Origin of the sequence: Saccharopolyspora griseoalba, from assembly GCF_042665275.1 — a bacterium.
GTDB lineage: Bacteria > Actinomycetota > Actinomycetes > Mycobacteriales > Pseudonocardiaceae > Saccharopolyspora > Saccharopolyspora griseoalba.
In genome coordinates, this window is the sequence record NZ_JBHTCJ010000015.1 from 1 (window position 1) to 55,383 (window position 55,383).

A 55,383-nucleotide genomic window follows, 5' to 3' on the forward strand; every position below is an offset into this window, starting at 1 on the left:
ACCCCAGCGCACGCAGCGCTGGGGTTTCTCGCGCGAGAAGGCCGCCCCGCTCGGGCTCAGGACCGCTCGTCGAGCAGGGCCGAGCGCAGCTTCTCGGGCTTGCGGGTGCTGACCACCCAGTACGGCGTGGGGTCGTCGGGGTCGTCCAGCCAGACGCGCACCGAGGTGCGCACCCAGGAGCGGTGCACCATGAACGCCGCGGGGTCGAGGTCCGGGCCCAGCGCGCGGCGCTGCTCCCGCGCGGGGATCACCTCGACGTCCTCGACGAACCGCAGCGGCAGGTGGGCGTCGCCGACCCACAGCTCGCCGCCGGTCACCTCGATCTTGGTGCGGCCCAGCAGCAGCGGCACCGCCACCGCCAGCGGGACCAGCACGGCGTAGGGCAGCCACGCCCGCACGCCCGGGTAGCCCATGTGCACCTCGGCGGCCAGCAGCACGGCCGCGATCAGCGGCATCGGCCACGTCCACCACGAGGCGTACAGCCGCTCGCGAAACACCGAAGGCCCCTGGCCCGTCGCCTGACCGGGGGTGTCCCCGCTCATACCGGCCGCTTCCACGCTTTCCGACACGCGTTCAGGGTAGTCTCGCCGCCCGTGTCCAACGTGCAGGTCCTGCTAACCAGACTCGACCCCGACGTCCCGCTGCCCGAGTACGCCAAACCCGGCGACGCGGGCGCGGACCTCGTGACCACCACCGACGTGACCCTGCAGCCCGGGGAGCGCGCCCTGGTCGGAACCGGCATCGCCGTGGCGCTGCCGGAGGGCTACGCGGGGTTCGTGCACCCGCGCTCCGGCCTGGCCGCCAAGACGGGGTTGAGCGTGGTCAACACGCCGGGGACCGTTGATTCCGGGTACCGGGGTGAGATCAAGGTCTGCCTGATCAATCATGATCGGGTGGAACCGGTGTCGCTGCGGCGCGGTGACCGGATCGCGCAGCTCGTCGTCCAGAAGGTCGAGCACGCGGTGTTCACCGAGGTCGCCGAGCTCCCGGAGTCGCAGCGCGGCGACGGCGGGCACGGGTCCACCGGCGGTCATCAGGTGCTGGCGGCCTCGGTTTCCGAGACCGCTCACAGGACGGAGGTCTGAGGGGATGTTCAAACGGCGTCGGGGGAGGTCCAAGCACGATGAGCTCGTTACCGAGGACCAGCTGACCGAGACCGAGCAGGTCCCGGAGCGCGGCCCGTTCGACGAGAGCGAGGCGCCCGACGACGGCCTCGAACGGCTGGACCTGGGGTCGGTGCGCGTCCCGGTGCCCGACGGCGGCCAGCTGCAGGTCGAGGTCGACCCGGCCGGCCCGGTGCGCGCGGTGCACCTGGTCACGCCGGTGGGTCGGCTGACCGTGAGCGCGTTCGCCGCCCCGCGCAGCAAGGGGCTCTGGGGCGAGGTCAGCGCCGAGCTGGCCGAGCAGCTGCGCCGCGACGGCGCGAAGGTGCACACCGAGCAGGGCGAGTGGGGGCAGGAGCTCGTGGGCGACTCGCCGAAGGCGGCGCTGCGCTTCGTGGGCGTGGACGGACCGCGCTGGCTGCTGCGCGGCGTTGCCGCCGGGCCCGCCGAGTCGGCCAAGGAGTGCGCCAAGCTGCTCTACGACGTGCTCGCCGACACCGTGGTGGCCCGCGGCGAGGAGCCGATGCCGGTGCGCACCCCGCTGCCGATCGAGCTGCCGGAGGCCATCCTCCGCCACATCCAGCAGGCGCAGGAGCAGGAAGGCCAGCAGGCCCCCAACGGCCAGGTCTGACCAGCCAGGACATCCCCCGGACGGAGGACCTGTTCGGGGGATGCCGGGCAGTGGTCTGGTCCGGTCGTGGGGTGCCTCGCGAATTCCCTCCCGGGCCGGGACTTCGGGCGTCGCGGGCGGTTAGGCTGGGAAGTGCACGGGCTGCGTGGCTGCGGCCCCGAGGCGCACGGGAGCGCTAGATGAGCAAGACCGGAGGCGGTTACTGGCGTCGCCTCGTGCGAAGCCTGACCAGCGATGTGGCCGAGCTGGACGCCGACGACCTCTCCGAGCGGTCGCAGGCGAGCGGCGCGCAGCGCGCCAGCGAGTGCGAGTGCGGCAAGGAAGCCGTGGTGCTGGGCAGGGTGCGCAGCGTCGGGTTCTGCCCCAAGACTTCCGCGCCGACCCTGGAAGCCGAGCTCTACGACGGCACCGAGGGCGTGACGCTGGTGTGGTTCGGCCGTCGCCGGATCGCCGGCATCGAACCGGGCCGCGTCCTCAAGGCCCGGGGCCGAATCGCCGATAGGGATGGTCGCAAGGTCCTCTACAACCCCTACTACGAGCTGCAAAACGTCGCATGAGCGAAAACGATGCCGCGGCCCGCGGGCGGTTCTCCGCCCGCGACGACGCCGCCGACCAGCCCGCCAAGCCGGGGATGTCCGAGCAGACCTTGCTGGAGCAGATGGGCGGCATCAGCGGCCTCGCCTACTCCGCCGTGCCCATCGTCGTCTTCGTGGTGGTCAGCTCCTTCACCTCGTTGATGCCGGCGATCTGGGCGGCCATCGGGGTGGCGGTGGCCATCGCGGTGTTCCGCATGGTCCGCAAGGAACCGCTGCAGCCCGCGATCTCCGGCGTGATCGGCGTCGCGGTCTGCTCGTTCATCGCCTACCGCTCGGGGGAGACCAAGGGGTTCTTCCTGCTGGGCATCTGGACCAGCTTGATCTACGGCGGGGTCTTCCTGCTCTCGGTGGTGGCCCGCTGGCCGCTGGTGGGGGTGGCGTGGTCCGCGCTGAACGGGCTGGGCATGTCCTGGCGCAAGCAGCGCCGTGCCATGGCCGGCTACGACATCGCCACGCTGGCCTGGACCGCGGTGTTCGCCGCGAAGTACCTGGTGCAGCAGTACTTCTACATGCAGGACGAGACCGGCTGGCTGGCCGCGGCGCGCATCGTGATGGGCTATCCGCTGACCGCGCTCGCGCTGCTGGTGACGGTTTGGGCGATCCGCCGGGCGAAGAAGGTCGCCGAGGTCGAGGCCGCACCGGCGTGACGGGCAGCTCGGCCGGGAACCGCGGGCCCGGGGGCGTGCGGTTCCCGGCCCGGCTCAGGCCTCGCCGTGGATCACGGCGCTGATCTCGTCCTCGACGTTGCTGCTGGCCACGAAGAGCAGCTCGTCGCCGGCTTCCAGCGGGTCGTCGGCCTGCGGGACGATGACCCGGCCGCCGCGCAGGATCGACACCAGCGCCGCGTCCGACGGGAGCTTGAGGTCGCGGACCCGGCGTCCGGCCAGCGGCGTGTTCTGCGGGAGCGTGACCTCGACCAGGTTGGCCTGGCCCTGGCGCAGCGTCATCAGCCGCACGAGGTCGCCGACGTTGACGGCCTCCTCGACCATGGCCGCCAGCATCCGCGGCGTGGAGACCGCGACGTCCACGCCCCAGGCCTCGGTGAACAGCCACTCGTTGAGCGGGTCGTTGACCCGCGCCACCACGCGCCGGACCGCGAACTCGGTCTTGGCCAGCAGCGACACCACCAGGTTGACCTTGTCGTCGCCGGTGGCCGCGATGACCACGTCGCAGGACTGCATGCCGGCTTCCTCCAGCGAGGCCAGCTCGCAGGCGTCGGCGAGCATCCACTCCGCGCCGGGGATGGAGTTGGGCTGGTAGCTGCGCACGCTGCGCTCGATGAGCAGCACCTCGTGATCGCCCTCGAGCAGCTCCCGGGCGATGGACTGGCCGACCGCGCCGGCACCAGCGATCGCGATGCGCATTACTCGGCCTCCTCCGGTTCGCGCCCGGCCGCGGCGGTCACATCGGTGACGGTGCCGGAGAGCGCGGCCACGTAGACCGCGTCGTCGGCCTGGATGACGGTCTTGTGGTCCGGCAGCACTCCGTTGCCGAACCGCATGATGAACGCCACGCGCGCACCGGTGGCCGACTCGATCTCGAAGACCCGGCGGCCGATCCAGCCCTCGTGCAGCGGCAGCTGCAGCACCGCGACGGTGCCCGAGGGCTCGCGCCAGGCGGTGGCCACGCCCTCCGGCAGCAGCATGCGCAGGAACCGGTCGGTCGTCCACGGCACGGTGGCCACCGTGGGAATGCCCAGCCGCTGGTAGACCTCGGCCCGCTTGGGGTCGTAGATGCGGGCGACCACGTGCTCGACTCCGAAGGTCTCGCGCGCCACCCGCGCGGAGACGATGTTGGAGTTGTCCCCGTTGGACACCGCGGCGAACGCGCTCGCCCGCTCGATGCCAGCCTGGACCAGGATCTCCTGGTCGAAACCATTGCCAGTGACCTGCTGACCGCGGAAGTCCCGGTCCAGGCGGTGGAACGCCTGGGTGTCCTTGTCCACCACGGCCACGGTGTGATCGAGCCGCTGCAGTGCCGTGGCCAGGGACGCCCCGACCCGGCCGCAGCCCATGATCACCACGTGCACGACCTTGTCTCCTCGCTGCGGGTTGTGCTCTGCCTCGCGGCCTCGCCGGACGCCTGCGGACCTTACCCGCGCAGGCGGTCTTCCGGGCCGTTCGAAGCCCGTGATTGACGGGCCGGTGAACCGTACCGGGTGACGATCGCTCGGGGGAGGCCGCCGTGCCCGATGTGACTTGAGAGCAATTCACGAGCCCGCGTTGCCCGCCCCGGACGGCCTAGCACTTACGCTCTGTGCCGTGTCCAAGCTCGCAACCGCGGCCAAACGGCTGATCGTCGGCAAGCCGTTCCGCAGCGATCGTCTCTCGCACACCCTGCTGCCCAAGCGCATCGCCCTCCCGGTGTTCGCCTCCGACCCGATGTCGAGCGTCGCCTACGCACCCGAGGAGATCCTCCTGGTGCTGTCGGTGGCCGGGGTCTCGGCGTTCGCCATCAGCCCGTGGATCGGGCTGGTGGTGGCGCTGGTGATGGTGGCGGTCGTCGCCTCCTACCGGCAGAACGTGCGGGCCTACCCCTCCGGGGGCGGGGACTACGAGGTCGCCACGGTCAACCACGGGCCCCGTTGGGGGCTGATGGTGGCCAGCGCGCTGCTGGTGGACTACATCCTCACCGTGGCCGTGTCGATCTCCTCGGCCGCGGCCAACATCGGCTCGGTCATCCCGTTCGTCGCCCAGCACAAGGTGCTCTTCGCGGTCGGCGCGATCCTGCTGCTGACCGCGATGAACCTCCGGGGCATCCGCGAGTCCGGCACGGCGTTCGCCATCCCGACCTACGCGTTCGTCATCGGCGTGCTCGGCATGATCGGCTGGGGGTTCTTCCGCACCTTCGCGCTCGGCGAGGAGCTGCGCGCGGAGAGCGCCGAGTTCGAGCTCGCCCAGGAGCACCACCAGCTCGCGGGAGCGGCGTTCGCGTTCCTGATCCTGCGCGCGTTCTCCTCCGGCAGCGCGGCGCTGACCGGTGTGGAGGCCATCGCCAACGGCGTGCCCGCCTTCCGCAAGCCCAAGTCCCGCAACGCGGCCAACACGCTGGCGATGATGGGCGCCCTGGCGATCACCATGTTCCTCGGCCTGCTGATGCTGGCCCGCATCACCGGCGCGGTGGTCGCCGAGGACCCCGCGCACCAGCTGATCGGCGCGCCGGAGGGCTACGAGCAGAAGACCCTGATCGCGCAGCTGGCGGGTGCGGTGTTCGCCGGGTTCCCGCCGGGCGTGTGGTACCTGGTGTTCTTCACCGGTCTGATCCTGGTGCTGGCGGCCAACACGGCGTTCAACGGCTTCCCCGTGCTGGGTTCGATCCTGGCCCAGGACCGGTTCCTGCCCCGCCAGCTGCACACCAGGGGCGACCGGCTGGCGTTCTCCAACGGCATCCTGTTCCTGGCCTTCGGCGCGATCGTGCTGGTGTTCGCCTTCGAAGCCGAGGTGACCCGGCTGATCCAGCTCTACATCGTGGGCGTGTTCATGTCCTTCGTGCTCAGCCAGAGCGGGATGATCCGGCACTGGAACCGCCTGCTGCGCACCGAGGAGGACCCGCAGGCGCGGCGCCGGATGCGGCGCGCGCAGATGATCAACTCCTTCGGCCTGTTCATGACCGCCACCGTGCTGGTGATCGTGCTGGTCACCAAGTTCACCCACGGGGCCTGGATCGCGCTCGCGGCGATGGGCGCGATCTTCGCGCTGATGACCGCGATCCGGAAGCACTACGTGCGGGTCGCCGAGGAGCTCGCCGAGAGCGATAAGGACACCGTGCTGCCCTCCCGCAACCACGCGCTGGTGCTGGTCTCGCAGCTGCACCTGCCGACGATGCGCGCGATCGCCTATGCGCGCGCCACCCGGCCGGACGTGCTGGAGGGCGTCACGGTCAACGTCGACGACGCGGCCACCCGCGCGCTGACCGCCGAGTGGGACGCGCAGGACCTGCCCCTGCGGCTGAAGGTGCTGGAATCGCCGTACCGGGAGATCACCCGCCCGGTGCTGCAGTACGTCAAGCGCATCCGGCGGGACTCGCCGCGCGATGTGGTCACGGTGTTCATCCCGGAGTACGTCGTCGGGCACTGGTGGGAGCAGCTGCTGCACAACCAGAGCGCGCTGCGGCTCAAGAGCAGGCTGCTGTTCCAGCCGGGCGTGATGGTGACCAGCGTGCCCTGGCAGCTGGAGTCGTCGACCAGGGTGAAGGGCAAAAAGCAGCGAATCGAGTCGATGCCCGGCGCCACGCGTCGTGGCCTGGGCACCAACGGCTCCGACAGCAGTGGGGAAGGGGAACGGTGACCGATAAGCCGGACTGGACCGGTAGACGCCTGGAGGTGGAGGTCGGCCCGGTCGCGCACGGCGGCCACTGCGTGGCCCGCCACGAGGGGCGGGTGGTCTTCGTCCGGCACGCGCTGCCGGGCGAGGTGGTGCTCGCCGAGGTCACCGAGGACGCGGGCGGCGGCTTCTGCCGCGCCGACGCGGTGGAGGTCCGCACCGCGGCGCCGGGCCGGGTCGACCCGCCCTGCCCGCTGGCCGACATGGCGCTGGGCCGGGACCGCTGCGGCGGCTGCGACTTCCAGCACGCCGACGCGGGCACCCAGCGCGAGCTCAAGGCGGCGGTGCTCGCCGAGCAGCTGCAGCGCATCGCGGGCCTGGAGTGGCCGGTGACGGTGCAGGAGCTGCCGGGCGGCCCGCTGCGCTGGCGCACCCGAGCGCGGCTCGCGGTCGACCGCGGTGGCAACGCGGGCTTCCGCCCGCACCGCAGCCACCGGATCATCCCGGTGCAGGACTGCCCGATCACCGTCGAGGGCGCGGTCCCCGCGGTCGCCGACCGCCGCTGGCGGCCGGGCGCGGAGCTGACCACGGCCGTGGACGGCGCCGGCGAGCTGCACGTCACCGCGCTGGACCGCAAGCCGCAGAAGCGGCACCAGAAACCGGTGTCCCGGCAGGTCAGCGGCAGCGGTGTGGCGCACGAGGAGGTCGCCGGCCGGCGGTTCGACGTGTCCGCGCAGGGCTTCTGGCAGGTGCACCGCGCGGCTCCGGAGGTCTTCACCGAGGTCGTGGCCCGCTTCGCCGCGGCCGATCCCGGCACGACGGCCTGGGACCTCTACGGCGGGGTCGGGCTGTTCGCCGCTGGCCTGGCCGAGCAGGTCGGCCCGAGCGGATCGGTGCTGCTGGTGGAGTCGTCCAAGCGGGCGGTGGAGGACGCGCTGGGCAACCTGCGCGACCTGCCGCAGGTGGACTTCCGCGCCGGCACGGTCGAGTCGGTGCTGGCCGACGAGTCCCTGGCCGCACCCGACGTGGTCGTGCTCGACCCGCCGCGCAAGGGCGCGGGCCGCCAGGTCGTGGAGGCCATCGGCCGGCGCGGCCCGTCCCGCGTGGTGCACGTGGCCTGCGACCCGGCCGCGCTGGCCAGGGACGTCTCGCTGTTCGCCGAGCAGGGCTACGAGCTGGCCGAGCTGGAGGCCTTCGACGCCTTCCCGATGACCCACCACGTCGAAGCCATCGCCCTGCTCCGACGCGCGTGAGCCGCAGCCCCTTCGGCCGAGGTGTCCTCGTCGCGGGAAGCGCGCTGGGACTCTTCTCGAAGGGGCGTCGTCCGCTCACGGTCGGCTCGGGGTAGGCCGCGGACGAGCCGCGATGAACGCAGTCCGGACCGGCTAGGGTTGCCGCGGTTGGAGGAGGTGGCCGGTTGTTCGGTGAGGTTCCTGGGCGGGTTGATCCGCGAGTGGCCGAGGTCGTCGGACGGCGATGGGCGCGGGCGCGGACCCTGCTGTCGGTGACCTGGTTGTGGTGCGCGGCTGAGCTCGTGGTGTCGCTGCTGGCGCTGGGGTGGACCGTCCTCGCGGGTCCTGAGCTACCGCTGGTCGGGAGTCCGAAGCGAGGGGACCTGGTCGGACTGGTTTTCGTCGCCCTGCTGGTGCTGCTTCCCATGCCGCTGGCTTCTTGGGCCGGTAGGCGCGCCGCCGACGGGATCGACTGGCGACTCAAACCGGACGGCTGGTTGATGTACGGGGCCCTCGTGGGGTTCGCGCAGGCGCTGGGACTCTGCCTGGCGATCATCTACTCCCCGGTGCCGCTGTGGGCGCGCATCCTCGCGGGCGTGGTCGGATTCGCCGTCCCGCTGTTGGCGACGTTCATGGCTCGGCGAGTGATCCTTGCCGAGCCGTTGCGGGAGATCGGTGGGACCGAGTTCGCCGTGGTGAAATCGCTGCGGTCCCCGCAAGGCGGGGACGAGGACTCCGTAAAGATTCTCGGCGACTCGATGCGCCTGTCGGTGCGCACGGCTGCCGGGCGACCCGCGGCGCAGGCGTCGACCAAGGACATCGCGCTGGCCGACATCACCGGGATCGGGATGCGGCCGAGCCGTCCTGCGGACGGAGCGTGGGCTCAGCTCGCCGACGGCCGGGGCGCTTCTCTCCCGGAGGGCGACGTCGTCGTGATCCGAACCCGCAGCGAGACCCAGCTCCTTCCTGCCGATCCCGACCTCGCCGAATTCCTGCGGGCTCGCGCAGCTCTCCACGGCGGAGAACCCGCACGCATCGAGGACTGGACATGACCGAGCACATCCCGGAAGTCCTTCCGGCACCGCCCGAGACGGGCAACGAGTCCAGACAGGTGGGAGGGCAGCGGAGCGCGGCTCCGGACACCGTTCCCGGCCGCCGGTGGCAGGCCTTCGCACTCGGGGCCGCTGCGGTGGTGGTGATCCCGGTCGGCTTCGTGCTGTGGGGAATGCGCGAGCTGGAAGTTGGTACCGGGATCGCCGGCCTGGTGGGAATCGCCGTCGCGACCACCGCGTGGCTGACCGATGCGCGCACGCCCCGGCGCTGGGCCGGGTGGGCACTGCTGGCCGCGCTCTCGGCCACCTACGTGGACCTCGGGTTCGCGCCGGCAGGACTGCTCGCGCTCGTCGCGGTGGTCGCGTGTCCGCTGCTGGCAGCGGCGGCGCACCGGCGCTTCACCGCACCGGGTTTCGACCTGGCGGAGATGGACGTCGAGGTCGGCTTCCAGATCTACCGCCACCAGTCGGCGAGCTTGCGGATCGGCCGCGATCGCGCCGTTCTCGCGCTCAAGCGCATGGCAGGTGGTGGCCATGTCGATCAGGCGGTTCCGCTGTCCGAGGTTTCGCTCGCCCAACCCGGTGAAATCGTCGGCGGCGGTTCTTGGCCACTGCCCGGAACGACGGCGGTACGGCTCGTCGAAGGGCCCGCCGTGCGGCTCGTCGCCGGGAAGCAGCAGTGGATCGTCAACGTCGAGGATCCGCGGTTGGTCGCTGCGATCCTGCGCAGGCGGCAGACCGCGGCCTGGTCGCAGCGGACCGGGCCGCAGGACCTCCGCTCCTGGCACGCGTTGCGCAAGTGGGCCGTGGCTCGGACCACGACCTACCGCAACGGTAGGAAGGCCCAGTCCTACCGCGCGTTCCGACCCCTGGTCGGCTTCTTCTTCGGCGTGCTCGGCCTGATGTTGCTTACGAAGTTGATCGCCGGTGGCGGTTCGGCGCCGAGCATGTGGCTCGCGGCCTCGGCCATGCTGCTCGTCGGCGCGTCCTTCGTGATCAGCTGGTTGAGGTCGGGTGCGCGACTGGCCTTCGCCGAACTCCAGTCGTTGCCGCCGAACAGCCCGGCCTGGGGCGATCCGCGCCCCGAAGTCGCCCCGGTACCGGGATGGCGGCCCTGGAGCTGACTGCGGGCCGACCGGGGCTCAGCGCGGCCCGTCCGGCAGATCCAGCTCCTCCGGGGCTTCCTGCTGCTGGGCACCGACTTCTCCGGTGGCGTTGTTGTTGACGTTGTTCGGCCCGCCATCGACCTCGGCGTGCTGGCCGACCGACGAGGAGTTGACGTCGTTCCGGTAGGGGGAGTCCACGTTGGCGCCGACCACGGAACCTTCCTCGGTCTCGAAGCGCCATCCCTGGTTGTTGGCACCGGACACCCACTCGCCGCCGTCGCTGCTCGGGCCGCGGCCGTTTCCCTCCCAGGTCGTGTGGAGGCCTTCGTGGCGGCTCTGCATCCCGCCCACCGCTCCGCCGATTCCACCCGAGATGGCGCCGGAGGTGATGTCGTTGGTTCCCGGAGCCTCGCCGTGCATGCCCTGGTTGATGGCGTTGCCGAGCACCCCGGAGATCGAACCGCGCGCCGCGCCGTAGGCGGCGGCCTCGGTGAAGTTCTTGGTCGCGTTGCCCATCAGGTCCTTGCCGATGTGCTGACCGACGCCGGGGGCGACACCGTCCACCAGGCCACCCGCCAGACCGGCCGCGACACCCGAAACCGCCGCGTTGCCGGTGTTGGAACCGTCCCAGCTCTGCCGGTCGCCCTTGGCGAATTGCACGCCCTGGATCGCGGCGTCCACACCGACGTTGATGGCCACGTTCACCACGACCTGCTCGGCGATCTTGGTCAGCAGTTGCTGGAAGAACGTGCGCACCGTGAGCTGGGTTGCTGCTTGGGCGATGGGGACGCCTGCGGTGCTGGCGCCGAGGGTGGCCACCGCCGAGGCGATCATCGCGGCGATCTGGGCGGCGAGGATGATCAGCGCGGCGATGATGCTGAGCTTGGTGTACTCGACCTCCAGGGCGGCCTTGTCGGCGCCCTCGCCGAGGGCTTCGCAGAGCTTCTGCAGCTCCGGGAGGTGACCTTCGCCGCTGGTGAAGTCCTTCATGAACTTCTCGAAGGCGTCGTGGGTCTGGCCCTGCATGGTGGCCAGCGCGGCCTGCACGGCGCCCTCGGTCTCGGAGAGGACCTCGCCGACGTCGACGCCGCACTGCGTCCAGGCCTCGGCGACGCGGCGCATCGCGTCCTCGTCGCCCTCGGGCCAGTTCGCGCCGACCACGATCGGGAAGAGCCAGCTGACCTCGCCGGGGATCTCGATGCTCATGCCCGGCCCCCAGCGCTGTTGATCCCGTCGGCGTTGCGCGCGTCGTCCTCGTCCCAGGTGCGGGCGGTGGCGTCGAGCTCGCCGCGCACCTGGTGCAGCGCCTTGGCCAGCGCTTTCAGGCCTTCGGTGCCGTTGTCGGCGCCGGGCTGGTAGTCCTTGGCGAAGGTCTGCCCGGCCTCGTCGGCGCCCCAGCAGGCGCCCTCGGCCTGCAGGGCGCCGTTGAGCTTGTCCAGCGCGGTCTTGAGCGCGTCCGACGCGCTGTCGAACTTCGGGGAGGCGCCGCGCAGTTTCTCGGGGTGTACGTCGAAGCCGCTCACCACTGATCCTTCCGGAACCGGGACCGGGGTTCGAAGTCGTCCCAGTCGTCGTCATCCGGCGCGTTGGACGCGGCGGGGGTGGTGTTCGGTTCCGGGACGCCCGGGGCTTCCGGGATGAGGCCCTTCAGCGACGGCGCCTCGGGGAACAGGTCCGGCAGGTCGGGCACGTCCTGCTGCACCGGGGCCATCGCCGCGTCGGCCTGCGCGCGGGCGTCGCGCGCCGCGGCCTGCGCGGCCTCGGTGAAGCTCGCGGCCAGCTTGTCCGGGGCGGAGCTGCGGAAGGCCGACTGCGAGATCCGGGTGGCGGTGACGACTCCGGCGGTGTTGACCTCCACGGTCACCAGGCCGTCGGCCGAGGTCGCCGCCCCGGTGGCCGCCAGCGCCGCGGCCTGCGCCTCCTGCAGCTGCGCGGTCTGCTCCCGCAGGCCGTCGAGCAGCGAGTTCATCTGCTCGCGCATGGCCGCGTTGCGGGCGGCGAGCTCGTCGTTGCGTCCGTTCCGAGCAGTCATCTTTCCTCCCGACTCGTCGGCTGAAGGTACAACACCGCCACCCGAGTGGTACTGCGAACGCCGATGCGACTTCGGTGGCGATGAGTGGTCGGCGCGCACGATCCGGCATCGCCGCAGGTGTCCAACCGCACCCGGTCGCCGCATGGCCGCTCCGTAGACTGGGGCGCACTATGCAAACGGTGGCGGAGCCAGGTTGCCGGCCAGGCCCCGGCATTGCGAACAGCCCGACCGGCACGACAAGCGAGGTGGAACGGTGACGCTGCTGGGGTCCGTGCGCAGTCCGGGCGACGTCAAACGCCTGGCGCACCCTGAGCTGGAGCGACTTGCCGAGGAGATCAGGCAGTTCCTGATCCAGAAGGTCTCTCGCACCGGCGGGCACCTGGGCCCGAACCTCGGTGCGGTGGAGCTCACTCTGGCGCTGCACCGGGTGTTCGACTCCCCGAACGACGCGCTGCTGTTCGACACGGGTCACCAGGCCTACGTGCACAAGATGATCACCGGGCGCCAGGACGGCTTCGATCAGCTGCGCAAGCGGGAGGGCCTCTCCGGCTACCCGTCGCGCGCCGAGAGCGAGCACGACTTCATCGAGAACAGCCACGCCTCGACGGCGCTGTCCTACGCCGACGGGCTGGCCCGCTCGTTCCAGCTCACCGGTGAGCAGCGGCACGCGGTGGCGGTCGTCGGCGACGGCGCGCTCACCGGCGGGATGTGCTGGGAGGCGTTGAACAACATCGCCGCCGACCCGGAGCGGCCGGTGGTGATCGTCGTCAACGACAACGGCCGCTCCTACGCGCCGACCATCGGCGGGCTCGCCGAGCACCTGGCGGCGCTGCGGCTCAACCCGAGCTACGAGAAGGCCCTGGAGAGCGGCAAGCGCACCCTGCGCAACCTGCCGGTGGTGGGCCGCTCGCTCTACACCGGCCTGCACGCGGCCAAGAGCGGCATCAAGGACGCGATCAGCCCGCAGGTGATGTTCTCCGACCTGGGCATCAAGTACCTGGGCCCGGTGGACGGCCACGACGTGAAGGCCGTGGAGTACGCGCTGCAGATGGCCAAGTCCTTCGGCGGCCCGGTGATCGTGCACGCGGTCACCCGCAAGGGCAACGGGTTCGCGCCGGCGGAGAACGACGAGGCCGAGCAGATGCACCAGGTCAAGGTCATCGACCCGGAGAGCGGCCTGCCGAAGAAGCCGCTGCCGAAGAGCTGGACCGACGCCTACTCCGACGAGCTGGTCGCCATCGGCGCCGAGCGCCCGGACGTCGTGGCCATCACCGCCGCGATGCTGGGTCCGACGGGGCTGCAGAAGTTCGCCGACGCCTACCCGGAGCGCTGCTTCGACGTGGGCATCGCCGAGCAGCACGGCATGACCTCGGCGGCGGGCCTGGCCATGGGCGGGCTGCACCCGGTGTTCGCGGTGTACTCGACGTTCCTCAACCGGGCCTTCGACCAGCTGCTGATGGACGTGGCGCTGCACAAGCAGCCGGTCACCGTGACCCTGGACCGCTCGGGGATCACCGGCGACGACGGCGCCAGCCACAACGGCATGTGGGACCTGTCCATCCTGGGCGTGATCCCGGGCATCCAGGTGGCCGCGCCGCGCGACGAGGTGACCCTGCGCGAGGAGCTGCGCGAGGCCGTGGCCGTCGACGACGGGCCCACGGTGCTGCGCTTCTCCAAGGGCTCGGTGATCGAGCAGGTCCCGGCCGTGCAGCGCACCGGCGGGGTCGACGTGCTGCGCGCGGGCGAGCGCGGGGACGTGCTGCTGCTGGCCGTCGGCGCGTTCGGCAAGCTCGCGGTGGCCGCGGCCGACCGGCTGGCCGCCCAGGGGGTCGGCGTGACCGTCGTCGACCCGCGCTGGGTGGTGCCGGTGCCGGACAGGGTCGTCGAGCTGGCCGCGGACTACCGGCTGGTGGTCACCCTGGAGGACTGCGGCAGGCACGGCGGCTTCGGCTCCTCGCTGGCCGCGCGGCTGCGCGACGCCGAGATCGACGTCCCGCTGCGCGACCTGGCGGTGCCCAACGAGTTCCTGAACCACTCCTCGCGCGACGAGGTGCTCGCCGATCTGGGCCTGACCGAGGCCGGCATCGCCGAGCGGGTCAACGGCTGGCTGGCCGGGCGTCGCGGCGCCCAGCTCCGGGTCGCCCCGGAGGCCGAGGCCGCCAACAGCTGACGGTCGGACCTGCGGGCCGCGCGCTGGGTCGGCGCGCGGCCCGCAGGCGTTTCCGGCGGCCCGCCGGGTCGATCTCGGTCGCCGCGCGCACCGGGTGTGGCAGGGTGGGCGTGTGCGAGTGCTGGTCGTGGAGGACGAGAAGCCGCTGGCCGATGCGGTGGCCCGTGGCCTGCGGCGGGACGGGATGGCCGTGGACGTCGCCTACGACGGCGAGAGCGGCCAGGAGAAGACCGCGATCACCCGCTACGACGTCGTGGTGCTCGACCGGGACCTGCCGCTGATGTCCGGCGACGAGCTGTGCGGTCAGCTGATGTCCTCCGGCGAGCTGACCCGGGTGATCATGCTCACCGCCTCCGGCGCGGTGGAGGACCGGGTCGAGGGCCTGTCCCTGGGCGCCGACGACTACCTCGCCAAGCCCTTCGCCTTCCCCGAGCTCATCGCGCGGGTGCGCGCGCTGGGGCGCCGCGCCACGCCCGCGCAGCCGCCGCTGCTGACCGCCGAGGACCTGGAGCTGGACCCGGCCAAGCGGATCGTGCGCCGGTCGGCGGGCGAGATCGACCTGACCCGCAAGGAGCTGGGCGTGCTGGAGGTGCTGCTCACCGCTTCGGGCGCGGTGGTCAGCTCCGAGGAGCTGCTCGAACGGGTCTGGGACGAGAACGCCGACCCGTTCACCACCACGGTGCGGGTCACCATGATGTCGCTGCGCAAGAAGCTCGGCGAGCCCGGCATCATCGAGACCGTGGTCGGCGCGGGCTACCGGGTTCCCTCGGCAGCGCGCACCGGATCTTCCCGGGACTAGGTCGGCGATGGGCTCGTTCGCGCGTCGCGGCCCGGGGTTGCGGGTCCGGTTGACCCTGCTGGCGACCGCGCTGGTCGCGGTGGTCAGCGGGTTGCTGCTGTGGCTGGGCTGGGTCCTCGTGGGCAACGTGGTCGCCGCGGTGCCGCAACTGCCCGAGGGAACCAGCGTGCGGGTGGGCGGCGTGGACGTGCCCGCCGAGCTGCTCGGCGCGGCGCTGCGCGATTCGGCGCGCAGGCAGGTGCTGACCATCGGCGGGTTCGCGTTCGTGGCCGTGGTGGCCGCGGGAGCCCTGCTGGCGTGGCTGGTCACCGGCCGGGTGCTGCGACCGCTGCAGGAGGTCACCGACACCGCGCGCAGGCTCTCCGCCGAGTCGCTGGACGAGCGGATCGAGCTCGGCGGCCCGCGCGACGAGGTCGCCCGGCTGGCCGACACCTTCGACGCGATGCTCGACCGGTTGCAGGCCGCCTTCGACGCGCAGCGCCGGTTCGTGGCCAACGCCAGCCACGAGCTGCGCACCCCGCTGTCGGTGATCCGCACCGAGCTGGACGTGACCCTGTCCGATCCGAACGCCGACGAGGCCGAGCTGCGCCGGATGGCCGACGTGGTCCGGGAGGCCACCGCCCGGGCCGAGCGCCTCGTGGAGGCGTTGCTGCTGCTGGCCCGCACCGAGGGCGTCGAGCTGGCGGTGCGCGAGCCGGTGGACCTCACCGAGGTCGTGACGCGCGCGCTGAAGGTGGTCGAGCCGGAGGCGGGGCGGCGCGGGCTGCGGGTGAGCAGCTGCGCCGAACCGGCCTGGGCCGTCGGCGACCCGGCGCTGCTGGAACGGGTCGCGGGCAACCTGCTGGAGAACGCGGTCCGGCACAACGTCGACGGCGGGTGGATCGAAGTCAGCACCGGTACCGACCACGGCTGGACCTGCCTGCGGGTGAGCTCCTCGGGGGCGCAGATCCACGAGACCGAGGTCGAGACCCTCTTCGAACCCTTCCGCCGCTCCGGTTTGGAGCGCACCGCCCGGAACGGCACCGGCCTCGGCCTGTCCATCGTCCAGGCGGCCACCAACGCCCACCACGGCCACCTCAGAGCCGCCCCGATCCCCACCGGTGGCCTGACGATCACGGTCCAGCTCCCCGCGGCGCCGTAGCAGCCGCTCCGCGCGCCGGTGTTCGGCCGGGCGTGGGGTGATCCGCGCGGTGCCTGGCGGGCGCAGCAGAACGGGGGCCGGAACACCGTTCCGACCCCCGCCGCGTCGTCCTCGGATCAGGCGGGCAGCGAGGCCGCGCCCGGCTCCAGGAAGCGCTTGCCGTTGACCTTCTCGGACACGCCGGCGCGGTCCAGGTACGGCGTGATGCCGCCCAGCCAGAACGGCCAGCCGGCGCCGAGCAGCATGCACAGGTCGATGTCCTGCGCCTCGGCGACCACGCCCTCGTCGAGCATGATCCGGATCTCCTCGGCCAGCGCGTTGAGCGCCCGCTCGCGGACCTGCTCGGTGGTCGACGGGTCGTCGCCCTGCTCCCACAGCTCGGCGACCTCGGGGTCGACGACGGTGTTGCCGGACTCGTCGAAGGTCCACACCGCGGTCTTGCCCGCGTCGACGAACTTCTGCAGGTTGTCGCTCAGCCCGAAGCGGTCCGGGTAGGCCTCGTGCATGGTGCCGTTGACGTGCTGCGCCACGGCCGGGCCGACCAGCTGCAGCAGCACCATCGGGCTCATCGGCAGGCCCAGCGGCTCCAGGGCGTTGTCGGCCACCTCGAACGGGGTGCCCTCGTCGACGCTGGCGATGACCTCGCCCATGAAGCGGGTCAGCAGCCGGTTGACCACGAACGCCGGGGCGTCGGAGACCAGCACGCAGGACTTCTTGAGCTGCTTGCCCACCTGGAAGGCGGTGGCCAGCGCCGCGTCGTCGGTCTTCTCGCCGCGCACGATCTCCAGCAGCGGCAGCACCGCGACCGGGTTGAAGAAGTGGAAGCCGACGACCCGCTCCGGGTTCTTCAGCTTCGAGGCCATCTCGGTGATCGACAGCGACGAGGTGTTGGTCGCCAGGATCGCCTCGGGGGACACGTGCTCCTCGACCTCGGCGAAGACCTGCTGCTTGAGCGACATCTTCTCGAAGACCGCTTCGATGACGAAGTCGGCGTCGGCGAAGGCCTTCTTGTCCAGCTCGCCGGACACCAGGCCCTTGAGCTTGTTCACCCCGTCCGGCGAGAGCCTGCCCTTGTCGGCGAGCTTGTCGATCTCGCCGTGGATGTAGGCCACGCCCTTGTCGATGCGCTCCTGGTCGATGTCGGTGATGACCACCGGCACCTCGAGGCGGCGCACGAACAGCAGCGCCAGCTGACCGGCCATCAGACCGGCGCCGACGACGCCGACCTTGGACACCGGGCGGGCCAGCGACTTGTCCGGCGCGCCCGCCGGCTTCTTGGCCCGCTTCTGGGTCAGGTCGAACGAGTACAGGCCCGCGCGCAGCTCGTCGGACATCAGCGCGTCGGTCAGCGCCTGGGTCTCGGCCGCGTAGCCGGCGTCCAGGTCGTTGTTCCGCGCCAGGTCGATGAGCTCGACGGTCTTGGTCACCGCGGGGGAGGCGCCGTGGGTCTTGGACTCCACGATCTCCTTGGCGCGGGCCACGGCGTCGTCCCAGGCCTTGCCCCGGTCGATCTCCGGGCGCTCGACGGTCTTCTCGCCGTTGACCACGCGGACCAGCCAGCGCACCGACTCCTCGAGGAAGTCCGCGCCCTCCAGCAGCTCGTCGAAGATGCCCAGCTTCAGGCCCTTCGTCGGGTTGAGCATGCGGTTCTGGGCCAGCGCGTTCTCGATGATCACCGTCACCGCGGCGTCCGGGCCGATCAGGTTCGGCAGCAGCTGGGTGCCGCCCCAGCCCGGGAACAGGCCCAGGTAGCACTCCGGGAACGCGATCGCGCCGGCGTTCGAGGCGACCGTGCGGTAGTGGCAGGACAGCGCCAGCTCCAGGCCGCCGCCCAGCGCCGCACCGTTGACGAACGCGAAGGTCGGGACCTTCGACTCGGTCAGCCTGCGGAACACGTCGTGACCGGTCTGCGCGATGGCCTCGGCGTGCTCGCGCTGCGAGACCTGGCCGACGCCGGAGAGGTCGGCGCCGACGGCGAACACGAACGGCTTGCCGGTGACCGCGATCGCGGCGGGCTCGGCCGCGAAGGCCTCGTCCAGCGCGCTGTTGAGGCTGGTCAGACCGGCCGGGCCGAAGGTGGACGGGCGGGTGTGGTCGTGCCCGTTGTCGATGGTGATGAGCGCCAGCTCGCCGTTCAGGCCGGGAACGTCGACGAGGCGGGTGTACGCCTTGGTCACGACCTCGTCGGGGAACAGCGCCGCGAAGTCAGTCACTGCTGGCCTCCGTTGTAGTTCGGGTTCTCCCAGATGACCGTGCCGCCCATGCCGAAGCCGATGCACATGGTCGTGATGCCGTAGCGGACCTCGGGGTGCTCGGCGAAGTGCCGCGAGAGCTGGGTCATCAGCCGCACGCCGGAGGAGGCCAGCGGGTGACCGCAGGCGATCGCGCCGCCCCACGGGTTGACCCGCTCGTCGTCGTCGGCGATGCCGAAGTGGTCCAGGAAGGCCAGCACCTGCACGGCGAAGGCCTCGTTGATCTCGAACAGGCCGATGTCGTCGATGCTCAGCCCGGCGCGCTCCAGCGCCTTCTCCGTGGCGGGCACCGGGCCCACGCCCATGACCTCGGGGTCCACGCCGGCGAAGGCGTAGCCGACCAGCCGCATGCCGACCGGCAGGCCCAGCTGCTCGGCGGTCTCGGCGTCGGCCAGCAGCGCGCCGGTGGCGCCGTCGTTCAGGCCCGCGGCGTTGCCCGGGGTGACCCGGCCGTGCGGGCGGAACGGCGTCTTCAGGCCCGCCAGGTCCTCGGTGGTGGTGCCCGGGCGCGGCGGCTCGTCGGTGGTGGACAGGCCCCAGCCCTCCTCGGACCGGGTGGAGACCGGAACCAGGTCGGGGGAGATCTTGCCCGCCCGCACCGCGGCGTCGTAGCGGTCCTGGCTCAGCACCGCGTAGGAGTCGGTGCGCTCCTTGGTCAGGTGCGGGAACCGGTCGTGCAGGTTCTCCGCGGTCGAGCCCATGACCAGGGCGGACGGGTCGACGAGCTTGTCCGAGACGAACCGCGGGTTGGGGTCGACGCCCTCGCCCATCGGGTGGTTGCCCATGTGCTCGACGCCGCCGGCGATGACCACGTCGTAGGCACCGAAGGCGATGCCGCTGGAAACGGTGGTCACGGCGGTCATGGCGCCGGCGCACATCCGGTCGATGGCGAAGCCGGGGACCGACTTGGGCAGCCCGGCCAGCAGCGCCGCGCTGCGGCCGATGGTCAGGCCCTGGTCGCCGATCTGCGTGGTCGCGGCGATGGCGACCTCGTCGATGCGCTCCGCGGGAAGGTCCGGGTTGCGCCGCAGCAGCTCGCGGATGACCTTGACGACCATGTCGTCCGCGCGGGTCTGGGCGTACTGGCCCTTGGAACCGGCCTTGCCGAACGGCGTGCGTACGCCGTCGACGAAGACCACGTCCCGAACCGCTTGGCGGCTGCGGCTGTCGGCAGGTGCCGACGCAGGTGCGGCCACGGCGTGCTCCTCACTGGCTTGGTGGATGATGCTCGGCCGGGCCCCGCGACTGGCGGTTGCTTACCGGCCGGTAACCGCACTCTAGCGCTCATTACCCGCTGGTAACCACGCACCCGCCCATGTCGGCTGTCTCACATGTTGATCGGGCTCCGGCCGCCCCGGATCTTTCCGCAAGCAGCACGTCGGCGCCGGGCGGCGAGCGGCGCCGGCCTCCGTCGGGAAAAGTCCAGGCTCCACCGGCGGAGCCTGGACTTTTCCCGACGGAACGAGCACACCCCTCGGGGGCCGGTGCTCACTCGGGGGTGGCGTGCAGGGCCTCGCTGAGGGCCGGGGCGGTCAGCCCGATCTGCCACTCGCGGGCGCCCTTGGCGCGCAGCAGCTCGGCGACTCCCTCGACGCTGCGGTCCTCCGGCGGGCTCCAGCAGGTTCGGCGCACCAGGTCCGGCAGCAGCAGGTTCTCCTGCGGCAGCCCGTTCTCCTCGGCGATGGCCGACAGCGCCGCGCGCGCGGCCTGCAACCGGGCCGCCGCCGCGGGCTCCCGGTCCGCCCACCGATTGGTCGGCGGAGGTCCGTCGTTGGGCTGGGAGGAGGCGGGCAGCTCGGCGTTGTCCAGGCGGCGCGCCGAGCGCAGCGCCTGCAACCACATCGAGGCCCTCCTGCGCTGGTGCCGCCCGCCGAAGACGGGCAGCGCGACGAGCTCGGCCTCGCTGCGGGGGTTGGCCTGGGCCGCCGTGATGATCGAGGAGTCCGGCAGCACCCGGCCGGGCGCGAGGTCGCGCTCGCGGGCGAACTCGTCGCGGGTCTGCCACAGCGCGCGCACGGCCGCCAGCTGGCGGGGGCTGCGCACCTTGTGGATGCCCGAGGTGCGGCGCCACGGTTCGGCGCGCGGGGGAGCGGGTTCGGCGGTCCGGACCGCCTCGAACTCCTCGATGGCCCACTCCAGCTTGCCCTGCTCGCCGAGCACGGCGTGCATGGCGTCGCGCAGCTGGACCAGCAGCTCGACGTCCAGCGCCGCGTAGACCAGCCAGTCCTCGGGCAGCGGGCGCTTCGACCAGTCGGCCGCGCTGTGGCCCTTCTCCAGCTGGTAGCCGAGCACGCGCTCCACGAGGGCGCCCAGCGAGACGCGTTCGAACCCGGCCAGCCGACCGGCCAGCTCGGTATCGAACAACCGCGCCGGGCGCAGGTCGAGCTCGGCCAGGCACGGCAGGTCCTGGGACGCCGCGTGCAGCACCCACTCGGTGTCGGCGAGCGCCGTCACCAGCGGGCCCAGCTCGCCGTCCAGCGCGATCGGGTCGACCAGCGCGGTGCCCGCGCCTTCCCGGCGCAGCTGCACCAGGTACGCGCGTTGCGAGTACCGGTATCCCGAGGCGCGCTCGGTGTCGACGGCGACCGGTCCGGTGCCCGCGGCCAGCGTTTCCGCTGCCGCGGCCAGCGCATCCGGTGTGTTCACCACCGGCGGTACGCCGTCTGCGGGTTCGGTCAGCAACACCGGCTCCGGGCGGCCGGATCCGACGGTCTCGGGGCTTGCGGCTTCCACGGCTAACAGACCTTACGTGCTTTGCCTTCGCCGTGGGGCCGGTCACCCGAGCTTCGTCGATCCGGCCGCACCGGTGCAGGTGCGTTGACGATCGCTCAGCGGATCACGCCGGCCCGCATGGCCAGCGCGACCATCTGCGCGCGATCGCCGGTGCCCAGCTTGCGCCCGATCCGCGACAGGTGGGATTTCACCGTGAGCGCGGACAGGTTCAGGGCTTCGCCGATCTCCTTGTTGGAGCGGCCATCGGCCACCAACTGGAGAACTTCGACCTCACGCCCGGACAGCTCGCGCGGGGTGTTGTCGGTTCCCGGCACGCGGGTGCCGGCGGCGAGCACCGGAGCCACGCTGGGATCGGCGTACACCCCGCCGTCGAGCACGCGGCGCACGCCGTCGGTGACCACCATGGGCGAGGCCGACTTCAGCAGGTACGCCTGAGCGCCTGCCTGGAAGGCGGCCCGGACCGCATAGGGGTCATCGGACGAAGCGAGCACCACGATCCGCGGCCAGCCCTGGCTCCGGAGTTCGGTGACCAGTTCGATCCCGGTCCCGTCCGGGAGTCCGAGATCGAGGATCGCGAGGTCGCACGGACCGGTCGCCAGGGCGCGAGCCCTGGCTTCGGCCATGGATGCGGCCTCGTGCACCGTGCCGGCGCCCATCTGCAGCAGCCGGGAGGAGATGGCCTCCCGGAGCAGCGGATGGTCGTCCACCACGAGCACCGTGAACAGCTCTTCCCGCGGGTGCGGGACCATGTTGGCCGGCAACGCGCCGGCAGGCGTGGTTCGAGCGGCCTGACCTAAGCCGACGGCAGCCACGTCACTACCTCCCTGGAGTCGGTCGTGCCCCCCGACCGGCACCGGGACTCTCGACCAATCAGCCGCGCCACTGATCGACCGAAAGTGGTGTCGTCGGGGGCAGCCTAACCGCCCAAGCGGGTCAGCGGGACGATCAATTGGGTATCTATCCCGATCGAGTTGTGACGAGTGTGGTCTTTCTTCGCCCTTTCGGGTGACTCTCTGCATTCGCCGTAACGTCAGAGCGTGGCCAGACGACTATCCCTGAATGCGCATCGTGAATAAGTTGCGAACTCAACCAGTTTTCGGTGGCCGCACAACGTTCGCGAACGAAAATCGGACATCGGCGTGTCGCACGATTTCGCGCTTCGGCGTGTCGTATCGGCGGCGTCGTTGCCGAGAGCGCTCGCAGTCTCCCGAAGGCGCGCGTCAGAAGCTACTCGGGCTCGCGGGGCGATGCAGCCGATGAACGGGTGGTCGCGGATCAGTCCTGCCGCGCTGCGCCGTTCGGCCGCCTGCCGAGCAGCGCAACCCCCTCGGGGGGAAGTCCTACCGCGCTGGCCATCAGTTCGTGGAACGCCGTGGCGTGCGGTGTCAGGTCCGGGTCGGTCGGCGTCCACGAGCCGCGCAGTTCCAGATCGTGACTGCGCTGCGGTCCGGCGATGTCGCCGAAGCGGGCCGAGGACGTCTGGGTGACCGTGCCGCCCAGCGCCGCGTGCGGAGCGCCGTGGTTCTCCAGCGCGTCGGTCAGCCAGGACCAGCCCACCGCCGGGAGCAGCGGATCGCCCGCGACCTCCGGATCCAGCTCGGCGCGCAGGTAGACCACCAGGCGAAGCACGCCGCCCCAGGCCTCCGGGCCGTCCGGGTCGTGCAGCAGCACGAGACGCGCGGTGGCCGGTTCTCCGGCGGGGCCGTCCACCTCCGCTGCCAGCGCGTGCGCCCAGGGGGCGAGGCGCTTGGGAGGACCGACCTCGCTGAGCTCGATCTCGGCACGCGGTTGAGGCGACGTCAACGCGGCAACCGCCTGCCGGAAAACTTCGGGCGCCGCCGACATCTCCGTCACGTCACCGACTCTATTCGTTCACCGGCGCGGGGTGGCGGAGGCACGCCGGGGGGAGCCCGGGCGCCGCGCGTGGCTCCGGGGGTGGCGTGCGAAGATTGCCGGTGCCAGCCCGGCCGGCCCCACGGCGCTCCGCACCGGCCTCGCGCGGGGGCTCCCGAGCCGGGATCCGACCAGACGTACGGACACCGACCTCCCATGACGAACTCCGCTCCGGTCTCGGCCCGACGGGACCTCGCCGACGCTCCTCTGCTCGTCGCCGCTCGCGGCGGCAGGCCCAGCCACACCCCCGTCTGGTTCATGCGGCAGGCCGGGCGGTCGTTGCCCGAGTACCGGTCGCTGCGCGAGGGCATCCCGATGCTGGAGGCCTGCCTGACGCCCGACCTGGCCAGCGAGATCACCATGCAGCCGGTGCGCAGGCACGGCGTGGACGCTGCGATCCTGTTCAGCGACATCGTGCTGCCGCTCTACGCCGCCGGGATCGGCCTGGACATCGTCCCGGGCACCGGGCCGGTGGTGTCCAACCCGGTCGGCGATGCGTCCGACGTGGCCGCGCTGCCCGCGCTGGACCCCGGGCAGGTCACCCCGGTGGCCGACACCATCGGGCTGCTGATCCGCGAGCTGGGCGAGACCCCGCTGATCGGCTTCGCCGGTGCTCCGTTCACCCTGGCCTCCTACCTGGTCGAGGGCGGTCCGAGCCGCAACCACGAGCGCACCAAGGCGCTGATGCACTCCGACCCGCAGACCTGGCACGCGCTGCTGGAGAAGCTCGCCGACACCACGCTGGAGTTCCTGCGGGTGCAGCTGCGCGCGGGCGTCGACGCGGTGCAGCTGTTCGACTCCTGGGCCGGTGCGCTCTCGCTGCGCGACTACCGCGAGTTCGTGCTGCCGCACAGCCGCCGCATCTTCGAGGGCATCGCCGAGGTCTCCGACGTGCCGAAGATCCACTTCGGCGTGGGCACCGGCGAGCTGCTGGGCACCCTGCGCACCGCGGGCGCCGACGTGGTCGGCGTGGACTGGCGCGTGGGCCTGGACGAGGCCGCCCTGCGGTTGCGGGCCGCCGAGCCCGCGGGCCCGGCCCCGGTGGTGCAGGGCAACCTGGACCCGGCGGTGCTGTTCGCCGGCTGGGACGCCGTCGAGCGCGAGGTGCACCGCATCCTGGAGGAGGGCCGCCAGGCGGGCGGGCACATCTTCAACCTCGGGCACGGCGTCCTGCCGTCCACCGACCCGGAGGTGCTGACCCGGATCGTGGAGCTGGTGCACACCGCGTCCGCGCAGCGCTGATGGCCCCCCGCGTCGCCGTCGTCGGTGGCGGCATCGCGGGCCTGTCCGCCGCGCACCGGCTGCGCACCGAGCTCGGCCCGGACGCCGAGATCGTGCTGCTGGAGCAGACCGGCAGGCTCGGCGGCAAGCTGCGCACGGTCGAGCTGGCCGGTACCCCCTACGACCTGGGCGCCGAGGCGTTCCTGGCCCGACGTCCCGAGGTGCTGCGGCTGGCCGAGGAGCTGGGCGTGGAGACCGAGGTGGTGCACCCGGCCGATGCGAGGGCCACGGTGCGCGCCGGCGGGCGCACCCGGCACCTGCCCGGCGGCACCGTGATGGGCGTGCCGGCCGAGGCGGACTCGGTGGCCGAGGTGCTCTCCGCGGACGGGGTGGCCGCGGTGCGCTCCGAGGCCGACCTGCCGCCGATCGACCTCGGCGGCGCGGACGCCTCGGTGGGCGGGCTGCTGCGCGAGCGGGTCGGCGACGAGGTCGTCGACCGGCTGGTGGAGCCGCTGCTCGGCGGGGTCTACGCGGGCGACGCCAACCGCCTCGGGCTGCGCGCGACGATCCCCGCGCTGGCCGCCGCGCTCGACGCGGGCGCTCCCTCGATCGCCGAGGCGGTCCGCTCGGCGCTGCCCGCCCCGCCGGCCCGCAACACCTCGCCGAAACCGGTCTTCGGCGCGTTCCGGGGCGGCTACCGCGAACTGATCGACCGGCTGCTGCTGGCCGCCGACGCGCAGGCGCGGCTGGGCCTGCCGGTGCGCGCGCTGGCCCGCACCGGATCGGGCTGGCGGTTGGAGATCGGTTCCGCGCCCGCTCCGGAGCACCTCGAAGCCGATGCCGTGGTGCTGGCCGTGCCGGCCCCGGCGGCGCGGCGCCTGCTGGCCGATCCGGTGCCCGCGGCCTCGGCTCGGCTGGCCGAGGTGGAGCTGGCCTCGATGGCGGTGATCGGCCTGGCCTTCCCGCCCGGCACGCCGCTTCCCGCGCACGACGGCGTCGCGGCCTCGGGCACGCTGATCGCCCGCGGCGAGCGGCGCGCCGACGGCACGCCGTTCACCGCCAAGGCGTTCACCTACTCCAGCAACAAGTGGTCGCACCTGCGCGGCGCGAACGGCGAGGTCCTGGTGCGCGGTTCGGTGGGCCGCTTCGGCGAGGTCGCCGAGCTGCAGCGCGAGGACGCCGACCTGCTGGCCGACGTGCGGGCCGACCTGGCCGAGCTGACCGGGATCACCGCCGAGCCGGTGGATTCGGCGGTGCTGCGCTGGGGCGGGGGGCTGCCCCAGTACGGGGTCGACCACCTGGCGCTGGTCGACGAGGTCGAGCGGGCGGTGGCCGAGGTGCCCGGTCTGGCGATCGCGGGAGCCGCGCTGCACGGCGTCGGCGTGCCCGCGTGCGTGGCCACCGGCGAGGCCGCGGCGACCGGGATCACCCGGGGCCTGCTGCGGGCCGGTGGCCGTGAGGTGGGACGATAGGGCCATGGCGCGGCTGAACTACGACGAGCTCAACAACACCATCCGCTACACCACGTGGTCGGTCTTCCGGATCGAGCAGGGAACCCTGCCCGAGGACCGGGACAAGGCCGCGCAGGCGACCCAGGAGTACCTGGACTCGCTGGCCGATGCGGGCGTGACCGTGCGGGGCGTCTACGACGTCTCCGGTCTGCGCGCCGACGCCGACTACATGATCTGGTGGCACGCCGAGGCGGTCGAGGCGGTGCAGGCCGCCTACACCGGCTTCCGCCGCGAGACCCCGCTCGGCCAGTGCTCGGAACCGGTGTGGAGCAACACCGCGCTGCACCGCCCCGCGGAGTTCAACAAGTCGCACATCCCGGCGTTCATGGCCGGTGAGGAGCCGAAGAAGTACATCTGCGTGTACCCCTTCGTGCGGTCCTACGAGTGGTACCTGCTGCCGGACGAGGACCGCCGCCAGATGCTGGCCGACCACGGGAAGGCGGCCCGGGACTTCCCGGACGTGCGCGCCAACACGGTCGCGTCCTTCGGGCTGGGGGACTACGAGTGGGTGCTGGCCTTCGAGGCCGACGAGCTGCACCGCGTCGTGGACCTGATGTGGCGCATGCGCGGCACCGAGGCCCGCCTGCACGTGCGCGAGGAGACCCCCTTCTACACCGGCCACCGCGTCGAGGTCGCCGAGCTCGTCAACCGGCTGCCCTGACCGAGGTCGTCCGGCCGGGGATCTCGCAGCGCGGGGTCCCCGGCCGGATCGCCGTCGCTCAGCTCTCCGCCGGGATCAGGCGGACCGCGACGGAGTTGATGCAGTAGCGCTGGTCGGTGGGCGTCGGGTAGCCCTCGCCCTCGAAGACGTGGCCGAGGTGGCCGTGGCACGCGGCGCACAGCACCTCGGTGCGGGTCATGCCCATGGAGCGGTCCTGGCGGAGGATCACCGCATCGCTGTCGGCCGGGTCGTAGAACGACGGCCAGCCGCAGTGCGACTCGAACTTGGTCTCGCTGCGGAACAGCTCGGCCCCGCAACCGCGGCACTCGTAGACACCGGTGGTCTTGGTGTCGACGTACTCGCCCGTCCACGGCCGCTCGGTGGCGGCTTGGCGCAGCACCGCGTACTCCTCGGCGGTGAGCTGCTCCTTCCACTCCTGCTCGCTCCTGGTGACCTTCGGTGTGTCAGCGACCGGATCCATGCCTCCACGCTAATCCGGCGGGAGATCGAGTGCGACGCCCGGCCGCGCCGATCGAGTCGCAGGCCACTCAGCCCAGGAACGTGTCGAGCACGAACACCACCGCGTTCCAGATCGTGAACAGCACGCCGAAGAGGATCAGCACCACCACGATCACCGCCAGGAGCCTGCGGTGCCCGCCGGTGCGGTTGGCGCTCTGCGCGAAGTCGTCGACCCCGCGCAGCATGCCCTCGACGGTGGCCTTGGAACCGGTGCGCGCCATGCGCGCGCGGTGCTCGGCGAAGGCCCGGACCTCCGGATCGTCGTGGTCGAGGTCCTCGAGGTCGCCGAAGCGATCGGTTTCCTCCGGTTCGCCGCGCTGCATCGCCCCAGCCTAGCTGCCCGCGGTCCGGTGCCGCGCACGTCCTGCCCGAACTCCCAGGTCAGGCTATGGTCGGATGACCTTGGTGCTGGAGGAGGGCGGATGACGGATCAGGTCGAGCCGGGGCGCTTCCTGCCGGAGATGATGATCGCGGTGCCCGAGCGGCAGCGCCGGTGGACCGTCCTGCTGCGGGCGCTGCTGCTGATCCCGCACTTCGTCGTGGTGTGGGCGCTGGGCATCGCGGCGAACGTGGTGGTGTTCATCGGCTGGTGGGCGGCGTTGTTCCTGGGCAGGCTGCCGGAGTGGATCTCCGGCTTCCTGGCGCTCTACGTCGATTACTCGACCAGGGTCAGCGCGTCGAGCATGCTGCTGATCGACACCTACCCGACGTTCGTGATCTCGGGTCCGGACGAGGCCCTGCGCACCGAGTTCCACCCGGGACGGCTCAACCGGCTGGCCGTGCTGTTCCGGTTCGTCCTGCTCATCCCGGCCGCGATCGTCTCCGGCCTGGTGATGGCGGGCTGGTCGGTGCTGGCCTTCTTCATCTGGCTGATCGTGCTGGTCGCGGGGCGCACCCCGCGCCCGATCTTCGACGCGTCCGCCGCGGCGCTGCGCTACAACTTCCGCACCAACGCCTACGTGCTCCTGCTGACCGGGTCCTACCCGAAGAAGCTGTTCGGCGACGAGGCCGCCGAACCGAAGCCGCCTCGCGTGTCCTACGGAACCCGCCCGCTGACGATGTCGTCCGGGGGCCGGGCGCTGCTGATCGCGTTCCTGGTCCTCGGCGTGCTGGGCATCGCGGGCAGCGCGGCGAGCTCGGCCGCCCAGCAGCCGCCCTGCGACCCGTACGGCCACGGGTACGCCACGGGTTGCGCGTACGCCGAATGAGCTGGTGCCGCGCGGCGGTGGTTACCGATCGCAGCGGGCAGCGGCACATCCGTTCGGCTGGTCGAGCGACCCGCTTTCGCTCGGCCAGCGGTGTCCGCGCCGGATGATCTGCGAGGACCATCGGGGCTGCTGGATTCCACGATGATGGGAGGCCAGGATGGTCCGCTCCGAAGAGCAGGTCCCTCGGGCCGGTGGGTGCAACTGCTGCGCCAGCTGCACCGGCCCGTCCTGCGGCTGCTGCTCGAGCTGCGGCTGAGCGGCGGTGGTCTGCCCGGCGTGCTGCGGGATCACGCTGGGCAGACCATGCCCTCGGTGGGCACCGCGCCCTGGACCGCGTACCGGGTGATCGCCTCGGTGACGCACGTCGAGCGCCCCAGCGCTCCGTGCCCGGCGCCCTGCCAGCGCACCTGGACCCCGGTGGGCAGCTGCTGGGCCATGTGATCGGTGCTCAGCGCGAGCTCCTGCGGGTCGTGCGCGGTGGTGATGACCGGGATCGGCGGCAGGTCCCCGCGCCGCGGCACCGGCAGCGGGCGCTGCGGCACCGGCCAGGAGCCGCACCACACGATCCGCTGCGCCGCGACGCCCCCGAACAGCGGGAACCGCTTGACCCAGTCCGCGGCCAGCTGGCCGCTGCGCTGCGGCGGCACCCGCAGCGTGGTGTCGTTGCAGGTGGTGATCACGTCGCCGTCCAGCCAGGGCGGGTTCTGGCCCTGCGGCGCGAGCAGCGGGGCGCTGAGCTCGGCCAGCCCAGTCCCGTCCCCGCGCGCGCCGGCGGCCAGCGCCTCGGCCAGCTGAGGCCAGGAGTCCTGGTCGCGCAGGCCGATCTGCAGCGCGCGCACCACGCGGCCGGCGGGCACCGGACCGCTCGGCGCGGGTAGCGGTTCCTCGCGGGTGCGCTCGACCAGGTCGCGCACCGCGCGCCGCGGATCCGGGCCCAGCGGGCAGCCGTTGGAGGTGCACTGCTGGGCGAAGACGTCGAAGGTCCGCTCGGCGGCCTGCGCTCGCGACTCGGCCCTGCCGATCGCGTCGCGGGTCGGGTCCGGAGCCCCGTCGAGCACCATCCGGCCGACCGAGCTCGGGTAGCGCTCGGCGTAGGTGGTCAGCACTCGGGAGGCCTCGCCGCGGCCGATCAGGTGCAGCTTCGGCACGCCCAGCTCCAGGCGCAGCTCCTCCAGGTCGGAGGCCGTCCGCCAGGAGTCGTAGGCCTGCAGCCGCTCGTCGAGGGTCAGCAAGCACTCCTGGCTGGCCGACACCACCGAGTCCAGCAGCCGGTCGAGCGTCCGGCGCTCGGTGGCGCGCGGGTCGAAGCCGACGATGCTCTCGCGGTCCTGGGGCTTCATGCAGTCGGCCGGATCGGACTCGCCGGTGCCGCGGCGGTCCATGCCGATGATGTCGAAGGTGTTGCGCAGCGCGGGCGGCAGCTGCACGGCGAGCCGGGCGGCGAAGACCGTGCCGGGTTCGCCGTTGACGTCGCCGAGGACCACCAGCGGCACGCGGGTGCCGTCGCCGATGCGGATGAGCGAGTTGCGCTGGGTGCCGCGCTCGGGAGCTTCCGGGGAGTCGAGGGTGGTCAGCAGCCGCGCGCAGGAGAACGTCAGATCCGGCGGTGCGCCGCCGAGCTCGTCGCGGGTCCGATGGGTGCAGTCCTCCCAGTGCAGCGCGTCGGCCGCGGGTCCGCCCAGCGGCGGGACGGGGGCCGGTTCGGGCGGGTTCGGGCCGGGCGCCACCTGCTGCTCGCTGTCGCGGTAGGCGACCGCGGGGCGGTCCGACGGCCCGGCCGTGCACCCGGTGACCACCAGCAGCAGCAGCGGCAGCAGGGCCGCGACCCGCTTGATGTTGCGCGGCACGGTTTCTCCTCGTCGACAAGGCCCGGTGGTCGCGGTCAGCATCGCATGATCGGCGTGAGACCCCGGTGAGACCCCTGGGGGCGCTCCGGACGAACCGATAGCGTGGCTAAGGAGGGTGTTGGCGGTCCCATCCGGGCCGCGAGTCGGAAAGGGGAGACGTGCAGGTCGCTCAGGTGGGGTCCGGGGTTTCGGGCTCGCGCGGACGGGGTGGTGGGCGGCTGTCGGCCGCGGCGCTCGGAGCGGTTCCGCCCCCGCTGATGGTGATGGTCGGCGTGATCAGCGTGCAGGTGGGTGCCGCCTTCGCCAAGCAGCTGTTCGCCCAGGCCGGAGCGTCCGGCGTCGTGGCGATGCGGTTGCTGTTCGCCGCGCTGATCCTGCTCGCGGTCTACCGGCCCGCGCTGCGCGCCGACTGGCGGACGCTGCGGGTCATCGCGGGCTACGGCGCGGTGCTGGCCGGGATGAACGCCTGCATCTACCAGTCCTTCGAGCGGATCCCGCTGGGCGCGGCGGTGACCATCGAGTTCCTCGGCCCGCTGGCGGTGGCGCTGTTCGGATCCCGCCGCAAGCTCGACGTGGTGTGGGCGGTGCTGGCCGGGATGGGCGTGTTCCTGCTGTCCCGGGTGGAAGGCGGTCTGGACTGGGTCGGCGTGCTGTTCGCCCTCGCGGCCGGCGCCTGCTGGGCCGGTTACATCCTGCTGGGCGCCAAGCTGGGCAGCCGCACCACCGGAGGTTCGGGCCTCGCGCTGGCGATGGCCTTCGGCGCGCTGCTGGCCACCCCGATCGGCATCGCCGAGGCGGGCACCGCGCTGCTGAACCCGACCGTGCTGGTGGCGGGCTTCGTGGTCGCCCTGATGTCCTCGGTCATCCCCTACAGCCTCGAACTGGAGGCCCTGCGCCGGATGCCCGCCCGCGTGTTCGGCATCCTGATGAGCACCGAACCGGCGGTGGCGGCCCTGGCCGGCCTCATCGTGCTGCACGAGCTGCTCACCGGTTGGCAGTGGATGGCGATCGGCTGCGTGGTCGTCGCCTCGGTCGGGTCGGTGACCACCACCGGGAAACCGGAGGAGTCCACCGACCCGCCGGCCAACTGACGCGAGCGCGGGTCCCGCGACCTCAGGGAGCGGGCAGCCGCGCGGGACGGCAGGCCCGCAGCAGGGTGAGCAGGGTGCGGTTGAGCGGGACGTCGATGTGGTGACGCTCGGCGGCGCGCACCAGGACACCGGTGATGTGCTCGTGCTCCATCGGCAACCCCGCCACCCGGTCGTAGAGCATCGAGGTGCCGTTGGTCGGCGGCATCTTCCGGACGTAGTCGCCGAGCACCTGCTCGGCGTCGTCCTGGGTGAGGTCGGCGCCCTCGGCGCGCGCCACCTCGATGGCCTCGGTGAGCACCCCGGCGCTGAGCTCGCGCACGTCGGGGTCGGCGAGCACGTCGAGCCTGCGCAGGGTCAGCGCCGTGATCGGGTTGGGCGCCAGGTTGGTGAGCATCTTGCGCCACGCGGCGGTGCGGAAGTCCTCGGTCTCCCGGATCCGCACCCCGCTGCCCTCCAGCAGCGCGGTGAACCGCGCGCCGAGGTCGCCCCGCGGCACCTGCACGCTCGCCGGGGAGCGGCGCACCACGTGGCCGGGCTCGACCCGCTCGGCGCCGACGTAGATCAGCGCGGGCAGCACGGGTCCGCTCACCTGGGAGACCGATTCGCGGTGCTCGACGCCGTTCTGCACCACGACCAGGGGAGTGCGGCCGTCGTCGAGCTCGCGCAGCCAGCCCGCCGCGCCCGGCACGTCGTGCACCTTGGTCGTCAGCAGCGCCCAGTCGACCTCGCCGAGCTCGCTCGGGTCGGTCGCCACGGTCACGGGGATGTCCTCGGTGCCGTCCGGGGTCTGCACGGTCAGCTTCTCGAACGGGGTGCGCACGCACATCGTCACCTGATGCCCCGCGGCGTGCGCTGCCTCCGCCAGCACGCCGCCGATGCCGCCCGAACCGATCACCGCGATGCGTTGTCCAGCCACACCGCGGAGATTACCGGTCCGAACGACCCCTGCGATCGGCCTCGCCGGTGAGCACCGCGTCCAGGTCGTAGCGCGCCGGTTCGAAGAGCTGGTCGTAGCGGCAGGACTCCGGGTCCCGGTCGGGGCGCCACCGGACGAACTGGGTGGTGTGCCGGAAGCGCGCCGGGTGCCCGCCCTCGGTGTGGTCGTAGGAGACCTCCACGACCCGCTCCGGGCGCAGCGGGACCCACGACTGCTCCCCGCTGCTCCACCGGCTGACCGATCCGGGCAGTCGCCTGCCCTCGGGCGCGCCCACCCACGGGTGCTCGCCGTCGGTGATCAGCTCGGCGAGCTCGGCGGCCAGCTCCCGCCGCCGCGCAGCGGTGAAGGCCCCGACCACGCCGACGTGGTGCAGCACGTCGTGCTCGTCGTGCAGGCCCAGCAGCAGCGATCCGATCGCGGTGCCCGGTTCGGCCTTGGCGTGCCAGCGAAGCCCGGCCACCACGCAGTCGGCGGTGCGCGAGTGCTTGATCTTGCGCATGGTGCGCTTGCCCGGCGCGTACGGATCGGTCGTGCGCTTCGCGATGATCCCGTCCAGGCCGGCGCCCTCGAACACCCGGTACCACTCCTCGGCGAGCACCGGGTCGTCGGTGACCGGGGTGGTGCGCAGCCCGCCGCGTTCGAGGCCGAGCCCGGCGAGCAGCTCCCGGCGCTCGGACAGCGGTGCGCCGGTGAGGTCGCGGTCGTCGAGGGCCAGCAGGTCGAAGGCGATGAAGGTGGCCGGGGTGCGCTCCGCGAGGGCGCGAATCCTGCTGTCGGCCGGGTGGATCCGCTCGCTGAGCAGGTCCCAGTCGAGCCGCTCGCCCTGCTCGTCGCTGCTGATGACCACCAGCTCCCCGTCCAGCACCGCGGGTCGATCCAGTTGCGCGGCAACGGCTTCCAGCACCTCGGGGAAGTAGCGCTGCAGCGGCCTGCCGGTGCGCGACTGCAGCCGCACCTGATCCGGCTCGGCGAACACCAGGCAGCGGAACCCGTCCCACTTCGGCTCGAACAGCATCCCCGGCTCGCGGGGAACCGCCCGCACCGGCGCGGCCAGCATGGGATCGACCGGCGGCTCCAGCGGCAGCACGTCAGCGCACCCGCTGCTTGGGCGCCCGGTCCAGGCGCAACCGGATCGCGGTCGGCAAGGTCTCGGTGCCCAGCGCCTCGCGGGCGCGGGCGAGGACCTTGTGGTCGAGCTCCTCCCACACGTGCCGGACGTCGGTGCCCTCTTCGAGGGACAGCGTCAGCCGCAGCGAGGGTTCGCGGTCGGTGCCCGCCATCCGCACCCGGGCCCGCTGCACCCCGGTCACCCGCTCGGCGTCGGCGCGCACCGCGCCCGTCAGCGCCCCGGCGGTGACCTTGAGGTCTCCCGCGTCGGCGTGCTCCAGCCGCAGGTCGGGACGCTGCTCGGGGCGCAGCGCCCGGACCAGCCACCACAGCCCGAGCACGAAGAGCGCGAGGCCAGCGGCCAGCCCCACCCACAGCGCGAGCGAGGCGTGGTCCCGGAGCCACTGCACGGCGAGCGGATCGGCCACCGGGCGCCGCGCGCGGAACTCCCCGAGCCAGCCGGATCCCACCAGCAGCGCGGCGGCTCCGAGCACCAGCGCGACCAGCGCCAGGAAAGCCACGACACCGCGCTCGAAGCCGGCGCCGCGGCCGGACGGGGTGCGGGAGGGCTGCACCTCGCTCATCGCCGCTCCTTCGGGTTCCCCACCGCCACCAGCACCTTCGGCGTGCTGCGCAGCGGGAGGTCGTGCACGGCCCGCTCGGCGGTCGCGGTCAGCCGGTCGCGCAGGTCCCCGGCCTGGGCGTAGCGGGGCGTGGCGCGGACCTTCACCCGCTTGCCCCCCGCGGTCACCGTCGCCCCGGCGACGCCGTCCTGGTCGCGGACCTGGTGACCGACCAGGCGGGCCAGCGATCGCGAGTCGGTGGTCACGGTGACCTCGGGCGCCGGATCGTGCAGCCGGACCTCCTTGTTGCCCGAGCGGGCGGTCAGGACCAGCAGCACGAGGCCGAGCGCGAGCAGCCCGCCCGCGACCAGCCGAACCGAGGTGGCCTGCCAGGTGACCGCGCCGAGCGCGGAGACCACCGCGCCCGGCGCGATGATCAGCCCGTCGTCGGCGGGCCGGGCCAGCGCCCAGCCGCACTCGACGGCCAGCAGCAGCCCGAGCGCGGCGAGTACCAGGCCCAGCAGGGCGGCGAGGAGTCGGATCAGCAGGCGCATCGCTCACTCCACCCGGGGCGCCGGGGCCGCCGGGATCAGTCCGGTCACGTTCACGTCGACGCTGCGCACCGCGCAGCCGGCGATCCGGGCGAGGTCCTGCTCCACCCGGGTGCGGATCGAGGCAGCGGCATCGCGCACCGGCGCCGGGTAGCGCAGCGCGACGTTCAGCCGCACCCGCAGGGCGTCCTCCGGGCCGCTGATCTCCGCGGTCGACGCGTGCTTGCGGCGCTCCCGCGCGCACCCGGCGTCCACATCGGCCGCGTGCGCGGCGATCTTGCGCAGCACCGCGCGGTTGACGTGCAGCTCGCCGCGCTCCTCGGGTTCGGCGAGCCCGGAGGCCCGCTCGACGGGGGCCTCGGCGGTGGTGGTCATCGCCGGTCCTTGCCGCGGCCGAGCAGGTCGCCGATCTCCAGCTCCCCGTCCAGGATCCGGCCGATCACCAGGCCGACCACGCCGACCAGCAGGGCGATCAGGAATCCGGAGAATCCGCCGACCGCGCCGGCGGTGCCGAGGATGAGCCCGGCGAGCAATCCGGTCTGCGTTCCGTTCATCGTCGTAGGCCTCCAGGGAAGGGGAACGGCCCGGCGGTCACCGGACGCGGGGCGGGCGGTGGTGGCGCCACCACCAGGTGCGGAAGCGGAAGAGCACGCCGCGGGCGCCACCGGGCCGGACCACGATCGGCGCGTCGAAGCGCGGGTCCTCCTGCGGAGCTCCGGCGCGCAGCCGGGCCAGGCCCGCGGCGAAGACCTCCGGATCGCCTCCGACGTCCGGGTGGTTGGCCCGGACGAAGGCCCGGATCTCGGCGCGCGTCGCGCGGTCGTGCTGCACGTCCACCATGATGCGCCTCCCGCCGGTGCAGGCCAGTCATTCCACGCGATCGGACTCGTGGCTCTCGTCGTCGGTGACCACGTCGGAGACGACGACGTCCACCGGGCGGCCGAGCTGCTCGCTCAGCTGCGCGCGCAGCTCCTCGGCGGTCTCCTGCAGCGGCCGGTCCATCCGCAGCGCCACGCCGATCTCGGCGGGGGCGTCCTCGGGCAGCCGCACCCCGACGACCTTGTCGCCGGGCAGGTACGAGGCGATCTCGCCGAACCGGCCGCCGTGCAGCCGGGCCACCGACGGGTGCGCCAGCACCTGCTCGGCGACCTCCTGCGGGCTCGGCTGCTGCGACATCGGCGCTCCACGCGGTTCGCTGATCACTCCACGCGGGACTGTACGGGCCGGGACTCGTCGTCGTCCTCCGGGAAGTGGATGTCGTTGACCGCGATGTTGACCTCGGTGACCTCCAGTCCGCACATCCGCTCCACGGCGGTGATCACGTTGCGCCGCACCGAGCGCGACAGGTCCACGATCGACGCCCCGTACTCGACCACGATGTCGATGTCCACGGCGGCCTGCTTCTCGCCGACCTCGACCTGCACGCCCGAGGTGGAAGACGTTCCGCTGCCGGGAATCCGGTCGCGCAGGGCGCCGAAGGCGCGCGAGACGCCGCCGCCCATCGCGTGCACCCCGGAGACCTCGCGGGCCGCGATGGCGGCGATCTTCTGCACCACCCCGGCGGCGATGGTCGTCTTGCCCTGGGAGGTCTCGTCGGCGAGCCGCGAGGGCGAGCCGCCGGACCTCGTCTCCGGGATGCGCTGCTCGGTGTTCGTCGACTGGCCGACGCCGGTCGACTGACCCGTGGTGGCGCCGCTGTTCTGGGCCATGGAAATCGAGCTCCTTCCCGCTCGCGCCGGAGCCGAACCTCCGGTGTGGTGCCGCGCTGACCGCCCGCACCTGCCCCGAGGGTGTCCCAGCTGCGGGCGCGTCACCATTCGAGTGCGACGGCCACTCCCGCCCCGGCCGTCACTCCCGCATTCTTCCGTAGCGCAGCAGCAGCATCGAATCGGCGTGCAGCACCGATTCCAGGCGCATGCCGCGCGGCGTTCCCGCTCCCGGCGAGGTGGCGATCCGCCCGGCGTCACCGCTGGTCAGGGTGGGGGAGAGGGTCAGGCACAGCTCGTCGACCAAGTCCTGGTCGAGCAGCGCCCCGAGCAGCCTGGGACCGCCTTCGCAGCCGACGCGGCGCAGCCCGCGGGCGTCGAGCTCGGCGAGCGCGGAGGTCAGATCCACCCGTTCGTCGCCCGCGATCACCACGTCCGCGCCGGCCGCTGCCAGAGCGTCGCGGTCGGCGGCGGGCGCGGCGGCGCAAGTGAGCACGATCGGGGGTACTTCGGTGTCGGTGAGCAACGGGCTGTCCGGTGCCAGCGAGGCCGTCGAGGTCACCAGCGCCAGCGGTGGCACCCGGGACAGCCCGAGCCGGTCGCGGCGCTCGGCGCGGGCCGGGGTCCGCCGGATGCCGCGGTAGTCCTCGGCCACCGCCGTGGACAGCCCGACCAGCACCACGTCGGAGAGGTCGCGGATCAGCGAGAGCACCTTGCGGTCGGCGGGACCCGACATCGGTCGGGAGCTGCCGTCGACGCTGACCGCGCCGTCCAGGCTGGAGATCATGTTCGCCCGCACCCACGGGCGTCGCAGGCCCTCCGGGTAGCGGTAGTGGGCTTCCAGTTCGTCGGTTCGCGGTGCGCCGTCCACCGGCCAGAGTTCGTCGACCACCCGCCAATGATGGAGCGCGGGTGAGCAGGAGCACGCCGCGGGTGGGCCTGCGCTGCCCGGCCGCGGTTATAGAGTCGGGCGCATGAATTTCGCCCGTCTGGTCGACCGCCGTCCTGAGCTCACCCCGGACGAGATGGTCCAGGCGATGACCCCGCCGCCCCGGTTCGAGTCCGCCCGCTTCGAGACCTACATCCCGAACCCGGACGAGCCGAGCCAGGCGCAGGCGGTGCGCGACTGCTCCGGCTTCGTCGAGCGCGTCAACGCCGCCTCGGCGGGCGGGTCGTGGCTGCGCGGGATCTTCGGCGGCAAGAAGAAGCAGGCCGAGGGCAAGCGCGGGCTCTACCTCGACGGCGGGTTCGGCGTCGGCAAGACGCACCTGCTGGCCTCGCTGTGGCACGCCACCGAGGGGCTCAAGTCCTACGGCACCTTCGTGGAGATCACCAACCTGGTGGGCGCGCTGGGCTTCGCCGAGACGGTGCGGCGGCTCTCCGAGCACCGGCTGCTGGCCATCGACGAGTTCGAGCTCGACGACCCGGGCGACACCATGCTGGTCACGCAGCTGATCGCCAAGCTCACCGACGCGGGCGTGCACGTGGCGGCGACCTCGAACACGCTGCCGGACAAGCTCGGCGAGGGCCGCTTCGCCGCGGTGGACTTCCTGCGCGAGATCCACGCGATGTCCGAGCGCTTCGGCGTGGTGCGGGTCGACGGCCCGGACTACCGGCACCGCGGTCTGCCGGAGGCGCCGCCGCCGACCAGCGACGAGGAGCTCTCCAGGCTGGCGGAGGCCACCGACGGCTCCACCTTCGACGACTTCGACGCCCTGTGCGGCTACCTGGCCGGTCTGCACCCGTCCAAGTACGGGCGGCTCGTCGACGACATCACCGCGGTGCACCTCTCCGGGGTGCGCGCGGCCCCGGACCAGGACGTGGCGCTGCGGCTGGTCGCGCTGGCCGACCGGCTCTACGACCGGGCGATCCCGGTCCGGGTCAGCGGCGAACCGCTGAGCGCCCTCTTCACCGAGGAGATGCTGCAGGGCGGCTACCGCAAGAAGTACCTGCGCGCGATCAGCAGGCTCACCGCGCTGTCCCGCGACCTGACGCGGTCGTAGGTCCGGACAGGAGAAGCCCCCGCGCACCTGCGCGGGGGCTTCTCCTGTCGGAGCAGGCGGGTCTCAGCTGCCGAGGACGTCGACGATCGCGTCGACGCCCTCGTCGAGGTCCTCGCGGCTGATGGTCAGCGGCGGGGCGATGCGCAGCGTGGTGTCCTGGGTCTGCTTGCACAGCACGCCGCGCGAGGCCAGCGCCTCGCTGGCCTCGCGGCCCGACGGCCCGCCCTCGGCGATCTCCACACCGGCCCACAGGCCGCGACCGCGGGTCGCGGACACCCCGCGCCCGACCAGTTCGCCGAGGCGCTGGTGCAGGTGCGCGCCGAGCTCCAGGGAGCGCTGCTGGTACTCGCCGGTGGACAGCAGACGGATCACCGCGCGGCCCACCGCGCAGGCCAGCGGGTTGCCGCCGAAGGTCGAACCGTGCTGACCGGGCTGCAGCAGGCCGAGCACCTCGTCGCTGCCGACGACCGCCGACACCGGCAGGATGCCCCCGCCGAGCGCCTTGCCGAGCGTGTAGAGGTCGGCGCGGATCCCGTCGTGCGCGCTGGCCAGCAGCTCACCGGTGCGGGCGAGCCCGGACTGGATCTCGTCGGCGATCAGCAGCACGCCGCGCTCGTCGCACAGCCGCCGCAACCGCGGCAGGTAGTCGGCGGGCGGCACGACCACGCCGGCCTCGCCCTGGATCGGCTCGACCAGGATCGCCGCGGTGCGCTCGGTGATCGCGGCCTCGACGGCGTCGGCGTCGCCGTAGGGGGTGACCACGAAGCCGGGGGTGTACGGTCCGAACTCGGCGCGGGCCTCCTCGTCGGTGGAGAACGAGACGATGGTCGTGGTGCGCCCGTGGAAGTTCGAGCCGGCCACGATGATCTCCGCCCGGTTCTCCGGCACGCCCTTGACCTGGTAGGCCCACTTGCGGGCGAGCTTGATCGCCGACTCGACGGCCTCGGCACCGGAGTTCATCGGCAGCACCCGGTCGGTGCCGGTCAGCTCGGCGAGCTCCTGGCAGAACGGCCCCAGCTGGTCGTGGTGGAACGCGCGGCTGGTCAGCGTCACCCGGCCGAGCTGCTCGGTGGCCGCGGCGATCAGATCCGGGTTCTGGTGGCCGAAGTTCAGCGCCGAGTACCCGGCCAGGAAGTCCAGGTAACGACGTCCGTCCACATCGGTCACCCAGGCGCCGGATGCCTCGGCGATCACGACCGGGAGCGGGTGGTAGTTGTGCGCGCTGTAGCGCTCGTCTAGCGCGATGAACTCGTCGGCGCGGGACGTGGTGTCGAGGTTTGCCGAGACGCTGGTCATGGGCATTAGGTTATGTCCCCAGAAGCGGAGAATTCAGCCGCGAGGCATTGCTTGTCGGGACGGTTCGTTGCGCGGTCTCACCTGATCGCGTTGTTTTGTTGTCCTGGTGGGTGATCTGTCGGTGAACCGCCCGCACCGGCACCATGGGACGCAGCGACGAGAGCGAGGTGCAGATGCCGGACAGCGGTGCCTACCGGGTGTACCTGGGGGCCTACACGACCGGTGACGACGTCGCCGGGATCGGGATGGCCGAGGCCGATGGGGGTGGTGCGCTGCGGGCCACCGGGCGCGTCGCCGCGGTCGCCGATCCGTCGTTCCTTGTGCTGGCCCCGGACGGCGGCACGGTCTACGCGGTCTCCGAACGCCAGGAGGGACGGGTGGTAGCGCTGTCGGTGCGCCCCGACGGGACGCTGCGCGAGCTGAACTCGCAGCCGACCGGGGGATCGGAGCCGTGCCACCTGAGCGTGCACCCGTGCGGCCGCTACCTGCTCGCCGCCAACTACCGCTCGGGCAGCATCGCGGTCCACCCGATCGGGGAGGGCGGGGCGCTGCGCGCGGCGACCCACGTGGTGCAGCACAGCGGTAGCGGGCCCAACCCGCACCGCCAGGAGGGGCCGCACGTCCACCAGGTGCTGGCCGATCCCGCCGGACGCGTGCTCGCGGTCGACCTCGGCTCCGATTCGGTGCACGTATACGACTTCGACACCGACACCGGGCATCTCAGCGACGACCGCGCGATCGCGCTGCGCCCCGGGTCGGGACCGCGCCACCTGGCCTTCCACCCGGACGGCGAACGCGGGTACCTGCTCAACGAGCTGGCCTCGTCGATCACCGAGTTCGACTACGACGCGCGCACCGGGGAGCTCACCCCGCTGCGCACCCTGTCCACGCTGCCCCCGGACTACGCGCGGGCCAACCTCGCCGCCGAGGTCGTGGTGGACCCGCGCGGCCGGTACGTGTTCGCCTCCAACCGCGGCCACGACAGCATCGCGGTCTTCGACGCCGAAGCGGCCGACGGCGAGCTCCGCCTGGTCGACATCCGCCCGGCGGGCGTTTCCGGTCCCCGCCACATCGCGCTCTCCCCGGACGGGTCGACGTTGCTGGTGGCGGGTCAGCGCAGCAACGACGTCCTCGCCCTCACCGCGGACGACCTCGCCCCGCTCGGCGATCCGGTTCCGGCGCCGAGCCCGACCTGCGTGCTGCCGGTGGCCTGAACGGCTCACAGCATCCGGGAGTCGTAGCGGCCGGGGGCGTACTGCCCCAGGGCCTCGCGGACCTTGCGGGCCTGCTGCCTGCGGGTGATGATCCCGCCGGTCGCGCCGATCGGGAACACCGTGGCGCCACCGTGGTAGCGGCCGACCCGGTGCCACGGCCGGGAGGGCGGGACCGACCCGTCGGTGAACCACACCGCCAGCGCCGCCGACTTGCCCTTCCCGGCGACGCCCACCCGCGAGACCTGCGACCACGGGATCTCCCGGGTCATGCCCAGACGGGAGACCACCACGCCCTCGGAATTGATCTTCAAACGCAGGTGCGGGACGAGCGCTCGCAGGACCGACCAGACCAGCCCGAGGACCAGCAGCGCCACTCCGATCTGGGCGGCGAGCACCGCGGTGTCGCCGCCTGCGGGCAGCAGCCCGGCCGCACCGGGGCCCAGGAAGCGGGCCGCGGCGTACGCGCCCAGCAGCAGCAACGCGAACACGAACGCCCAGATCACCGATCCGGCCCGTCCTGCGGTGCGGAACTCGGGTCCCGGCCCGTCCCGCCGCACCCGCGGTTCGCTGCGGGTCTGCTGCGGTTGCCGGGGGCGGATCGGCTCGCCCATCGGCGGTCGCGCGGGCGGCTGCGCCCGCGGGGGCTGCGCGGGCCGGCCCGGCGCGGGCGCCGGGGCGGGTGGCTGCGCGGGCGGGACCTGCAGCGTCGCGGGCTTCGGCGCGCCGACCGGCGTCGGCTGCGGCGGGGGAGCCTGCGCGGTGCGCTGCAGCTCGGTGGTGTGCTGGGTGATCACCGCGGTGATCGACGGCGGCAGCCAGCCGCTGCCCTGCGGTTTGGTCTCGCCGATGCGGTCCAGCAGCTGAGCCGGGGTCGGTCGCGCGGCCGGGTCCTTGGCCAGGCAGTCGGCCAGCAGCTCGCGCAGGCCCGCGGGAACCTCCGACAGGTCGGGCTCGCCGTGCGCGACGCGGTAGAGCAGCGCCGCCGTGCTCTCCTCGCCGAAGGGCCCGGTCGCGGTGGCGGCGAAGGCCAGCACCGCGCCGAGGGAGAACACGTCGCTGGGCGGGCCGACGTCGGCGCCCAGCGTCTGCTCGGGGGAGAAGAAGCCGGGCGTGCCCAGGAATATCCCGGTCGCGGTCAGCGAGTGCCCGGTCATCGCGCGGGCGATGCCGAAGTCGATGACGCGCGGGCCGTCCGGGCCGAGCAGGACGTTGGCGGGCTTGAGGTCGCGGTGCACCAGGCCGGCTTCGTGGATGGCCACCAGCGCCTCGGCCAACCCGGCGCCGAGGCTGCGCACGGTGGCCTCGGGCAGCGGGCCGTGGTCGGAGACCGCCGCGTGCAGGGTCGGGCCGGGGACGTACTCGGTGGCCAGCCACGGCTGCTCGGCATCGGGATCGGCGCTGACCACCGCGGCGGTCCAGAACCCGCCCACCGAGCGCGCGGCCTCGGCCTCGCGGCGGAACCGCTCGCGGAACTCCGGGTCCTCGGCGAGGTCGGCGCGGATCAGCTTGACCGCGACGATCCGGCCGCCGCGGGAGCGTCCGAGGTAGACCCCGCCCATCGCCCCGCTGCCGAGCCGCGCCAGCAGCCGGTAGTCGTCGACCGCCGTCGGGTCGCTCGCCAGCAACGGCTGCACGTGCTTCGCCCCCAGTCCGCCGAACGTCCCTTTCCCCGCCGAGCTTACGTACCCGGGGCCGGGCGTGTCCGGCCGACGCTCGGCCGGGCCCGTTCGCGATGCGGCCAGTAATCGGTTACTTGGCTTTGTGGCAAGTCTTTCGCCCGTTCGGTCCGCGTGGGTATGATCCGGCGCACCGCGAGCCTGGAACGCGATCGACGAGGATCGAGGGAGGCGCGTCGTGGCACCCGATGAGCAGGCACGTCCCGCCGTCGCGCTGCGCGGCGTCGGCAAGCGGTTCCCCGGCGTGGTGGCCGTCGACGACGTGACCCTCGACGTCCCGCCCGGCGAGGTGCACGTGTTCGCGGGCGAGAACGGCGCGGGCAAGTCGACACTGATGAAGCTCATCGCCCAGGTGGATGAACCCAGCAGCGGGCACGTCGAGCTCGACGGGCAGCGGGTCGACTTCCGCGGCCCCGGCGCGGCGCGCCGCCTCGGGGTGTCCATGGTCCACCAGGAGTTCGCGCTGGCCCCCGACCTGTCGGTGGCCGAGAACCTGTTCATCGGCGACGAACCCGGGCGCGGTGGTTGGATCTCGCGGTCGGACGAGCGCCGCGCGGCCGGTCGGCTGCTGGAGCGCGTGGGGCTCGACGTCGATCCGGGCAAGCGGGTGGCGCTGCTGTCCACAGCGGAGCAGCAGCGCGTCGAGCTGGCCAAGGCCCTGGCGGTGCGGGCGAAGGTGCTCATCCTCGACGAGCCGACCGCGAGCCTGACCGAGCGGGAGACCGAGGAGCTGTTCGGCATCGTCCGGGAGCTCACCGCCCAGGGCATCGCGGTGCTCTACATCTCGCACCGGCTCGACGAGATCTTCGAGATCGGCGACCGCGTCACCGTGATGCGCGACGGCGCGGTGGTGGAGACCAGCCGGGTGACCGAACTGGACGAAGCGCGCCTGGTGCAGCTCATGGTCGGCCGCGACGTCGCCAACCTCTACCCGCGCACCCACCAGGCCCCCGGCGAGGTGCGGTTGCGGGTGGACGGCCTCAGCCGCGGGGATCTCGTGCACGACGTGTCCTTCGAGGTCCGGGCGGGCGAGATCGTCGGGCTGGCCGGGCTGGTCGGTGCCGGGCGGACCGAACTGGCCAGGGCCGTCTTCGGCGCCGAGCCACCGGACCGCGGCGCGATCGCGCTGGACGGGAGGGAGCTCCGCATCCGCGGTCCCGCGGACGCGATCGCCGCCGGCATCGGCTACCTCACCGAGAGCCGCAAGGAGGACGGGCTCGCGCTGCAGCTGGGCGTGGACAAGAACATCACCCTTGCCAAGCTGCCGATGCTGCGGCACGGGCTGATCGACCTCTCCGGCGAGCGCCGCATCGCCGAGCGCCAGCGCGACGCGCTGCGCATCCGGGTGCCGTGGGTGGGCCGCCCGGTCAACACGCTCTCCGGCGGAAACCAGCAGAAGGTGGTGCTGGCCCGCTGGTTGGAGACCGGCGCCGAGGTGCTGTTCTTCGACGAGCCCGGCCGCGGCATGGACGTCGGCGCCAAGTCCGAGATGTTCCAGCAGATGGATCTGCTGGCCGAGCGGGGCAAGGCCGTGGTGCTGATCTCCAGCTACCTGCCGGAGCTGCTCAACATGTGCGACCGGATCCTGGTCATGCGCGGCGGCCGGATCACGGGCGAGGTGCCGCGCGCGGAGTTCTCCGAGGAACGCGTGGTCGCGCTCGCGACCGGAGCGAGGAGCAACCATGACTGAGCCGAAATCGGACTCGACCGCCGCGAGCGGGCCGCTGGGCGGCCTGCGCGACCGGCTGTCCGGGGCGATCTCGCAGGTCGCCGCGGCCGGTGCGCTGATCGTGGTGTTCGTGATCCTGTCGATCGTCGCGCCGTCGTTCCTCAGCGCCGACAACCTGTTCAACCTCGGGTCGCAGACCTCGGTGAACGCGGTGATGGCCGTCGGCGTCACCCTGGTGATCATCACCGGCGGCATCGACCTGTCGGTCGGGTCGGTCGCGGCGCTGTCCGGGGTCATCGGCGTGATGCTGATGGCCGACTTCGGGTTCAACCCGCTGCTGGGCATCCTCGGCGGCGTCGCGGTGGGCGCGGCCGCCGGCCTGGTCAACGGGCTGCTGGTGTCGGTGGTCGGACTGCCGCCGTTCATCGCCACGCTCGGAATGCTCAGCGTCGGGCGAGGTCTCGTGCTCATCGTCACCGGAGCGGTGGCGGTGTTCGGGGCCCCGGACTCGTTCCGGCTGCTCGGGCAGGGAGTGATCGGCGCGCTGCCGATCCCGGTGCTGCTGATCGTGGTGGTCGCCCTGCTGGGGCACCTGGTGCTCACCCGCACCAGGCTCGGCCGCTACGCCTACGTGATGGGTTCCAACCTGGAGGCCGCGCGGCTGTCCGGTGTTCCGGTCAAGCGCTACACCACGTCGGTGTACGTGCTCTCCGGCGCGCTGGCCGGGCTCGGCGGCATGATCGCGGCGTCGCGGATCAACTCCGGCCAGCCGAACTTCGGCGAGGGCCTGGAGCTGGACGTGATCGCGGCGGTGGTCATCGGTGGCGCCAGCCTCTTCGGCGGGCGCGGCACCGTGCTCGGTTCGCTGATCGGGGCCTTCCTGGTCGCGGTGATCCGCAACGGCGCGGTGCAGCTCAACATCGGCACCTTCTACCAGAACGTGCTGATCGGCGTGATCATCTGGCTGGCCGTGTGGTGGGACTACTACCAGCGCCGCAAGCTCGGCCGGGAAGCCGGATAGCGAAACTCGCGAAGAGCAAAGGAGCTCGGCGTTGAAGAAGGTTCTCTCCGCCACGTGCGTGGCGCTCTCGGTTCTCGCCACCGGCTGCAGCGTCGGGGTGCACCAGCAGTCCGGCGGTGGCAGCCAGGCCGAGGGCCCGATCAAGATCGCGGTCGTGCCCAAGGCCATCGGGTTCGACTTCTGGGAGAAGGTGCGCATCGGCGCGGAGTGCGCGGGGTCCAAGCACCGGGACGTCGAGCTGCACTGGGACGGCGTGAGCGCGGAGACCGACGTCAGCGGGCAGCAGAGCCTGCTGCAGGACTTGCTCGCGCAGGGCGACATCAAGGGCCTGGTGTACGCGGCCACCGATGCCAAGGCGCTCTCCGAGGTCACCAAGTCCGCGCAGGGGCAGGGCACCACGGTGGTCAACATGGACTCGGGCACCGAGCCGCAGCCCGAGGACGTCCCGGTCTACGCCACCAACAACGTCGCCGCCGCCGAGCGGGCCACCGACGAGCTGGCCCAGCAGCTGGGCGGCCGGGGCAAGGTCGCGCTCATCGAGTTCCAGGCGGGCACCAGCACCAACGACACCAGGCGCGAGGGCTTCGAGCGCGGGATGGCCAAGCACCCGGGCCTGGAGCTGGTGGCGCGGCAGTCCAGCGACAGCGACTACAACAAGGCCCTGCAGGTCACCCAGGACATCCTGACCGCCAACCCGGACCTCAACGGCATCTACGCGGCCAACGAGCCCAGCGTGCTGGGCGCGGCCGAGGCGGTCCGCCAGGCGGGCAAGGCGGGCCAGGTGAAGATCATCGGCTGGGACACCTCGGAGGGCGAGATCAAGGCGCTGCGCGAGGGCGTGATCACCGGCCTGATCGCGCAGAACCCGTTCAAGATGGGCCACGACGCGGTCAGCGCGGCGATCGCCGAGGTCCGGGGCAGCGGTGCGGCCCCGGCGGGCACCGACACCGGTTCCACGCTGATCACCGAGGAGAACGTGGACAGCCCGGAGGTCCAGAAGCTGCTCAACCCGAGCTGCGAGAACGCGCCGAAGTAGGTCGTCGGACCGGAGGCGCGGTTTCCGGGCGCGAGCCCTCGGGTAACCGGCGGCGGTGGCTACCGCGGCCGGTTCGAGGGCGCCGCGCAGTCGCTGTCTGCTGGTGGGGATCGCGCTGTGCGCGTTGCTGACGGGCTCGGCCTGGCCCGCGGGAACCGCGCTGAGCCCGCCACCCGCGGAGCGGCCCGTGCGAGCACCGTCGGAGGAACCCGTCCGGGTGTCGCCGAGCCGGGCCCCCGCGGCGGTGGCCGCCGTCGAGCGCTGGAGCGGCGCGCACGCGCGGGCCGCGGTCGGCGTCGCCGTGCTGGACCGCCGCACCGGTGACCTCGTCGTCGGCAGCGCGGGGTCCGAGCCGATGTATGCCGCCTCGCTGACCAAGCTGGTCCTCGTGGTCGACGTGCTGGAGCGGGGGCTGGACGGCGCGCGGGTGCGCGAGCTCGTGCGCCGGATGCTGGGGCCGAGCGACGACGCCGCGATGAACGAGCTGTGGTCGCGGTTCGGCGGCCAGGACGCGGTGCGCAGGGTGGCGGCTCGGCTCGAACTGCACGACACCCGACCACCCGAGCGCCCCGGGTGGTGGGGCGAGGCGGCGACCTCGGCCCGCGACGTCGCGGTGGTCTACCGGCACGTGCTGACCAGCGTGGACGCGGCGGACCGCCGGCTGATCCTGGGATCCCTCAACGCCGCGCCGGAGCGGGCCGCCGACGGCTTCGACCAGAACATCGGCCTGATGCGCGTCGGCGGCAGGGCCGTGAAGACCGCCTGGGCGTGCTGCAGCGAGGGCCGGGTGTGGACGCACAGCGCCGGCCTGTGGGAGCAGCGCTACGCGGTGGCGCTGCTGCTCGGCGAACCCAGCTCGTCCGGCTACGGCCGGGCGGGCGCGGATCTGACCGCGGCGGCCGAGGTGGCCGCGCGGGCGCTGCGCTGAGCTCAGCGCAGCCGCTGCTGCTCGACGAGCCCGGCCACCAGCACCAGCACCGCGATCACGCCGAGGGCGAGCACGGTCAGCGGCACGGTCAGCACCTCGGCCAGCAGCGCTGCGCCCAGCAGCAGCACCGATCCGGCCAGGGCGATCGCGGCGACCGCGCGGCCGGCCCCGGCGACGCCGATCTGCAGCGCGGCGGTGGTCAGCAGGAACACGGCCAGCGGCACCGCCAGCGACAGGCCCGCGGTGACCTCGCCGACGTGCGCTCGGTGCGCGTCGACGTCGATGGCCACTTCCAGCCCGGCGCCGACCGCCGCGGCCGAGGCGAACACCAGGAGGTGCCCGTATCCCCAGGTCAACGCGACCCGGAGGTGCTTCTCGCGGAGGCGCTCGACCGCGGAGTCCTTGAAGTAGGTCCACCACATCGCGAAGATCATCAGCAGGCCGCCCAGGCTGATCAGCACCAGGTCGGGCGACCACCCGCCGTCGCTGACGTCCTCCTGCACCGCCGCGACGCTGGCCAGCACGACCTCGCCGAGCACGATGATGGTGAACAGCCCGTAGCGCTCGGCGATGTGGTGCGGGTGCCAGGCGGATCGCAGCCCGCGCTCCGCGTAGGCCGGGACCGCCAGCTCCGCCACCACCAGCACCAGGAAGCCCGCCTCGGCCCAGCCCGCGGGCAGCAGCAACCGCAGCAGCCAGCCGACCTGCACCACCGCGAGCCCGCTCGCGTAGCGCAGCGTGCAGCCGCGCCCCTCGGGGTGCTCGGCCGCGGCGCGCAGCCATTGACCGATCAGCCCGATCCGCATGATCAGGTAGCCGATGGTCACGACGGTGAAGTCGTAGTGGTCGAAGGCCTGCGGCACCCCGGCGGCCAGCACCAGGACTCCGGCCATCTGCACCAGCGTCAGCACCCGGTACGGCGCGTCGTCGGTGTCGTAGGCCGAGGCGAACCAGGTGAAGTTCATCCAGGCCCACCAGATGGCGAAGAAGACCATCCCGTAGCCCGCGACGTAGGTGCCGAAGTGGCCCTCGGCCAGCCCGTGGTGCAGCTGGACGGCGGCCTGGCCGACGGCCGCGACGAAGCAGAGGTCGAACAGCAGCTCCAGCGGGGTCGCCGCGCGGTGCGCCTCGTCCGGGTCGCGCGCGACCATCCTCCGGCGCAGCGGCGGAACGCGGTTGCTCATGGCGTCGAATTCTCGCAGCAGCGCTGGCTTCTCCCGGGGAATCCAGCGCGTCGGCGCTCGGTCGAACCCCGGCTCGTTCCAGCTTTGTCACCCGATCGAGACCGGAGTTGATCTTGTGCATCCGGAGCGCATGCGCTCGTTCACGGACGGTGTTGTAACCTGTAGGGGTAATGGGGGTCAGGGTCGGACCGGGGGTTCGACCGGTGGAGCCGGGTCCTGGGGGTGTTGGACCCGGCTCCCCGTGCGCGTGGCGTGTCGTCACCCACGTTGATCGGTGCTCACCCACCGGGTTTTGGCATGATCTGGCCGGATCAGCGTCGCCGAGCGGCAGTGCGGCCGGAAGCGAAGGGATGGGTGCGGTGAGCAAGATCGAACGCCTGGGAGTCGTCGGGGGCGGTCAGATGGGCGGCGGCATCGCCGAGGTGGGTGCCCGCGCCGGCCTCGACGTGATCGTCTGCGAGGTCAGCGACGACGCGGCTCGGGCGGCTCGCAGCGGGCTGTGGAAGTCGCTGAACCGAGCGGTGCAGAAGGGCAAGATCACCGAGGCGGAGCGCGACGAGACCCAAGCGCGGCTGCACTTCACCACCACCGTCGGCGACCTCGACGACCGGCAGCTGGTCATCGAGGCGATCGCCGAGGACGAGGGGCTCAAGCTCAAGCTGTTCGCCGAGCTGGACAAGGTGGTGACCGACCCGGACGCGATCCTGGCGTCGAACACCTCCTCCATCCCGATCGCCAAGCTCGCCGGCGCCACCGGGCGGCCGGACAAGGTGCTGGGCGTGCACTTCTTCAACCCGGTACCGGTGCTCAAGCTCGTCGAGCTGGTTCCCTCCCTGCTCACCAGCGAGGACACCATCGCTCGCGCGGACGCCTTCGCCACCGAGCAGCTGGGCAAGGAGACCATCCGCGCCCAGGACCGCTCGGGGTTCATCGTCAACGCGCTGCTCGTGCCGTACCTGCTCTCGGCGATCCGGATGTGCGAGGGCGGTTTCGCCTCGGCCGAGGACATCGACAACGGCATGGTGCTGGGCTGCGCCCACCCGATGGGGCCGCTCAAGCTCGCCGACATGGTCGGCCTGGACACCGTCAAGGCCATCGCCGACTCCATGCACGCCGAGTACGCCGAACCGACCTACGCCGCCCCGCCGCTGCTGCAGCGCATGGTCGACGCGGGCCTCAAGGGCAAGAAGACCGGCAAGGGCTTCTACACCTGGGAGTGAGCTCGCTCCGCCTCCGATCGGGGATCCCCGCGCACCCGGTGCGCGGGGATCTTCTCTCCGATCCGGTCCGGTGCGCCTACTCCGCGATGGTTTCGCGCAGGTCCTGCACGGCGTGCTCGCGGTGCTGGCCGAGCAGCCGGGTCAGCTCCTCGCCGTCGCGGTCGCGGGCGGCGCGGATGATCTCCGCGTGCTCGGCGCGCACGCGCGCCCGGTTCGGCTCGGCGTTGTAGTACACCGCGCGGTAGGCGTCGGTGGTGTCCCACAGCGTGCGCACCACCCGCAGCAGGCGCGGCATCCCGGCCGGTTCGAGCAGCGCGAAGTGGAACCGGCGGTTGGCCGCGATCATCGCGACGAGGTCCCCGCGCTCGGCGGCGCGCTCCACGTCCTGCTGGGCGTCGGCCACCCTGGTCAGGTCGGTCTCGGTGAACCGGTCGACGGCCACCCGCGCCGCCTCGCCCTCCAGCAGCTCGCGCATCCGGTAGACCTCCAGCAGGTCGCTCAGCGACAGCTCGGCCACCGAGTAACCGCGATGCGGCTGGTAGATCACCTGCCCCTCGGCCTCCAGGGTCTTCAGCGCTTCGCGCAGCGGAACTCGGCTCACGCCCAGGCGCTGGGCGATGCCGTCCTGCCGGATCGGCTGGCCCGGCGCGAGCTCGCCCGCGGAGATGGACCTGCGGAGCTCGTCGAGCACGAACTCCTGGGTGGTGGGCGGTCGTCGCATCGTCGCTTTCCCCCGCGCTGCGCTGGGTTTTCGGCGGTCTCAGCCGATCGGTCAAATCTCCGCCGAGCTGCCGCCGAACGGGTTGACCCCGGTCCGATCACTTGTATATTGGATCCAACTTCGCCCGAGCGCAAGCAGGTCAGCTGGTGCGCACCGGGGAGTCGTGGTGCGGCGTGGCGCGTTCGGCCCCGCGCGCCGGCGGAAAGGTGGACGTCGTGGAAACGCTGCCGCTGGACGGCGTGGTCGTCGCGGACTTCAGCCGGGTTCTCGCCGGCCCGTACGCGACCATGCTGCTCGCCGACATGGGCGCGACCGTGATCAAGGTGGAGCGCCCGGGATCCGGCGACGACACCCGCTCGTGGGGTCCACCGTGGACCGAGCAGGGCTCGGCCTACTTCGAGTCGGTCAACCGCAGCAAGCGCAGCATCAACCTCGACCTCGGCGACGAGCAGGACCTGCGCGCGGCGCGCGAGCTGGTGGCCCGCGCCGACGTGCTGGTGGAGAACTTCAAGGCCGGTTCGCTGGCCAAGCACGGGCTGGACTGGGAGAGCGCGCGCGAGCTCAACCCCGGCCTGATCTACACCTCGATCTCCGGCTTCGGCAGCAAGGGCGGAGCCGAGCTGCCCGGCTACGACTTCGTGGTGCAGGCCCTCGGCGGCCTGATGAGCATCACCGGCGAACCCGGTCGCCAGCCGATGAAGGTCGGCGTGGCGGTGGTCGACGTGCTCACCGGCAAGGACGCCGCGATGGGCATCCTGGCCGCGCTGCGGCATCGCGACCGCACCGGTCGCGGCCAGCACGTCGAGGTAAACCTGCTGTCCAGCCTGCTCGGCTCGCTGGCCAACCAGACCTCCAGCCTGCTCGCCACCGGCGCCTCCCCGCAGCGGATGGGCAACAGGCATCCCAGCATCGCCCCGTACGAGACCCTGCGCTGCGAGGACGCCCTCCTGGCCGTGGCGGTGGGGAACGACGCCCAGTTCCGCGCGCTGTGCCAGGCGCTCGGGCTGGTCTCGCTGGCCGACGACGAGCGCTTCGCCACCAACGCGCAGCGGGTGGCCAACCGCGAGGAGCTGGTGCGCTCGCTGGAGAACGTGCTCGGCGCGCGCACCGCGGCCGACTGGCAGCGCAGGCTGACCTCGGCGGGCATCGCCTGCGGGCAGGTCAACGACCTCGCGGGCGCGGTGCACCTGGCCGAAACCCTCGGCCTGGAGCCGATCGTCGAACCGGGCGGGGGAGCGGCGGTGCAGATCCGCAACCCGATCGACTTCTCCGAGCACGGCAGCGCGGGGGCGAGCCCGCCGCCGCAGCTCGGCGAGCACACCAAGGAGGTCCTCGGCTGGCTCGAGGACCCCGAGCAGCCGCTTCCCCCGATCAGCTCAAGGAGGAGCACGCAATGAGCGCAGGCAACCGTCCCGCCTTCGACCCGCGCGACCCGCTGGGCATCGACGCCGAGTTCACCCCGGAGCAGCTGGCCATCCGGGAGAGCGTTCGCGCCCTGTGCCGCGACCACGTCCAGCCGCACGTGGCCGACTGGTACGAGCGCGGCGAGTTCCCGCAGGCCCGCGAGCTCGCCCGCGAGCTGGGCAAGCTCGGCGTGCTCGGCATGCACCTGGAGGGCTACGGCTGCGCCGGTCTGTCCGCTGTGGACTACGGCATCGCCTGCGAGGAGCTGGAGGCCTGCGACTCCGGTCTGCGCTCGCTGGTCTCGGTGCAGGGATCGCTGGCGATGTACGCGATCTGGCGCTGGGGCTCCGAGGAGCACAAGCAGCAGTGGCTGCCCCGGATGGCCGCCGGTGAGGCGCTGGGCTGCTTCGGCTTGACCGAGCCCGACCACGGTTCCGATCCGGCCTCGATGCGCACCGCCGCGCGCCGCGACGGCGACGACTGGGTGCTCAACGGCCGCAAGATGTGGATCACCAACGGCAGCATCGCCTCGGTGGCGGTGGTGTGGGCGCAGACCGACGAGGGCGTGCGCGGGTTCGTGGTGCCCACCGACACGCCGGGCTTCTCCGCTCCGGAGATCAAGCACAAGCTCTCGTTGCGCGCTTCGGTGACCTCCGAGCTGGTGCTCGACGACGTCCGGCTGCCCGCGGACGCGGTGCTGCCCGAGGTCACGGGGCTGCGCGGTCCGCTGTCCTGCCTCAACGAGGCGCGCTACGGCATCGTCTGGGGCTCGGTCGGGGCCGGTCGCAGCTGCCTGGAGACCGCGCTGGAGTACGCGACCAGCCGCGAGCAGTTCGGCAAGCCGATCGGCGGGTTCCAGCTCACCCAGTCCAAGCTGGCCGACATGGCCATCCGGGTGCAGAACGGCCGACTGCTCGCGCTGCAGCTGGGCAAGCGCAAGGACGCCGGGCAGCTCATCCCGCAGCAGGTCAGCTTCGGCAAGCTGGACAACGTGCGCGGCGCCCTGGAGGTGGCCCGCAGCGCCAGGACGGTGCTGGGCGCCAACGGGATCTCGCTGGAGTACCCGGTGATCCGGCACATGACCAACCTCGAATCGGTGCTGACCTACGAGGGCACCAGCGAGATGCACGCGCTGACCATCGGCCAGGCGATGACCGGGCTGGCGGCCTTCCGCGGGTGAATCAGCGGGGCCGGAGGCGTCGGTCACGTTAGCGTTGCTAAAAACCGTTCGGGTCAAGACGCTGGGAGGACCTTTCGAGCGCCGAAGCGGGAGGACCCATGTCGGCGGTGGCGGCCGGAGCGCAACGCGGCACCGGGGTGCCGCGCGTGCTGAGCTCGGTGGCCGCGGTGGTGACCGTCGGGGTGTTCCCGGTGTTCCTCATCGGCGGCCTGGGCGTCCAGCTGCAGCAGGACCTGGGCTTCGGGGCCGCGCTGCTGGGCTTCGGCGCGGCCGGGTTCTTCGGCGTGGCCTCGTTGTGCTCCCGAAGCATGGGCTGGTTGACCGAGCGCATCGGCGCCCGGGCGGGCATGCGCCTGGGCGCGCTGGGCAGCGCGACCTGCCTGTTCGGCCTGGCCCTCGCACCCGGTGTCGGCTGGTTGCTGGCCCTGCTGTGGCTGGCCGGTCTGCCCAACTCGCTGGCCCAGCCCGCGTCGAACCTGCTGATCGCGCAGGGCATCCCGCCCGCGCGCCGCGGCATGGGCTTCGGCGTGAAGCAGTCGTCGATCCCGACGGCCACGCTGCTGGCCGGGGTCGCGGTGCCGGCGATCGCGCTGACCGTCGGCTGGCGCTGGGTGTTCGTCATCGCCGGGGTCGTCGGACTGGTGGCCGCGGCCACGGTGCCGGCGCTGCCCGCGGCCGAGCGCTCCGCGCCGGCTCGCGTCGCCGAGCGGGGCGAGGGATCGGGCCGGGGCACGCTGCTGCTGATCGCCATCTCCGGCGGCCTGGGGTCCGCCGCGGCCAACGCGCTCGGGGCCTTCGTGACCACCACCGCGGTCGGCGTGGGGTTCAGCCCCTGGGCGGCGGGCCTGGTGCTCTCGCTGGGATCGGCGGTCGGTCTGGTGGTCCGCTTGTTCGCCGGGGTCCTGGCCGATCGCGGCAACCCGAACCTGGTGCGCGCGATCACGGTGATGCTGCTGGTCGGCTCGGTGGGCTACGGCCTCATGGCGGTGCACGCCCAGCCGGTGTTCCTGCTGGGCGTGGCCATCGGCTTCGGCGCGGGCTGGGCCTGGCCGGGGCTGCTGAACTTCGCGGTGGCCAAGCTCAACCCGGGCCGGGTCGCCAGCGCGACCTCGTTCACCCAGACCGGCATCTACCTGGGCGGCAGCCTGGGCCCGCTGCTCTTCGGCCTGCTCGCGCAGCACGCGGGACTGGGCAGCGCCTGGCTGGCCGCGGGCATCTGCGCGATCACCGCGGGCGTGCTCCTGCTCCCGGTTCGCCGCGGGAGTTGAGGGCCGCTCACGGCTTGCGCGCGACCCCACCGTGGAGGAGCGCGTAGGTCGGGCGGTCGCGGGCCCCGGGTTCCGGGCGCCAGTCCGACAGCAGGGCCGGCCCGGGAGGCACCTGCTCGAAGTCGCCGAAGAACTTCTCGACCACGCTGGTCCCGCGCGGGTGCATCGGATCCGAGCTCTCCATGTAGAAGCCGGTGAGCACCTGCATCGCCGCGGGGTCGTGGCTGTCGGTCAGGTGCGAGATCAGCAGGTGGCTGCCGGGCGCCAGCGCATCGCGGTAGGCCTCGACGAGCTCGGCGGGGCGATCGGTGTCCGGCACGAAGTGCAGCACGGCCGACATCAGCAGGCCGATCGGGCGGTCGAGGTCGAGGAACTGCCGGACCTGCGAGGTGCGCAGCACCGAGTCGGGCGCGCGCAGGTCGTCGTGGATGATCGTGGCGTTCGGTTCCGCGGCCAGCAGGGGCCTGCTGTGCGCGACGGTCAGCGGCTCGTTCTCCACGTAGACCACCCGGAACTCGCGGGTGCGGCGCCGGGCGATCTCGTGCACAGGCCCGATCGTCGGGATGCCGGAGCCGAGGTCGAGGAACTGCCGGACGCCGTGGGCGAGCATGAACTCCACGGCGCGGCGCAGGAACGCCCGGTTCTCCCAGTAGCTCTCGCCGATGCCGGGCAGCTCGCCCCCGATGCGCTCCACCACCTCGCGGTCGACGCCGAAGTTGTGCGAGCCCCCGAGGAACGAGTCGTAGATGCGCGCGGCCGCCGGGCGGGTCAGGTCCATCGCCCGAGGCTCCGCGCTCCGCGTGTCCACCATGCTCGGCCTCCCCATCCGCGATGGAATCATACAGTAATCGCGCGAACACGAAGAGTGTCCGACGCGATCGGGCGTCATGATCGCCGAGCCCTTGTGATGCCGACGCGCGCATACGACGATGTGCTGCGCGAAGCGCGAGCGCGCAGCATCCACCCGCAGCTCCAGTCATCTCCCGGGAGGCGAGACGTGTCCGACGTCCAAGCGGTGGTGTCGACCGGCAAGGGTCGGCCGGTCGAGGTTCAGGCCATCAAGGTCCCCGACCCGGGTCCCGGCGAGGCGGTCGTGCGAGTGCAGGCCTGCGGGGTCTGCCACACCGACCTGCACTACCGCGAAGGCGGGATCAGCGACGAGTACCCGTTCCTGCTCGGGCACGAGGCCGCGGGCGTCGTCGAGCAGGTGGGCGACGGCGTGACCGACGTGGCGCCGGGCGATTTCGTGGTGCTCAACTGGCGCGCGGTCTGCGGCAGCTGCCGGGCCTGCAAGCGCGGCCGCCCGCAGTACTGCTTCGACACCCACAACGCGGCGCAGCCGATGACCCTGGCCGACGGCACCCCGCTGTCGCCCGCGCTGGGCATCGGTGCCTTCGCGGAGAAGACCCTGGTGCACGCCGGGCAGTGCACGAAGGTGGACCCGGCGGCGGAGCCGGCGGTGGCCGGGCTGCTGGGCTGCGGCGTGATGGCCGGCATCGGCTCGGCGGTCAACACCGGCGGTGCGAAGCCGGGTGACACCGTGGCGATCATCGGTTGCGGCGGCGTGGGCGACGGGGCCGTGGCCGGGGCGGCGATGGCCGGGGCGCGGCGGATCATCGCGATCGACACCGACCCCAAG

Annotated in this window: 56 protein-coding genes (1 of these 56 only partly in view); 27 read left to right on the forward strand and 29 right to left on the reverse strand. The window is 72.4% G+C overall.

Annotated elements, in window-relative coordinates; translation table 11 throughout:
* Positions 1-56: 56 nt before the first annotated feature.
* Positions 57-569 (reverse strand): DUF3093 domain-containing protein, encoded by a 513-nt coding sequence (locus ACFQRI_RS22895; protein WP_380671906.1) that lies wholly within the window; start codon positions 567-569, stop codon positions 57-59.
* A 24-nt stretch (positions 570-593) separates the two neighbouring features.
* Between ACFQRI_RS22895 and dut the strand changes: the two genes are divergently transcribed.
* From dut to ACFQRI_RS22915, 4 genes are all read left to right on the forward strand, one after another.
* Positions 594-1,085: a dUTP diphosphatase gene (gene dut / locus ACFQRI_RS22900; protein ID WP_380671907.1), complete on the forward strand. Its 492-nt coding sequence runs from the start codon at positions 594-596 to the stop codon at positions 1,083-1,085.
* A gap of 4 nt (positions 1,086-1,089) precedes the next feature.
* A complete protein-coding gene (locus ACFQRI_RS22905) occupies positions 1,090-1,734 on the forward strand; it encodes a DUF3710 domain-containing protein (RefSeq protein WP_380671909.1) in 645 nt (214 codons plus the stop codon).
* A gap of 179 nt (positions 1,735-1,913) precedes the next feature.
* Entirely contained in the window at positions 1,914-2,291 is a 378-nt protein-coding gene (locus ACFQRI_RS22910; protein WP_380671911.1) for an OB-fold nucleic acid binding domain-containing protein, read from the forward strand.
* Positions 2,288-2,977 (forward strand): DUF3159 domain-containing protein, encoded by a 690-nt coding sequence (locus ACFQRI_RS22915; RefSeq protein ID WP_380671913.1) that lies wholly within the window; start codon positions 2,288-2,290, stop codon positions 2,975-2,977. Before ACFQRI_RS22910 ends, ACFQRI_RS22915 begins: the two co-directional genes overlap by 4 nt.
* Positions 2,978-3,031: 54 nt before the next feature.
* On the opposite strand, the gene ACFQRI_RS22920 is transcribed toward ACFQRI_RS22915, so the two are convergent.
* Both ACFQRI_RS22920 and ACFQRI_RS22925 read right to left on the reverse strand, forming a co-directional pair.
* Positions 3,032-3,694 (reverse strand): potassium channel family protein, encoded by a 663-nt coding sequence (locus ACFQRI_RS22920; RefSeq protein WP_380671915.1) that lies wholly within the window; start codon positions 3,692-3,694, stop codon positions 3,032-3,034.
* Positions 3,694-4,359 (reverse strand): potassium channel family protein, encoded by a 666-nt coding sequence (locus ACFQRI_RS22925; RefSeq protein ID WP_380671917.1) that lies wholly within the window; start codon positions 4,357-4,359, stop codon positions 3,694-3,696. The genes ACFQRI_RS22920 and ACFQRI_RS22925 overlap by 1 nt, the downstream gene beginning before the upstream one ends.
* 232 nt (positions 4,360-4,591) lie before the next feature.
* Between ACFQRI_RS22925 and ACFQRI_RS22930 the strand changes: the two genes are divergently transcribed.
* From ACFQRI_RS22930 to ACFQRI_RS22945, 4 genes are all read left to right on the forward strand, one after another.
* Positions 4,592-6,616, forward strand: a complete 2,025-nt coding sequence (locus tag ACFQRI_RS22930) for an APC family permease (RefSeq protein WP_380671919.1) — start codon at positions 4,592-4,594, stop codon at positions 6,614-6,616.
* Positions 6,613-7,845 carry a class I SAM-dependent RNA methyltransferase gene (locus ACFQRI_RS22935; RefSeq protein WP_380671921.1) on the forward strand — a complete coding sequence of 411 codons (1,233 nt, stop codon included), beginning with the start codon at positions 6,613-6,615 and terminating at the stop codon, positions 7,843-7,845. Before ACFQRI_RS22930 ends, ACFQRI_RS22935 begins: the two co-directional genes overlap by 4 nt.
* A 200-nt stretch (positions 7,846-8,045) precedes the next feature.
* Positions 8,046-8,876: a hypothetical protein gene (locus ACFQRI_RS22940; protein WP_380671923.1), complete on the forward strand. Its 831-nt coding sequence runs from the start codon at positions 8,046-8,048 to the stop codon at positions 8,874-8,876.
* Positions 8,873-10,000: a hypothetical protein gene (locus ACFQRI_RS22945; RefSeq protein WP_380671925.1), complete on the forward strand. Its 1,128-nt coding sequence runs from the start codon at positions 8,873-8,875 to the stop codon at positions 9,998-10,000. The genes ACFQRI_RS22940 and ACFQRI_RS22945 overlap by 4 nt, the downstream gene beginning before the upstream one ends.
* 18 nt (positions 10,001-10,018) lie before the next feature.
* Here ACFQRI_RS22945 and ACFQRI_RS22950 read toward each other — a convergent pair whose 3' ends face one another.
* Genes ACFQRI_RS22950 through ACFQRI_RS22960 form a run of 3 tightly spaced genes read right to left on the reverse strand, consistent with a single transcriptional unit; the run spans position 10,019 to position 12,014 of the window.
* Positions 10,019-11,188: a WXG100-like domain-containing protein gene (locus ACFQRI_RS22950; RefSeq protein WP_380671927.1), complete on the reverse strand. Its 1,170-nt coding sequence runs from the start codon at positions 11,186-11,188 to the stop codon at positions 10,019-10,021.
* Complete coding sequence (locus ACFQRI_RS22955; RefSeq protein ID WP_380671929.1) at positions 11,185-11,505, reverse strand: WXG100 family type VII secretion target; 321 nt, start codon at positions 11,503-11,505, stop codon at positions 11,185-11,187. The genes ACFQRI_RS22950 and ACFQRI_RS22955 overlap by 4 nt, the downstream gene beginning before the upstream one ends.
* The gene (locus tag ACFQRI_RS22960) at positions 11,502-12,014 is read right to left on the reverse strand and encodes a YbaB/EbfC family nucleoid-associated protein (RefSeq protein ID WP_380671931.1); all 513 of its coding nucleotides are present in this window, start codon (positions 12,012-12,014) and stop codon (positions 11,502-11,504) included. The genes ACFQRI_RS22955 and ACFQRI_RS22960 overlap by 4 nt, the downstream gene beginning before the upstream one ends.
* A gap of 253 nt (positions 12,015-12,267) precedes the next feature.
* On the opposite strand from ACFQRI_RS22960, the gene dxs reads away from it, so the two are divergent.
* From dxs to ACFQRI_RS22975, 3 genes are all read left to right on the forward strand, one after another.
* On the forward strand, positions 12,268-14,184 hold the full coding sequence (gene dxs / locus ACFQRI_RS22965; protein ID WP_380671933.1) for a 1-deoxy-D-xylulose-5-phosphate synthase: 1,917 nt from the start codon (positions 12,268-12,270) through the stop codon (positions 14,182-14,184).
* Between the two features lie 112 nt (positions 14,185-14,296).
* Positions 14,297-14,983 carry a response regulator transcription factor gene (locus tag ACFQRI_RS22970; protein WP_380671935.1) on the forward strand — a complete coding sequence of 229 codons (687 nt, stop codon included), beginning with the start codon at positions 14,297-14,299 and terminating at the stop codon, positions 14,981-14,983.
* A gap of 7 nt (positions 14,984-14,990) precedes the next feature.
* On the forward strand, positions 14,991-16,124 hold the full coding sequence (locus tag ACFQRI_RS22975) for a sensor histidine kinase (RefSeq protein ID WP_380671937.1): 1,134 nt from the start codon (positions 14,991-14,993) through the stop codon (positions 16,122-16,124).
* 116 nt (positions 16,125-16,240) lie between these two features.
* On the opposite strand, the gene ACFQRI_RS22980 is transcribed toward ACFQRI_RS22975, so the two are convergent.
* The 5 genes from ACFQRI_RS22980 to ACFQRI_RS23000 form a co-directional block, all read right to left on the reverse strand.
* Positions 16,241-18,337: a 3-hydroxyacyl-CoA dehydrogenase NAD-binding domain-containing protein gene (locus ACFQRI_RS22980; protein WP_380671939.1), complete on the reverse strand. Its 2,097-nt coding sequence runs from the start codon at positions 18,335-18,337 to the stop codon at positions 16,241-16,243.
* The gene (locus ACFQRI_RS22985) at positions 18,334-19,572 is read right to left on the reverse strand and encodes a thiolase family protein (protein WP_380671941.1); all 1,239 of its coding nucleotides are present in this window, start codon (positions 19,570-19,572) and stop codon (positions 18,334-18,336) included. The genes ACFQRI_RS22980 and ACFQRI_RS22985 overlap by 4 nt, the downstream gene beginning before the upstream one ends.
* Positions 19,573-19,864: 292 nt before the next feature.
* The gene (locus ACFQRI_RS22990; protein WP_380671943.1) at positions 19,865-21,109 is read right to left on the reverse strand and encodes an HRDC domain-containing protein; all 1,245 of its coding nucleotides are present in this window, start codon (positions 21,107-21,109) and stop codon (positions 19,865-19,867) included.
* 95 nt (positions 21,110-21,204) lie between these two features.
* Entirely contained in the window at positions 21,205-21,921 is a 717-nt protein-coding gene (locus tag ACFQRI_RS22995) for a response regulator transcription factor (RefSeq protein WP_344128481.1), read from the reverse strand.
* Positions 21,922-22,384: 463 nt separating this feature from the next.
* On the reverse strand, positions 22,385-22,963 hold the full coding sequence (locus ACFQRI_RS23000; protein ID WP_380671945.1) for a DUF3000 domain-containing protein: 579 nt from the start codon (positions 22,961-22,963) through the stop codon (positions 22,385-22,387).
* A gap of 195 nt (positions 22,964-23,158) precedes the next feature.
* Between ACFQRI_RS23000 and hemE the strand changes: the two genes are divergently transcribed.
* From hemE to hemQ, 3 genes are read left to right on the forward strand one after another with little or no spacing between them, the layout of a single operon-like run.
* Entirely contained in the window at positions 23,159-24,244 is a 1,086-nt protein-coding gene (gene hemE, locus ACFQRI_RS23005) for a uroporphyrinogen decarboxylase (protein WP_380671947.1), read from the forward strand.
* A complete protein-coding gene (hemG, locus tag ACFQRI_RS23010) occupies positions 24,244-25,695 on the forward strand; it encodes a protoporphyrinogen oxidase (RefSeq protein WP_380671949.1) in 1,452 nt (483 codons plus the stop codon). Before hemE ends, hemG begins: the two co-directional genes overlap by 1 nt.
* A gap of 4 nt (positions 25,696-25,699) precedes the next feature.
* Positions 25,700-26,395, forward strand: coding sequence for a hydrogen peroxide-dependent heme synthase (gene hemQ / locus ACFQRI_RS23015; protein WP_380671951.1), 696 nt, complete (start codon positions 25,700-25,702; stop codon positions 26,393-26,395).
* A 58-nt stretch (positions 26,396-26,453) separates the two neighbouring features.
* Here the strand turns inward: hemQ and msrB are convergent, their stop codons facing one another.
* Together msrB and ACFQRI_RS23025 are read right to left on the reverse strand one after the other, a co-directional pair.
* Complete coding sequence (gene msrB, locus ACFQRI_RS23020) at positions 26,454-26,876, reverse strand: peptide-methionine (R)-S-oxide reductase MsrB (RefSeq protein WP_380671953.1); 423 nt, start codon at positions 26,874-26,876, stop codon at positions 26,454-26,456.
* Positions 26,877-26,943: 67 nt separating this feature from the next.
* Entirely contained in the window at positions 26,944-27,237 is a 294-nt protein-coding gene (locus ACFQRI_RS23025) for a hypothetical protein (protein WP_380671955.1), read from the reverse strand.
* A 99-nt stretch (positions 27,238-27,336) separates the two neighbouring features.
* Between ACFQRI_RS23025 and ACFQRI_RS23030 the strand changes: the two genes are divergently transcribed.
* Positions 27,337-28,122: a DUF4389 domain-containing protein gene (locus ACFQRI_RS23030; RefSeq protein WP_380671956.1), complete on the forward strand. Its 786-nt coding sequence runs from the start codon at positions 27,337-27,339 to the stop codon at positions 28,120-28,122.
* A gap of 287 nt (positions 28,123-28,409) precedes the next feature.
* On the opposite strand, the gene ACFQRI_RS23035 is transcribed toward ACFQRI_RS23030, so the two are convergent.
* Positions 28,410-29,969, reverse strand: a complete 1,560-nt coding sequence (locus ACFQRI_RS23035; protein WP_380671957.1) for an alpha/beta fold hydrolase — start codon at positions 29,967-29,969, stop codon at positions 28,410-28,412.
* 158 nt (positions 29,970-30,127) lie between these two features.
* Between ACFQRI_RS23035 and ACFQRI_RS23040 the strand changes: the two genes are divergently transcribed.
* Complete coding sequence (locus ACFQRI_RS23040) at positions 30,128-31,060, forward strand: EamA family transporter (protein WP_380671958.1); 933 nt, start codon at positions 30,128-30,130, stop codon at positions 31,058-31,060.
* A 22-nt stretch (positions 31,061-31,082) separates the two neighbouring features.
* Here ACFQRI_RS23040 and ACFQRI_RS23045 read toward each other — a convergent pair whose 3' ends face one another.
* From ACFQRI_RS23045 to ACFQRI_RS23090, 10 genes are all read right to left on the reverse strand, one after another.
* Positions 31,083-31,976 carry a 2-dehydropantoate 2-reductase gene (locus ACFQRI_RS23045; RefSeq protein ID WP_380671959.1) on the reverse strand — a complete coding sequence of 298 codons (894 nt, stop codon included), beginning with the start codon at positions 31,974-31,976 and terminating at the stop codon, positions 31,083-31,085.
* A gap of 10 nt (positions 31,977-31,986) precedes the next feature.
* Positions 31,987-33,084 carry an ATP-dependent DNA ligase gene (locus ACFQRI_RS23050; RefSeq protein ID WP_380671960.1) on the reverse strand — a complete coding sequence of 366 codons (1,098 nt, stop codon included), beginning with the start codon at positions 33,082-33,084 and terminating at the stop codon, positions 31,987-31,989.
* Between the two features lies 1 nt (position 33,085).
* The gene (gene amaP, locus ACFQRI_RS23055; RefSeq protein WP_380671961.1) at positions 33,086-33,688 is read right to left on the reverse strand and encodes an alkaline shock response membrane anchor protein AmaP; all 603 of its coding nucleotides are present in this window, start codon (positions 33,686-33,688) and stop codon (positions 33,086-33,088) included.
* A complete protein-coding gene (locus ACFQRI_RS23060; RefSeq protein WP_380671962.1) occupies positions 33,685-34,221 on the reverse strand; it encodes a DUF6286 domain-containing protein in 537 nt (178 codons plus the stop codon). Before ACFQRI_RS23060 ends, amaP begins: the two co-directional genes overlap by 4 nt.
* Positions 34,222-34,224: 3 nt before the next feature.
* Positions 34,225-34,593 carry an Asp23/Gls24 family envelope stress response protein gene (locus ACFQRI_RS23065; RefSeq protein WP_380671963.1) on the reverse strand — a complete coding sequence of 123 codons (369 nt, stop codon included), beginning with the start codon at positions 34,591-34,593 and terminating at the stop codon, positions 34,225-34,227.
* On the reverse strand, positions 34,590-34,772 hold the full coding sequence (locus ACFQRI_RS23070) for a hypothetical protein (protein ID WP_380671964.1): 183 nt from the start codon (positions 34,770-34,772) through the stop codon (positions 34,590-34,592). The genes ACFQRI_RS23065 and ACFQRI_RS23070 overlap by 4 nt, the downstream gene beginning before the upstream one ends.
* A gap of 37 nt (positions 34,773-34,809) precedes the next feature.
* Positions 34,810-35,058 carry a hypothetical protein gene (locus ACFQRI_RS23075; protein ID WP_380671965.1) on the reverse strand — a complete coding sequence of 83 codons (249 nt, stop codon included), beginning with the start codon at positions 35,056-35,058 and terminating at the stop codon, positions 34,810-34,812.
* A 27-nt stretch (positions 35,059-35,085) separates the two neighbouring features.
* On the reverse strand, positions 35,086-35,394 hold the full coding sequence (locus tag ACFQRI_RS23080) for a hypothetical protein (RefSeq protein WP_380671966.1): 309 nt from the start codon (positions 35,392-35,394) through the stop codon (positions 35,086-35,088).
* 23 nt (positions 35,395-35,417) lie between these two features.
* A complete protein-coding gene (locus ACFQRI_RS23085; RefSeq protein WP_380671967.1) occupies positions 35,418-35,927 on the reverse strand; it encodes an Asp23/Gls24 family envelope stress response protein in 510 nt (169 codons plus the stop codon).
* Positions 35,928-36,066: 139 nt separating this feature from the next.
* Positions 36,067-36,816 (reverse strand): pyrimidine reductase family protein, encoded by a 750-nt coding sequence (locus tag ACFQRI_RS23090; protein ID WP_380671968.1) that lies wholly within the window; start codon positions 36,814-36,816, stop codon positions 36,067-36,069.
* 82 nt (positions 36,817-36,898) lie between these two features.
* Between ACFQRI_RS23090 and zapE the strand changes: the two genes are divergently transcribed.
* Entirely contained in the window at positions 36,899-37,927 is a 1,029-nt protein-coding gene (gene zapE / locus ACFQRI_RS23095; protein WP_380671969.1) for a cell division protein ZapE, read from the forward strand.
* A gap of 63 nt (positions 37,928-37,990) precedes the next feature.
* Here the strand turns inward: zapE and rocD are convergent, their stop codons facing one another.
* On the reverse strand, positions 37,991-39,229 hold the full coding sequence (gene rocD / locus ACFQRI_RS23100) for an ornithine--oxo-acid transaminase (RefSeq protein WP_380671970.1): 1,239 nt from the start codon (positions 39,227-39,229) through the stop codon (positions 37,991-37,993).
* 137 nt (positions 39,230-39,366) lie between these two features.
* Between rocD and ACFQRI_RS23105 the strand changes: the two genes are divergently transcribed.
* Positions 39,367-40,437 (forward strand): lactonase family protein, encoded by a 1,071-nt coding sequence (locus ACFQRI_RS23105; protein ID WP_380671971.1) that lies wholly within the window; start codon positions 39,367-39,369, stop codon positions 40,435-40,437.
* Between the two features lie 5 nt (positions 40,438-40,442).
* Here ACFQRI_RS23105 and ACFQRI_RS23110 read toward each other — a convergent pair whose 3' ends face one another.
* Positions 40,443-42,071, reverse strand: a complete 1,629-nt coding sequence (locus tag ACFQRI_RS23110) for a serine/threonine-protein kinase (RefSeq protein ID WP_380671972.1) — start codon at positions 42,069-42,071, stop codon at positions 40,443-40,445.
* 220 nt (positions 42,072-42,291) lie between these two features.
* Between ACFQRI_RS23110 and ACFQRI_RS23115 the strand changes: the two genes are divergently transcribed.
* From ACFQRI_RS23115 to ACFQRI_RS23130, 4 genes are all read left to right on the forward strand, one after another.
* A complete protein-coding gene (locus ACFQRI_RS23115; protein ID WP_380671974.1) occupies positions 42,292-43,803 on the forward strand; it encodes a sugar ABC transporter ATP-binding protein in 1,512 nt (503 codons plus the stop codon).
* Positions 43,796-44,803 (forward strand): ABC transporter permease, encoded by a 1,008-nt coding sequence (locus tag ACFQRI_RS23120; RefSeq protein WP_380671976.1) that lies wholly within the window; start codon positions 43,796-43,798, stop codon positions 44,801-44,803. Before ACFQRI_RS23115 ends, ACFQRI_RS23120 begins: the two co-directional genes overlap by 8 nt.
* A gap of 31 nt (positions 44,804-44,834) precedes the next feature.
* Entirely contained in the window at positions 44,835-45,839 is a 1,005-nt protein-coding gene (locus tag ACFQRI_RS23125) for a sugar ABC transporter substrate-binding protein (protein ID WP_380671978.1), read from the forward strand.
* Between the two features lie 187 nt (positions 45,840-46,026).
* Positions 46,027-46,767 (forward strand): serine hydrolase, encoded by a 741-nt coding sequence (locus tag ACFQRI_RS23130; RefSeq protein ID WP_380671980.1) that lies wholly within the window; start codon positions 46,027-46,029, stop codon positions 46,765-46,767.
* 2 nt (positions 46,768-46,769) lie between these two features.
* On the opposite strand, the gene ACFQRI_RS23135 is transcribed toward ACFQRI_RS23130, so the two are convergent.
* Positions 46,770-47,951, reverse strand: a complete 1,182-nt coding sequence (locus ACFQRI_RS23135) for a low temperature requirement protein A (RefSeq protein WP_380671982.1) — start codon at positions 47,949-47,951, stop codon at positions 46,770-46,772.
* 359 nt (positions 47,952-48,310) lie between these two features.
* On the opposite strand from ACFQRI_RS23135, the gene ACFQRI_RS23140 reads away from it, so the two are divergent.
* On the forward strand, positions 48,311-49,171 hold the full coding sequence (locus ACFQRI_RS23140; protein ID WP_380671984.1) for a 3-hydroxybutyryl-CoA dehydrogenase: 861 nt from the start codon (positions 48,311-48,313) through the stop codon (positions 49,169-49,171).
* Between the two features lie 76 nt (positions 49,172-49,247).
* On the opposite strand, the gene ACFQRI_RS23145 is transcribed toward ACFQRI_RS23140, so the two are convergent.
* Positions 49,248-49,892, reverse strand: a complete 645-nt coding sequence (locus ACFQRI_RS23145; protein ID WP_380671986.1) for a GntR family transcriptional regulator — start codon at positions 49,890-49,892, stop codon at positions 49,248-49,250.
* A gap of 215 nt (positions 49,893-50,107) precedes the next feature.
* Here ACFQRI_RS23145 and ACFQRI_RS23150 point away from each other — a divergent pair, with 215 nt between their 5' ends.
* The 3 genes from ACFQRI_RS23150 to ACFQRI_RS23160 all read left to right on the forward strand — a co-directional run bounded on the left by ACFQRI_RS23150 (position 50,108) and on the right by ACFQRI_RS23160 (position 53,744).
* Complete coding sequence (locus ACFQRI_RS23150; RefSeq protein ID WP_380671988.1) at positions 50,108-51,289, forward strand: CaiB/BaiF CoA transferase family protein; 1,182 nt, start codon at positions 50,108-50,110, stop codon at positions 51,287-51,289.
* Positions 51,286-52,476, forward strand: coding sequence for an acyl-CoA dehydrogenase family protein (locus tag ACFQRI_RS23155; RefSeq protein ID WP_380671990.1), 1,191 nt, complete (start codon positions 51,286-51,288; stop codon positions 52,474-52,476). The genes ACFQRI_RS23150 and ACFQRI_RS23155 overlap by 4 nt, the downstream gene beginning before the upstream one ends.
* Before the next feature lie 98 nt (positions 52,477-52,574).
* Entirely contained in the window at positions 52,575-53,744 is a 1,170-nt protein-coding gene (locus ACFQRI_RS23160) for an MFS transporter (RefSeq protein ID WP_380671992.1), read from the forward strand.
* A gap of 7 nt (positions 53,745-53,751) precedes the next feature.
* Here ACFQRI_RS23160 and ACFQRI_RS23165 read toward each other — a convergent pair whose 3' ends face one another.
* Positions 53,752-54,555: an SAM-dependent methyltransferase gene (locus ACFQRI_RS23165; protein ID WP_380671994.1), complete on the reverse strand. Its 804-nt coding sequence runs from the start codon at positions 54,553-54,555 to the stop codon at positions 53,752-53,754.
* A 186-nt stretch (positions 54,556-54,741) separates the two neighbouring features.
* Between ACFQRI_RS23165 and ACFQRI_RS23170 the strand changes: the two genes are divergently transcribed.
* On the forward strand, positions 54,742-55,383 hold the 5' portion of the coding sequence (locus ACFQRI_RS23170) for an S-(hydroxymethyl)mycothiol dehydrogenase (protein WP_380671995.1). Its footprint extends 444 nt past the window's final position; the window shows 642 of its 1,086 coding nt (coding positions 1-642); its start codon is at positions 54,742-54,744; its stop codon lies off the right edge, out of view.

Coding starts and splice junctions, on each gene's coding strand:
- ACFQRI_RS22920 (WP_380671915.1), bottom strand. CDS start 3,694: ATGCGCATCGCGATCGCTGGTGCCGGCGCGGTCGGCCAGTCCATCGCC.
- ACFQRI_RS23065 (WP_380671963.1), bottom strand. CDS start 34,593: ATGACCACCACCGCCGAGGCCCCCGTCGAGCGGGCCTCCGGGCTCGCC.
- ACFQRI_RS22945 (WP_380671925.1), top strand. CDS start 8,873: ATGACCGAGCACATCCCGGAAGTCCTTCCGGCACCGCCCGAGACGGGC.
- ACFQRI_RS22905 (WP_380671909.1), top strand. CDS start 1,090: ATGTTCAAACGGCGTCGGGGGAGGTCCAAGCACGATGAGCTCGTTACC.
- ACFQRI_RS22975 (WP_380671937.1), top strand. CDS start 14,991: ATGGGCTCGTTCGCGCGTCGCGGCCCGGGGTTGCGGGTCCGGTTGACC.
- ACFQRI_RS22910 (WP_380671911.1), top strand. CDS start 1,914: ATGAGCAAGACCGGAGGCGGTTACTGGCGTCGCCTCGTGCGAAGCCTG.
- amaP (WP_380671961.1), bottom strand. CDS start 33,688: ATGAGCGAGGTGCAGCCCTCCCGCACCCCGTCCGGCCGCGGCGCCGGC.
- ACFQRI_RS23105 (WP_380671971.1), top strand. CDS start 39,367: ATGGGACGCAGCGACGAGAGCGAGGTGCAGATGCCGGACAGCGGTGCC.
- ACFQRI_RS23120 (WP_380671976.1), top strand. CDS start 43,796: ATGACTGAGCCGAAATCGGACTCGACCGCCGCGAGCGGGCCGCTGGGC.
- ACFQRI_RS23075 (WP_380671965.1), bottom strand. CDS start 35,058: ATGGTGGACGTGCAGCACGACCGCGCGACGCGCGCCGAGATCCGGGCC.
- ACFQRI_RS23060 (WP_380671962.1), bottom strand. CDS start 34,221: ATGCGCCTGCTGATCCGACTCCTCGCCGCCCTGCTGGGCCTGGTACTC.
- ACFQRI_RS23070 (WP_380671964.1), bottom strand. CDS start 34,772: ATGAACGGAACGCAGACCGGATTGCTCGCCGGGCTCATCCTCGGCACC.
- ACFQRI_RS23025 (WP_380671955.1), bottom strand. CDS start 27,237: ATGCAGCGCGGCGAACCGGAGGAAACCGATCGCTTCGGCGACCTCGAG.
- hemQ (WP_380671951.1), top strand. CDS start 25,700: ATGGCGCGGCTGAACTACGACGAGCTCAACAACACCATCCGCTACACC.
- ACFQRI_RS22950 (WP_380671927.1), bottom strand. CDS start 11,188: ATGAGCATCGAGATCCCCGGCGAGGTCAGCTGGCTCTTCCCGATCGTG.
- msrB (WP_380671953.1), bottom strand. CDS start 26,876: ATGGATCCGGTCGCTGACACACCGAAGGTCACCAGGAGCGAGCAGGAG.
- ACFQRI_RS23030 (WP_380671956.1), top strand. CDS start 27,337: ATGACGGATCAGGTCGAGCCGGGGCGCTTCCTGCCGGAGATGATGATC.
- ACFQRI_RS23155 (WP_380671990.1), top strand. CDS start 51,286: ATGAGCGCAGGCAACCGTCCCGCCTTCGACCCGCGCGACCCGCTGGGC.
- ACFQRI_RS22915 (WP_380671913.1), top strand. CDS start 2,288: ATGAGCGAAAACGATGCCGCGGCCCGCGGGCGGTTCTCCGCCCGCGAC.
- zapE (WP_380671969.1), top strand. CDS start 36,899: ATGAATTTCGCCCGTCTGGTCGACCGCCGTCCTGAGCTCACCCCGGAC.
- ACFQRI_RS23135 (WP_380671982.1), bottom strand. CDS start 47,951: ATGAGCAACCGCGTTCCGCCGCTGCGCCGGAGGATGGTCGCGCGCGAC.
- hemG (WP_380671949.1), top strand. CDS start 24,244: ATGGCCCCCCGCGTCGCCGTCGTCGGTGGCGGCATCGCGGGCCTGTCC.
- ACFQRI_RS23160 (WP_380671992.1), top strand. CDS start 52,575: ATGTCGGCGGTGGCGGCCGGAGCGCAACGCGGCACCGGGGTGCCGCGC.
- ACFQRI_RS22960 (WP_380671931.1), bottom strand. CDS start 12,014: ATGACTGCTCGGAACGGACGCAACGACGAGCTCGCCGCCCGCAACGCG.
- rocD (WP_380671970.1), bottom strand. CDS start 39,229: ATGCCCATGACCAGCGTCTCGGCAAACCTCGACACCACGTCCCGCGCC.
- ACFQRI_RS23145 (WP_380671986.1), bottom strand. CDS start 49,892: ATGCGACGACCGCCCACCACCCAGGAGTTCGTGCTCGACGAGCTCCGC.
- ACFQRI_RS23085 (WP_380671967.1), bottom strand. CDS start 35,927: ATGGCCCAGAACAGCGGCGCCACCACGGGTCAGTCGACCGGCGTCGGC.
- hemE (WP_380671947.1), top strand. CDS start 23,159: ATGACGAACTCCGCTCCGGTCTCGGCCCGACGGGACCTCGCCGACGCT.
- ACFQRI_RS23165 (WP_380671994.1), bottom strand. CDS start 54,555: ATGGTGGACACGCGGAGCGCGGAGCCTCGGGCGATGGACCTGACCCGC.
- ACFQRI_RS23080 (WP_380671966.1), bottom strand. CDS start 35,394: ATGTCGCAGCAGCCGAGCCCGCAGGAGGTCGCCGAGCAGGTGCTGGCG.